The sequence below is a fragment of the Streptomyces sp. SolWspMP-5a-2 genome, assembly GCF_900091845.1.
Classification (GTDB): domain Bacteria; phylum Actinomycetota; class Actinomycetes; order Streptomycetales; family Streptomycetaceae; genus Streptomyces; species Streptomyces doudnae.
Genome location: NZ_FMCI01000315.1, coordinates 1 through 55,923, shown reverse-complemented (window position 1 = coordinate 55,923; position 55,923 = coordinate 1). Strand labels below are relative to the sequence as shown.

53 protein-coding genes and 1 tRNA gene are annotated in these 55,923 nt (G+C 72.4%); 28 read left to right on the top strand and 26 right to left on the bottom strand.

The genetic code is table 11. The annotated features are described in order from the left end of the window. The 3 genes from GA0115242_RS30960 to GA0115242_RS30950 all read right to left on the bottom strand — a co-directional run. The coding region (locus GA0115242_RS30960) for an FmdB family zinc ribbon protein (protein ID WP_272925359.1) at positions 1-87 on the bottom strand (87 nt) is incomplete at its 3' end. Between the two features lie 46 nt (positions 88-133). After that, positions 134-1,504: a hypothetical protein gene (locus GA0115242_RS30955; protein WP_093834348.1), complete on the bottom strand. Its 1,371-nt coding sequence runs from the start codon at positions 1,502-1,504 to the stop codon at positions 134-136. A 149-nt stretch (positions 1,505-1,653) separates the two neighbouring features. Then, positions 1,654-2,424: a DUF4097 family beta strand repeat-containing protein gene (locus GA0115242_RS30950; protein ID WP_093834346.1), complete on the bottom strand. Its 771-nt coding sequence runs from the start codon at positions 2,422-2,424 to the stop codon at positions 1,654-1,656. 197 nt (positions 2,425-2,621) lie between these two features. Between GA0115242_RS30950 and GA0115242_RS30945 the strand changes: the two genes are divergently transcribed. Then, a tRNA-Val gene (locus GA0115242_RS30945) sits at positions 2,622-2,693 on the top strand. 128 nt (positions 2,694-2,821) lie between these two features. Here GA0115242_RS30945 and GA0115242_RS30940 read toward each other — a convergent pair. From GA0115242_RS30940 to GA0115242_RS30930, 3 genes are all read right to left on the bottom strand, one after another. Next, a complete protein-coding gene (locus GA0115242_RS30940; RefSeq protein WP_093834344.1) occupies positions 2,822-3,172 on the bottom strand; it encodes a hypothetical protein in 351 nt (116 codons plus the stop codon). 100 nt (positions 3,173-3,272) lie between these two features. Then, the gene (locus tag GA0115242_RS30935) at positions 3,273-4,520 is read right to left on the bottom strand and encodes a helix-turn-helix domain-containing protein (RefSeq protein ID WP_176729944.1); all 1,248 of its coding nucleotides are present in this window, start codon (positions 4,518-4,520) and stop codon (positions 3,273-3,275) included. Between the two features lie 311 nt (positions 4,521-4,831). Then, positions 4,832-5,560, bottom strand: coding sequence for an SDR family oxidoreductase (locus GA0115242_RS30930; RefSeq protein ID WP_093834340.1), 729 nt, complete (start codon positions 5,558-5,560; stop codon positions 4,832-4,834). A gap of 81 nt (positions 5,561-5,641) precedes the next feature. Between GA0115242_RS30930 and GA0115242_RS30925 the strand changes: the two genes are divergently transcribed. After that, positions 5,642-6,265 carry a TetR/AcrR family transcriptional regulator gene (locus tag GA0115242_RS30925; protein WP_093834338.1) on the top strand — a complete coding sequence of 208 codons (624 nt, stop codon included), beginning with the start codon at positions 5,642-5,644 and terminating at the stop codon, positions 6,263-6,265. A gap of 421 nt (positions 6,266-6,686) precedes the next feature. On the opposite strand, the gene GA0115242_RS30920 is transcribed toward GA0115242_RS30925, so the two are convergent. The 3 genes from GA0115242_RS30920 to GA0115242_RS30910 are packed head-to-tail and all read right to left on the bottom strand — an operon-like array spanning position 6,687 to position 11,349. Then, entirely contained in the window at positions 6,687-7,523 is an 837-nt protein-coding gene (locus GA0115242_RS30920) for an HAD family hydrolase (protein WP_093834336.1), read from the bottom strand. Next, positions 7,523-10,162 carry a phosphoribosyltransferase gene (locus GA0115242_RS30915; RefSeq protein ID WP_093834334.1) on the bottom strand — a complete coding sequence of 880 codons (2,640 nt, stop codon included), beginning with the start codon at positions 10,160-10,162 and terminating at the stop codon, positions 7,523-7,525. Before GA0115242_RS30915 ends, GA0115242_RS30920 begins: the two co-directional genes overlap by 1 nt. Positions 10,163-10,182: 20 nt before the next feature. Beyond that, positions 10,183-11,349, bottom strand: coding sequence for an HpcH/HpaI aldolase/citrate lyase family protein (locus GA0115242_RS30910; protein WP_093834332.1), 1,167 nt, complete (start codon positions 11,347-11,349; stop codon positions 10,183-10,185). Between the two features lie 207 nt (positions 11,350-11,556). Here GA0115242_RS30910 and GA0115242_RS30905 point away from each other — a divergent pair, with 207 nt between their 5' ends. Then, positions 11,557-12,324 (top strand): TerD family protein, encoded by a 768-nt coding sequence (locus tag GA0115242_RS30905; RefSeq protein WP_093834330.1) that lies wholly within the window; start codon positions 11,557-11,559, stop codon positions 12,322-12,324. Positions 12,325-12,353: 29 nt separating this feature from the next. On the opposite strand, the gene GA0115242_RS30900 is transcribed toward GA0115242_RS30905, so the two are convergent. The 6 genes from GA0115242_RS30900 to GA0115242_RS30875 form a co-directional block, all read right to left on the bottom strand. Continuing rightward, positions 12,354-13,094 carry a TerD family protein gene (locus tag GA0115242_RS30900; protein ID WP_093834328.1) on the bottom strand — a complete coding sequence of 247 codons (741 nt, stop codon included), beginning with the start codon at positions 13,092-13,094 and terminating at the stop codon, positions 12,354-12,356. A 96-nt stretch (positions 13,095-13,190) separates the two neighbouring features. After that, on the bottom strand, positions 13,191-14,339 hold the full coding sequence (locus GA0115242_RS30895; RefSeq protein WP_093834326.1) for a DUF475 domain-containing protein: 1,149 nt from the start codon (positions 14,337-14,339) through the stop codon (positions 13,191-13,193). Between the two features lie 166 nt (positions 14,340-14,505). Next, positions 14,506-15,081 carry a TerD family protein gene (locus tag GA0115242_RS30890; RefSeq protein WP_093834324.1) on the bottom strand — a complete coding sequence of 192 codons (576 nt, stop codon included), beginning with the start codon at positions 15,079-15,081 and terminating at the stop codon, positions 14,506-14,508. A 107-nt stretch (positions 15,082-15,188) separates the two neighbouring features. Continuing rightward, complete coding sequence (locus GA0115242_RS30885) at positions 15,189-15,764, bottom strand: TerD family protein (protein ID WP_093834322.1); 576 nt, start codon at positions 15,762-15,764, stop codon at positions 15,189-15,191. Between the two features lie 112 nt (positions 15,765-15,876). After that, a complete protein-coding gene (locus GA0115242_RS30880; RefSeq protein ID WP_093834320.1) occupies positions 15,877-16,335 on the bottom strand; it encodes a peroxiredoxin in 459 nt (152 codons plus the stop codon). A gap of 113 nt (positions 16,336-16,448) precedes the next feature. Continuing rightward, positions 16,449-16,886: a DUF3052 domain-containing protein gene (locus tag GA0115242_RS30875; RefSeq protein WP_176729943.1), complete on the bottom strand. Its 438-nt coding sequence runs from the start codon at positions 16,884-16,886 to the stop codon at positions 16,449-16,451. 447 nt (positions 16,887-17,333) lie between these two features. Here GA0115242_RS30875 and aceE point away from each other — a divergent pair, with 447 nt between their 5' ends. Together aceE and GA0115242_RS30865 are read left to right on the top strand one after the other, a co-directional pair. Then, positions 17,334-20,081, top strand: a complete 2,748-nt coding sequence (aceE, locus tag GA0115242_RS30870) for a pyruvate dehydrogenase (acetyl-transferring), homodimeric type (protein ID WP_093834316.1) — start codon at positions 17,334-17,336, stop codon at positions 20,079-20,081. An 87-nt stretch (positions 20,082-20,168) separates the two neighbouring features. Next, positions 20,169-20,945 (top strand): potassium channel family protein, encoded by a 777-nt coding sequence (locus GA0115242_RS30865; RefSeq protein ID WP_093834314.1) that lies wholly within the window; start codon positions 20,169-20,171, stop codon positions 20,943-20,945. A 233-nt stretch (positions 20,946-21,178) separates the two neighbouring features. Here GA0115242_RS30865 and GA0115242_RS30860 read toward each other — a convergent pair whose 3' ends face one another. Together GA0115242_RS30860 and GA0115242_RS30855 are read right to left on the bottom strand one after the other, a co-directional pair. Next, positions 21,179-21,451, bottom strand: a complete 273-nt coding sequence (locus GA0115242_RS30860) for a small hydrophobic protein (RefSeq protein WP_093834312.1) — start codon at positions 21,449-21,451, stop codon at positions 21,179-21,181. A 257-nt stretch (positions 21,452-21,708) separates the two neighbouring features. Continuing rightward, the gene (locus tag GA0115242_RS30855; protein WP_370672333.1) at positions 21,709-23,301 is read right to left on the bottom strand and encodes an MFS transporter; all 1,593 of its coding nucleotides are present in this window, start codon (positions 23,299-23,301) and stop codon (positions 21,709-21,711) included. Between the two features lie 84 nt (positions 23,302-23,385). On the opposite strand from GA0115242_RS30855, the gene GA0115242_RS30850 reads away from it, so the two are divergent. The 3 genes from GA0115242_RS30850 to GA0115242_RS30840 all read left to right on the top strand — a co-directional run bounded on the left by GA0115242_RS30850 (position 23,386) and on the right by GA0115242_RS30840 (position 26,258). Continuing rightward, a complete protein-coding gene (locus GA0115242_RS30850; protein WP_093834308.1) occupies positions 23,386-24,012 on the top strand; it encodes a TetR family transcriptional regulator in 627 nt (208 codons plus the stop codon). Positions 24,013-24,114: 102 nt separating this feature from the next. Then, entirely contained in the window at positions 24,115-25,332 is a 1,218-nt protein-coding gene (locus tag GA0115242_RS30845) for an alpha/beta hydrolase (RefSeq protein WP_093834306.1), read from the top strand. 56 nt (positions 25,333-25,388) lie between these two features. Beyond that, on the top strand, positions 25,389-26,258 hold the full coding sequence (locus tag GA0115242_RS30840) for a DUF4429 domain-containing protein (protein ID WP_093834304.1): 870 nt from the start codon (positions 25,389-25,391) through the stop codon (positions 26,256-26,258). Between the two features lie 4 nt (positions 26,259-26,262). Here GA0115242_RS30840 and GA0115242_RS30835 read toward each other — a convergent pair whose 3' ends face one another. After that, positions 26,263-26,733: a MerR family transcriptional regulator gene (locus tag GA0115242_RS30835; protein WP_093834302.1), complete on the bottom strand. Its 471-nt coding sequence runs from the start codon at positions 26,731-26,733 to the stop codon at positions 26,263-26,265. A gap of 97 nt (positions 26,734-26,830) precedes the next feature. On the opposite strand from GA0115242_RS30835, the gene GA0115242_RS30830 reads away from it, so the two are divergent. Both GA0115242_RS30830 and GA0115242_RS30825 read left to right on the top strand, forming a co-directional pair. After that, the gene (locus GA0115242_RS30830) at positions 26,831-27,304 is read left to right on the top strand and encodes a GNAT family N-acetyltransferase (RefSeq protein ID WP_093834300.1); all 474 of its coding nucleotides are present in this window, start codon (positions 26,831-26,833) and stop codon (positions 27,302-27,304) included. A gap of 18 nt (positions 27,305-27,322) precedes the next feature. Continuing rightward, a complete protein-coding gene (locus GA0115242_RS30825; RefSeq protein ID WP_093834298.1) occupies positions 27,323-28,147 on the top strand; it encodes a serine hydrolase domain-containing protein in 825 nt (274 codons plus the stop codon). 26 nt (positions 28,148-28,173) lie between these two features. Here GA0115242_RS30825 and GA0115242_RS30820 read toward each other — a convergent pair whose 3' ends face one another. Then, complete coding sequence (locus GA0115242_RS30820; protein WP_093834296.1) at positions 28,174-28,839, bottom strand: pirin family protein; 666 nt, start codon at positions 28,837-28,839, stop codon at positions 28,174-28,176. A 62-nt stretch (positions 28,840-28,901) separates the two neighbouring features. Here GA0115242_RS30820 and GA0115242_RS30815 point away from each other — a divergent pair, with 62 nt between their 5' ends. The 5 genes from GA0115242_RS30815 to GA0115242_RS30795 all read left to right on the top strand — a co-directional run bounded on the left by GA0115242_RS30815 (position 28,902) and on the right by GA0115242_RS30795 (position 33,829). Continuing rightward, on the top strand, positions 28,902-30,107 hold the full coding sequence (locus tag GA0115242_RS30815; RefSeq protein WP_093834352.1) for a PucR family transcriptional regulator: 1,206 nt from the start codon (positions 28,902-28,904) through the stop codon (positions 30,105-30,107). An 89-nt stretch (positions 30,108-30,196) separates the two neighbouring features. Further along, positions 30,197-31,123 (top strand): ACP S-malonyltransferase, encoded by a 927-nt coding sequence (locus tag GA0115242_RS30810; RefSeq protein WP_093834294.1) that lies wholly within the window; start codon positions 30,197-30,199, stop codon positions 31,121-31,123. After that, positions 31,123-32,124 carry a ketoacyl-ACP synthase III gene (locus GA0115242_RS30805; protein WP_093834292.1) on the top strand — a complete coding sequence of 334 codons (1,002 nt, stop codon included), beginning with the start codon at positions 31,123-31,125 and terminating at the stop codon, positions 32,122-32,124. Before GA0115242_RS30810 ends, GA0115242_RS30805 begins: the two co-directional genes overlap by 1 nt. An 82-nt stretch (positions 32,125-32,206) precedes the next feature. Then, complete coding sequence (locus GA0115242_RS30800) at positions 32,207-32,455, top strand: acyl carrier protein (RefSeq protein WP_015660680.1); 249 nt, start codon at positions 32,207-32,209, stop codon at positions 32,453-32,455. Positions 32,456-32,557: 102 nt separating this feature from the next. Further along, entirely contained in the window at positions 32,558-33,829 is a 1,272-nt protein-coding gene (locus GA0115242_RS30795) for a beta-ketoacyl-[acyl-carrier-protein] synthase family protein (RefSeq protein WP_093834290.1), read from the top strand. A gap of 106 nt (positions 33,830-33,935) precedes the next feature. On the opposite strand, the gene GA0115242_RS30790 is transcribed toward GA0115242_RS30795, so the two are convergent. Then, positions 33,936-34,430, bottom strand: coding sequence for a DUF3145 domain-containing protein (locus tag GA0115242_RS30790; RefSeq protein ID WP_093834288.1), 495 nt, complete (start codon positions 34,428-34,430; stop codon positions 33,936-33,938). A 256-nt stretch (positions 34,431-34,686) separates the two neighbouring features. Here GA0115242_RS30790 and GA0115242_RS30785 point away from each other — a divergent pair, with 256 nt between their 5' ends. Together GA0115242_RS30785 and GA0115242_RS30780 are read left to right on the top strand one after the other, a co-directional pair. Then, positions 34,687-35,568 (top strand): SGNH/GDSL hydrolase family protein, encoded by an 882-nt coding sequence (locus GA0115242_RS30785; RefSeq protein WP_093834286.1) that lies wholly within the window; start codon positions 34,687-34,689, stop codon positions 35,566-35,568. Between the two features lie 15 nt (positions 35,569-35,583). After that, a complete protein-coding gene (locus GA0115242_RS30780; protein ID WP_093834284.1) occupies positions 35,584-36,555 on the top strand; it encodes an aldose epimerase family protein in 972 nt (323 codons plus the stop codon). A gap of 87 nt (positions 36,556-36,642) precedes the next feature. Here GA0115242_RS30780 and GA0115242_RS30775 read toward each other — a convergent pair whose 3' ends face one another. Beyond that, positions 36,643-39,087: a beta-glucosidase family protein gene (locus GA0115242_RS30775; RefSeq protein WP_093834282.1), complete on the bottom strand. Its 2,445-nt coding sequence runs from the start codon at positions 39,085-39,087 to the stop codon at positions 36,643-36,645. A 100-nt stretch (positions 39,088-39,187) separates the two neighbouring features. Here GA0115242_RS30775 and GA0115242_RS30770 point away from each other — a divergent pair, with 100 nt between their 5' ends. After that, positions 39,188-39,778, top strand: coding sequence for a TetR/AcrR family transcriptional regulator (locus GA0115242_RS30770; RefSeq protein ID WP_093834280.1), 591 nt, complete (start codon positions 39,188-39,190; stop codon positions 39,776-39,778). 14 nt (positions 39,779-39,792) lie between these two features. On the opposite strand, the gene GA0115242_RS30765 is transcribed toward GA0115242_RS30770, so the two are convergent. Continuing rightward, positions 39,793-40,158 (bottom strand): DUF2568 domain-containing protein, encoded by a 366-nt coding sequence (locus GA0115242_RS30765; RefSeq protein ID WP_256089798.1) that lies wholly within the window; start codon positions 40,156-40,158, stop codon positions 39,793-39,795. 187 nt (positions 40,159-40,345) lie between these two features. Here GA0115242_RS30765 and GA0115242_RS30760 point away from each other — a divergent pair, with 187 nt between their 5' ends. Continuing rightward, positions 40,346-41,599: a pyroglutamyl peptidase gene (locus GA0115242_RS30760; RefSeq protein WP_093834278.1), complete on the top strand. Its 1,254-nt coding sequence runs from the start codon at positions 40,346-40,348 to the stop codon at positions 41,597-41,599. A gap of 34 nt (positions 41,600-41,633) precedes the next feature. On the opposite strand, the gene GA0115242_RS30755 is transcribed toward GA0115242_RS30760, so the two are convergent. Further along, positions 41,634-42,452, bottom strand: coding sequence for an EI24 domain-containing protein (locus GA0115242_RS30755; protein WP_093834276.1), 819 nt, complete (start codon positions 42,450-42,452; stop codon positions 41,634-41,636). Between the two features lie 183 nt (positions 42,453-42,635). On the opposite strand from GA0115242_RS30755, the gene GA0115242_RS30750 reads away from it, so the two are divergent. Then, on the top strand, positions 42,636-43,790 hold the full coding sequence (locus GA0115242_RS30750) for a serine hydrolase domain-containing protein (RefSeq protein WP_176729942.1): 1,155 nt from the start codon (positions 42,636-42,638) through the stop codon (positions 43,788-43,790). Between the two features lie 69 nt (positions 43,791-43,859). Here the strand turns inward: GA0115242_RS30750 and GA0115242_RS30745 are convergent, their stop codons facing one another. Together GA0115242_RS30745 and GA0115242_RS30740 are read right to left on the bottom strand one after the other, a co-directional pair. Further along, positions 43,860-44,288 (bottom strand): organic hydroperoxide resistance protein, encoded by a 429-nt coding sequence (locus GA0115242_RS30745; RefSeq protein WP_093834272.1) that lies wholly within the window; start codon positions 44,286-44,288, stop codon positions 43,860-43,862. A gap of 96 nt (positions 44,289-44,384) precedes the next feature. Then, the gene (locus tag GA0115242_RS30740; protein ID WP_093834270.1) at positions 44,385-45,383 is read right to left on the bottom strand and encodes an NADP-dependent oxidoreductase; all 999 of its coding nucleotides are present in this window, start codon (positions 45,381-45,383) and stop codon (positions 44,385-44,387) included. Between the two features lie 89 nt (positions 45,384-45,472). Here GA0115242_RS30740 and GA0115242_RS30735 point away from each other — a divergent pair, with 89 nt between their 5' ends. After that, positions 45,473-45,910 carry a MarR family winged helix-turn-helix transcriptional regulator gene (locus tag GA0115242_RS30735; RefSeq protein ID WP_093834268.1) on the top strand — a complete coding sequence of 146 codons (438 nt, stop codon included), beginning with the start codon at positions 45,473-45,475 and terminating at the stop codon, positions 45,908-45,910. Positions 45,911-45,930: 20 nt separating this feature from the next. Here GA0115242_RS30735 and GA0115242_RS30730 read toward each other — a convergent pair whose 3' ends face one another. After that, positions 45,931-46,593: an SCO2400 family protein gene (locus tag GA0115242_RS30730; protein ID WP_093834266.1), complete on the bottom strand. Its 663-nt coding sequence runs from the start codon at positions 46,591-46,593 to the stop codon at positions 45,931-45,933. A gap of 249 nt (positions 46,594-46,842) precedes the next feature. On the opposite strand from GA0115242_RS30730, the gene GA0115242_RS30725 reads away from it, so the two are divergent. The 7 genes from GA0115242_RS30725 to GA0115242_RS30695 all read left to right on the top strand — a co-directional run. Next, positions 46,843-48,000 carry a mandelate racemase/muconate lactonizing enzyme family protein gene (locus tag GA0115242_RS30725; RefSeq protein ID WP_093834264.1) on the top strand — a complete coding sequence of 386 codons (1,158 nt, stop codon included), beginning with the start codon at positions 46,843-46,845 and terminating at the stop codon, positions 47,998-48,000. Further along, on the top strand, positions 47,997-49,007 hold the full coding sequence (locus GA0115242_RS30720; protein ID WP_093834262.1) for a zinc-dependent alcohol dehydrogenase: 1,011 nt from the start codon (positions 47,997-47,999) through the stop codon (positions 49,005-49,007). The genes GA0115242_RS30725 and GA0115242_RS30720 overlap by 4 nt, the downstream gene beginning before the upstream one ends. A 109-nt stretch (positions 49,008-49,116) precedes the next feature. Continuing rightward, entirely contained in the window at positions 49,117-50,085 is a 969-nt protein-coding gene (locus tag GA0115242_RS30715; protein WP_093834260.1) for a hypothetical protein, read from the top strand. Positions 50,086-50,132: 47 nt separating this feature from the next. Then, positions 50,133-51,239: a multiple monosaccharide ABC transporter substrate-binding protein gene (chvE, locus tag GA0115242_RS30710; protein ID WP_093834258.1), complete on the top strand. Its 1,107-nt coding sequence runs from the start codon at positions 50,133-50,135 to the stop codon at positions 51,237-51,239. A gap of 49 nt (positions 51,240-51,288) precedes the next feature. After that, entirely contained in the window at positions 51,289-52,839 is a 1,551-nt protein-coding gene (mmsA, locus tag GA0115242_RS30705; protein ID WP_093834256.1) for a multiple monosaccharide ABC transporter ATP-binding protein, read from the top strand. After that, the gene (gene mmsB / locus GA0115242_RS30700) at positions 52,836-54,083 is read left to right on the top strand and encodes a multiple monosaccharide ABC transporter permease (protein ID WP_093834253.1); all 1,248 of its coding nucleotides are present in this window, start codon (positions 52,836-52,838) and stop codon (positions 54,081-54,083) included. Before mmsA ends, mmsB begins: the two co-directional genes overlap by 4 nt. 222 nt (positions 54,084-54,305) lie before the next feature. Further along, positions 54,306-55,923, top strand: a 1,618-nt coding sequence (locus tag GA0115242_RS30695; protein ID WP_107461539.1) for a pyridoxal phosphate-dependent aminotransferase, incomplete at its 3' end; no start/stop codon positions are given.

The following is a 55,923-nucleotide window of genomic DNA, read 5'->3' as shown; positions in this document are numbered from 1 at the left end:
GGCGGCGGGCTCGGCGGACTCCGCCATCGGGCGGCTCAGTTCGAAGGTGTCGCCGCAGGTCCGGCAGCGGTACTCGTAGCGAGGCATGCGCACAGGCTAGCGGCCCCGGCCCGAACTCCCCAGGGGCGCGGGCTCACTGGCCGCCGCCGCGCTCGTCCCGGATCTGCCCGACGACCCGGGCCACCGCCTCGCGGACCTCCTCCGTCTCCGTCAGGAAGTGCCAGTAGTCGGGGTGGCGGCCCTCCAGCGTGCCGATCGCCCGGTCGAGGCGGGCCACCGCCTCGTCGAGGGGACGGGCGTGGCGCGGGTCGGGGGTGGTGCGGCCGGACATGGCGAGCCGCTGGGCGTCCCGGATGGCGAAACGGGTGCGGTCGATCTCCTGCTGGGAGTCCTTCTGCACGGCGTTCAGCCGGGCCAGCCGGTCGCCCGCGGCCGACACCGACTCGTCGGTCGCGGTCAGCAGGGCCCGCACGGTCGACAGCAGGGCGGTGGCGTCCGGCCAGCGCTGGGCGTCCCGCGCGGCCTGCGCCTCCCGCAGCTTCAGCTCGGCCTGCCGGACGTTCTCGACGGCCTGGTCGGGCACCTGCTGGAGGTCCTGCCAGCAGGCCGCGGCGAACCGGCGGCGCAGCTCGCTCAGGACCGGGTCGACCTGCCCGGCGCGGGTGGTGAGGGCCTGCGCGCGGGTGCGCAGCGACACCAGCCGGTGGTCGATGCCCGCCGCCTTCTCGGGCAGGTCGTGGGCCTCGGCGCGGACCGCCTCGGCGGCCCGCGCGACCTGCTCGGCGCGCTCCAGGGTCTGCGGGACGCCGTGCTGCCCCGCGCCCTGGTTGAGCTTCGTCAGCTCGGGCGCGAGGGCGGCGAGGCGGGCGGCGAGGTCGTCCGCGCGCAGCCCGGCGGCCCGTACCGCGTCGAGCGCGTTGGACGCGGCGAGCAGCGCCTGCCGGGCCCGCTCCACGGCGGGCGCGAGGCGGGCGAGCTGGGTCTCGGCCTTGCCGAGGAGCGGTCCGAGGCCGTCGGCGAACCGGTCCAGGTCCTGCTTGACCCGGCCCAACTCGTCCTTGGCGGCGCTCAGATCGGTGCGCGCGCGGGCGGCGACGGACGCCTCCAGGTCGTCGCGTTCGAGGTCGTAGGAGTCGACCGCCTCGATGTAGCGGTGGCTGGCCTCGTCGATCCGGCGGCCCAGCGCGTCGAAGTCGGCGACGGCGCGGCGCGCGGCGGGCGAGTCGTCGACGGCGGTGATGGCCTCGATGGAGATGCGCAGATCGCGCTGGGCGGTGTCCAGCTCGTAGAAGGCGGCGGCGGCCGCGTCCTTGGCGGCCTGCGCCTCGGCGCGCCGGTTCTCGGCGCCGCCGCCGAACCAGCGTCTGGTGCCGCCGCCCGCGAACGCGCCCGGCAGGGCGAGCGCCACCAGCAGCGGCAGCGCGAGGAGGCTGAGCGTGTCCCGGACGGGACGAGGTGCGCGCGGCTCCAACGGCGAGTTCGGCTCTCGTGGTGTCGCCGTCACATCCCTCTCCCGTGCTGTCGTCCGTCCCGGCGGGTGTCGTGCCATTCTCCCACCGGTAGAGAACGAACACACGGGCCGATCAGTTCGCGAAAGGCGCCGCGATCTCGATCGGGTCCGTCCGGGGACGGCGTCCAGCGCGCCGGGCGGTCTCAGTCGGCGGCGCGCACGGTGACGCTGCCGTCCTTGCTGGTCGCCGAGACCCTGTGGGCGCTGCGCTCGTCGCGGGGGACGGTCACCTTCACCGAGCCGTCGTCGGTCCTGGTGGTGACCCGGTACGGGGCGCGCGGCAGGGTCACGGTGACGGAGCCGTCGTCGCTGTCGGCGGAGACCCGGTCGGGGACGGCGGTCAGGCGCAGGTCGACCGAGCCGTCCTGGGTGCGGGCGGTGACCTGCCGGGAGGAGACCTCGGCGTGCAGCGACCCGTCGTCGCCGCGCAGGTCGAGCGGGCCGCTGGTGTCGGTGACGCGCACGGAGCCGTCCTGGGTGTGGATGCTGAGCGGCGCGGTGAAGCCGCTGGCCCGCACGCTGCCGTCGTCGCTGGTGATCCGGACGGTGGTGCCGCGCGGCACCTCGACCCGGTGCCTGGCCGCGCAGTCGGCGATGAACCCCGTGCAGCGCACCCGCAGGGCCAGCCTGCCGTCCTTCATCGACCAGCCGGGCTCGGGGTCGGAGCCGAGGACGACGGAGCCCTGGAACCACCGGGTGACGCGGACCTGGCCCGCCGGGGCCGCGTCGGTGGCGACGACGTCCAGGTCGGAGTCGTCGGTGTCGACGGTGAGGGTGGTGCCGGTGAACGCGAAGGAGCGGTGGTCGGGGTGCTCGTCGTCGGCCGCCGAGGCGCCGCACGCGGTGCCCGCCCCCATGAACAGGACGACGGCGCCGGCGGCGAGGACGGCGCGGAAGGTGACGGAACGGGCCATGACGATCTCCCCCAGGGACAGGACGTGCGGCTGATGCGATGGCGTCGACGCTACGGATCGCGCGCCCGCCGGGGCATCCGGACCGCTGGCGGATCGGGGGTGGGGAAAACCCCCGCACAGGTGCCGCGACGGATGTGCCGGGCCCTCGCCGGGGCAGGGTAGGCTGTCCACTCGACCTGGGCGCTGAGCCCGGTCGGGGGTGCGTAGCTCAGGGGTAGAGCGCCTGCCTTACAAGCAGGATGTCGGCGGTTCGAAACCGTCCGCGCCCACATCGTCGAGCAGACAGGTCAGAGCCCTGGCGGGCAACTCCCGCCGGGGCTCTCGCCGTTGCGGGAGTCCGTCTCGGGTCCCCCTCGCCGCAGCGCTGGGACGACGGGCCGGTCGCGGGGGTCGCAGGTCACCGGTACTCCTTCATCAGCCTGCGCAGCGCGGCCCCCGTCGGGCAGTCGTCCAGCGTCGCCCGGTCCCGGCACGGCGCGCACCCGGGCGCGTGCGCGTGGAGCGCGGCGAGGGCGGCCCGGGGGATCTCCCCGCGGTGGGCGCGCGGGTACCAGGAGACCGGATCGCCGTGCCGGGTGGTCGTCGCGCGGGGCCCGAGGTCCGTGGCGCCGGTGACGGTGAGCGGGATCCCGGAGAACACACAGGCGCTGCCTGCACGTTGACGATCGGTCAGCCGGTCCGGGTGGGGGACGTGGAGCAGGGCGAGCGCCGCGAGCACGTCGTGGTTGGTCGTCGTGGTGTCGCGCATGGCGCACGCCTCCGTGGTCTCGGTGATCCGTCTCGCACCAGCGACCGTAGGCCCGTCGTCCGCCGGGCAGGGGCACAGATTGTGCCCTCACCCGGACAGCTCACGCGGCGAGCAGCCCCAGCTTCACCGCCAGCTCCGACGCCCGACGGCGCCGCGCCGGACTCCTCGACTCCGCCTCCTCCAGCACGATCCGCTTCGCGAACCCGTTGTAACGGATCGTCTCTGGCGCCGCTTCGTGCGCCTGTGCCAGTGTCGCCAGCGCCACGTCCGGCTGCCCGTCCAGATGGAATCCGCGTGCCTCTTCGATCCGGTGACGGGCGCGGCGCGGCCGGGAGGGGATCACGACGGCGTCCGCTGCCGCGGCCTGCCGCACCGACTCGCCGCCGTGGTGGAGTTCCACCGCCACAGTCACCGCGTGGGCGCCCATGATGGCCCGGGAGAAGCTGGTGACGGGGTGGTAGTAGTCAGCCGGAAGGCGGTCCGCCATGGCGCGCGCCTCGTCCCAGTACCTCCAGGCCGTGCCTGTCTCCCCGCGGCGGGCCGCCGTGTACCCGGCTTCGAAGGTGAGGGCGCCCGTGACGGCGAGGACGTCGTCGCTCACGTCGGGCAGGAGCGGCGTCAGCAGTTCCAGTGTGCCGATGTTCACCGCGTCGGCCGCGTCGAAGTGCGCGGGCCCGGCGTCCCGGTGCGCCTGCGCGGCCAGCCACGCGGCGACGCCCAGGGCGTGCGGGTCCTCAGACTCCTGCGCGGCGACGAGACCGCGTTCCGCGACGCGCCACAGGAGGGCGGAGTCGGGCTGGAAGGCGACGAAGAACTGGCACAGGGAGTAGACCTCCGCGAGGCGGGCCTGTGCTGTGCGGCGGTCGGCGCTGCTGTCGGCCTGACGGACGACGAGCTGCGCGTCGCGGATCAGGTCGGGGAGGAGGGCTCCGATGACGTCGCGGTGGTCGGGAGCGGAGTGGCGGGCTGCCCAGGCACGGGCCAGTCGGGCGGTGAGGTGCTCGACAGGTGGTGCTTCGCGGGCGGGGAGGGTGACGGCGTCGACTGCGGCCTTGACCGCGGGGAGGCGCGGGTGTCCGGGGCCGGTGAAGAGGTTGACGTGCATGGACTGGTCCCCGGTGAGGTCGGCGAGGTCGCGGACGCGGAGGATCTCAGCGAGGCGGAGGATGATCTCCAGCTTGGGGGTCTTCAGGCGACCGGTCTCCACACCCTTGACCCAGGAGCCGGAGCGGCCGGCGAGTCCGCCGAGCTGGTGTCGGGTGAGTCCGCCGCGGGTGCGGAGAAGCTGGAGCCGCTGACCGAAGACGAGCGGGTCGGTGTACGGGTCGGGGGTGGCATCAGATGGCACGGTCTCGCCCCAATCTCTGTCCAGGTCGCACTGCCAGGGTATGAGGTGGAGCCTTTTCTGTGGGCCTGTCGGATCGGCCTCGACCGGCATGCGTGCCGGGCCGGTCTGCTCCCTACCCCGGGGGCGCGTCCCCCACTCTCCGGTCCCGGCCGTGCCGCCTGCCGCCGGGGACCGGACCGCCGCAAGCGGGTGCGAGGCCGGTGTGCCCGAGCCCATCGTCGATGGGCGGGACCGGAGGGAACCCCGGCTTTCGCGCCGGGGCTCCCCCCACGACCGTGCCTCCCCGGAGAGCGCGTGCGGTGCGCCGACGTTCAGGCCGCGAAGTCGCCGAGCAGCCCGTGGATCCAGGGGTAGAACTCCTCAGCGGGGGTGTTCAGCCGCGCCTTGAGCACGCGGGTCTCGTCGTCGGCAAGGATCTCGAGAGCGCCGTCGGCGATGCCGTCGTAGGCCTGCTCGACCACCGACTCCGCGCTGACCTTGGGCACGTCCCACCGCGCGGACATCGGGGTGTCGACCATTCCCACCAACAGGCTGGTCACCTGCGTCCCCTGGGCCTGCAGCGCCAGGCGAAGCCCGTTGGAGGCCGACCACATGGCCGCCTTCGTGGCTCCGTACGCGGTGGGAACACTGACCCAGGCCGCGGACGAGATCACGTTCAGCATCGTGCCGCCGCCGTGCGAGGCGAGCGTCGGCGCGAAGGCGTTGGCCACCTGAAGCGTTCCGAAGAAGTTGGTCTCGAAGACGCGGCGGACGTCCTCGATGGATCCGGTGATCGTGTCGCCCTCCGGCGCGATGGCGGCGTTGTTGATCAGGAGGTCGACATCGCCTGCCCGTGTCGCCGCGGCCGCGATGGTCTCGGAGCTGGTCAGGTCCAGGTGGACGGACTGGACGAGGGGGCTCTCCCACGTCCTCGGCGTCCGCGTGGCGGCGTACACCTTCGACGCTCCGCGGGCGAGGGCGCCCGCGACGAACTCCTGGCCGAGTCCGCCGTTGGCCCCGGTGACGAAGACGGTCCGTCCCGTCAGTGATGTGGCGCTCATCTATACTCCAACCCTAAGTGGGGACTGCCCCCACAAAGAGTATATGGGGACTGTCCCCACTTTTTGCAAGGAGAGAGTGCCATGAGCGCAGGTTCGGGGGCCGCGGCGGGGTCCGGGCGGCGGCTGAGGGCTGACGCGCAGCGCAACCGCGACGCGATCTTGGGCGCCGCGCGAGAGGTGTTCGCCGAAGAGGGCGTGCTCGCGCCACTGGACGCGATCGCGGTGCGTGCCGGGGTGGGCAACGCGACGCTCTACCGGAACTTCCCCACCCGGGAGGACCTGCTCTCCGCGGTGATGGAGGCCGGCATCGCGGAGGCCGTGGCGGACGGGGAGAACCTGGCCCGCACACAGGAACCCGGCGAGGCCCTGCTCCAGTGGCTGGTGCATCTGGCGTGGCTCCTGCGCATCTGGCACGACCTCCCGTACTGCCTCGCCGACGCGCACATGGACCAGAGCTCCCCCGTCGCCCCCTCGACAGCGGCGCTTGTCACCCAGACACAGGTCCTGCTGGAGGGTGCGCAGGCCGTCGGTGCGGCGCGACCGGACATCGCGGCCGGAGAGATCTTCGAACTGGTCACCGCCGTCTCGTGGGCCGTCGACCGCTTCGGCGACGACGAACAGGCCGCCCGCCGCCGCGTGCTCCTCGCGACCACCGGTCTCGTCGGCGGCGGGCCCGCGAACGAGGTGCCCACCCGGCTGGGCTGAGCCGTCGAACTCCTCGCTGCCGCGCATCGCGGGCAACCGCCGGTCGACCGCGGAGGCGGCGGCGTGGACCGGCCGCATCCGGGTGCCGTGAGCGGATCACAGCGTTCGGCCCTGTCTCGACCGGCCCCCTGCCGAGCAGGACGCCGACGGTTCGAACCCGTCCGCGCCCACCACCGAAGAGGCCCCTCACCGGACGGTGGGGGGCCTTCTCCATGGGCTCACCGGGGTCGGGGCCGGTCGGCGCGGGGCATCCCGGCCGGTCGGCTGGGGACGCCTCCGCCGGTCAGCGCGGGACGCCTCGGCCGGTCGACGCGGGACGCCTCCGCCTGCCGACTCGGGGCCGTCTCCGCCGATCGACTCGGGCCCGTCTCCACCTGCCGACTCGGTGTCCCCGCCGATCAGCCCGTGGTGCCTCCGCCCGTCACCTCGCGGGGAGTTGGGCTTCGTCGGCCTCCGCGCGGACCTGGGCCAGGAAGGCGCGCAGGATGCCCTCCCCCGCCAGCACGCCGCGTTCGGCGAGGGCGGTCACCCCGCGGGCGGTCCACTCCGCCTCGGCGAGTTCGCCGTGGCCGGGACGCCAGGCGCGGTCGGTGGCCGCCAGCAGATCGGCATCGAGCAGGGAGTCGCCCGCGGAGAGGGTGAGACGGGCGCCGGTGCGGTCGGCGACCTCCCGCATCGCGGCGCTCTTGGTCAGCGGCTTCGGGACGGCGTAGATCTTGCGGCCCTGGAGCGAGACGGCCCAGCCGCGCTCCTCCGCCCACGCCGCGAGGTCCTTCACCCAGGCGTCGGGGAGCAGTTCGCGCTCCACGACGAGGTAGGCGAACAGGTCCTCGGCGACCCGGTGCTTGCGCACCCAGGCCGGGTCGGCGGTGGCCTGCAGGTGCTCCCCGACCTCGGCGAGCGGGGCGCATTGCGCGGCGAGGCGCTCGGTCACGGAGGCGTGCCAGTCGGGGTCGGAGACGCCGTCCACCAGCAGGTGGCCGCCGTTGGCGCAGATCGCGTAGACGGGCTCGGGGCCCGGCAGGCTGATGCGCTGGTACTGCTTGCGGGTCCTGGTCGTCGTCGGCACGAAGACGGCCCGTTCGCCGAGTTCGGTGAGCAGGGCGGCCGACGTCTCCGTCATGAAGGAGAGCGGTCGGCTCTCGTGCACCTCGACGCAGAGCAGCCGGGGCGCCCGCGCGTCGGGCATGGTCAGCGCGAGGGCCGCCGCCGAGTAGATGAGCGTCCGGTCGAGGTCGCTCGCCACCACCACCGCCATCAGACCGCCACCGCCCGGCCGTCGGCGCCGGTCGCGCCCCGGGTGAACCGGGGGTGGATCAACCCCACGCAGGTGTACGGGAGTTCGTCGACCTCCTCGACGGGCACCCCGCGCTGCTCGGCGAGCAGCCTGACATGGTCGAGGTCGGCCCCGGCACCGGCCCGCGCGAGGATCTTCCAGGGGACCCGGCGCAGCAGCACCCGGGTGGTCTCGCCGACGCCGGGCTTGACGAGGTTGACGTCGTGGATGCCGTACTCCTCGCTGATACGTTCCACCGCGGCCCAGCCCTCCCAGGTCGGGGCGCGGTCCCCGGCGAGGAGCGCCTTCACCTGGGTGTCGACGGCGTCCGCGACCTCGCCGAAGCGGGCGGCGACGGCGTCCAGGAAGTCCGAGGAGACGTCGGCGCCCGCGAGTTCGCGGTAGAACTTGGCGCCGTGGAAGTCGTGCGGGCCGACCAGGTCGGCGCGCAGGACGGTGCGCGAGATCAGCCCGGACACCGTGGAGTTGAGGCAGGCGGAGGGGATGAGGAAGTCCTCGCGGGTGCCGTAGGTGCGCACGCAGGCGCCGGGGTCGGCGAGCACCGCGATCTCCGGGTCGAAGCCGGTGATGCCCTCGGCGGCCTCGAACTCCGCGAGGGCGTCGCGGAGTTCGCGGGTGATGGCGCCCTTCCCGGTCCAGCCGTCGACGAACACGACGTCGGCCGGGTCGTGGTGGGCGGCCAGCCAGCGCAGCGCGTTGGCGTCGATGCCCCGGCCGCGCACGATGGAGACCGCGTAGTGCGGCAGGTCGAGGCCGTGCCGGAAGCGGGCCCAGCGGCGCATCAGGACGCCGACGGGGGTGCCCGCGCGGGCCAGGGAGACCAGCACCGGGCGCGGGGAGCGTTCGGCGAGGACGATCTCGGTGACGGCGCCGACGGCCCGCGCGAGCCGGTCGGCGGAGGAGCGCAGGGCGGCGTGGAACAGCTGCTGGTAGTGCTCGCTCGGCTGGTACTCGACCGGCAGCGACTCGGCGTAGTGGGCGCCGCCGCTCTGCACGGCCTCCTCGCGCTCCTCGGTGGGCGCCTCCAGGGTGATGTCCGAGAGGTCCTGGAGGAGCCAGCCGACGTCGTCGGGCGGGTAGGAGGAGAAGGCGGGGCCGCGGAGGGGCTCGGGCAGCATGGCGGGTCTCTCTCCAGGGGGAGCGGCGACGTACAGGGGCGCGGGGACGTACGAGGGCACGACCGCGAGCAGGACGTGCGGGGTGTGCTCGGCGAGCCGCGCGGGCAGCCCGTCGGGCGCGCGCAGGGCGGGGGTGTCGGCGGCGGAGTCGACGACGGCCACGACGGCGTCGAACCCGGCGCCCGCGACGTTGTAGGCGTACCGCTCGCCGGGCCCGTCGGCCGGGTCGTCGTGGGCCGGGAAGACGAGGCGGGTGCGGATCGCGTAGCCGGGGTCGTCGACGGCGAGGACGGGCGAGCGGGTGGTGGTGGAGTAGCGCACCTCCGCCTCGACGACCTGCTCCAGCTCACGGGCGAGCCGCAGCGGGGCGTACATCAGCTCCTCGAAGCCGAGGACGAGGACGCGGCGGGCGTCGGCGGGCAGCGCCTCGGCGAGGCGGGCCGCCATGGCGGGCAGGGCGCTCTCCAGGCGGGCGCGGTGGGCGGGCGTGAAGCCGTGCCTGCCACCGTCCGGGAGCCCCTGCGGCCACCGCAGGTCGACACGGTCCACCCGACCGGTCGCACGGGGCACGGACTCGGACTCGGGCAGGACGGCGTCGGCGGGCGACGGGCCCTCGGACCTGACGGCATCGACGGGCGACACGGAGTCAGGCCGGACGCCATCGACGGGCAGCGCGGACTCGGACCGGACGCCATCGACGGGCGACGCGGACTCGGACCGGACGGCGTCGGCGGACGCGGTCGCCCGGCCGGTGCCCGGCACCCGCTCCTCGTGCTCGGCGACCAGGCGGCGGCCCCGCTCCAGCACCCCGTCGGGGAGGCGGACGGTGCCCGAGGCGGCGGCCACCAGGTCGACCCGCGCGCCGATCTCCCGGGCGAACGCGTCGAGCCTGCCCGCGTCGCCGGGTGAGCGCATGTCGACCAGCGCGACCACCACGTAGCGGCGGCGCGGATAGCGCTCGTGCAGGTCGCGGACGGTGTTCAGGACGGTGTTGCCGGTGGAGAACTCGTCGTCGACCAGGACCAGCGGCCCCTCGCCGACCAGCAGCGCCGGGTCCTCGGGCAGGAGCAGGTGGGAGGTGGCGTGCGAGTGGGCCTCCTCGAAGCCGCCCGCCGGGGCCACCCCGGGCACCGGGCGCCGGGTGGAGTGGAGGTAGGGGGCGACGCCGAGGCCGTCGGCGACCGAGTGTCCGAGGCCGGTCGCCGTCTCCGCGTAGCCGAGGACGACGGCGGCCGCGGCCTCGTCGCCGAGCAGCTCCCGCACCCGGCGGCCGAGGGTGAACCCGGAGCCGTAGACCACGGACGGCGCCTGCGGCACGTGCTTGCCCAGCACGTTCGACACCAGCAGGTGCGCGCGCTTGGGGTTGCGGCGGAGGGCGAGGCCGAGCAGCTCGGTGAGCCGGTCGTCGCCCAGCAGCTCGACGCCGAGGCGCTCGGCGACCCAGCTGCCGGACCAGACCCGGTTGGTTCCTGCGATGTTCATGCGTCCCTAGGAGATGAGGCTCAGCCGGGTATGCCGGCGGCGAGCAGGTCGACGAAGCTGACGTCCTCGCGTGCCACGCCGAAGACCTCGGCGCGCAGCATGGTCCGCTCGGCCCACGCCCGGTGCGGCTTCACCTCGTTCATCTTGTTCGTGTACGCCGACCTGAGCACACCCCCGCCGCCACGCTCGGGCCGCAGGATGTCCGCCGCGTCGCAGAACTCCTCGTGGCTGACGACGGAGAGCGCGTGGACGGGCAGGACGTGGGAGGGGTGGATGCAGGTCTTGCCGCTGAGGCCGTTGGCCTGGTCGAGGGAGATCTCCCGCAGCAGGCCGTCCATGGCGTGCTCGATGAGCTTCATCCGCAGCTCGACGGCCTGCCCCTCCAGGAAGGGGCTGTTGCGGAGCATCGGCTTGAACATGCGTTCGGGGACCCGGAAGTACTCCCAGACGGGCCCGGTGACGGTGAAGCCGGTGCCGTCGGCGCGGCCGAGCATGTTCACCACGTCGGCGATGACGGAGGCGACGATCTGGACGTCGTACGCCGTCATGTCGGGGGCGCGGCGCAGGCCGTAGGAGGAGCAGAAGTCGGTGACGCCCAGGCGCAGCGCGAGGACCCGGTCGCGGTACTTGTCGACGGCGCGGGCGATGCCCTCCAGGGTCTCCACCCGGGACTCGCGGTAGAGCAGCTCCGGGGACTCCAGGACGGGCATGCCGAAGAGGCGCTGGCCCGAGGAGTTCTCGGCGCAGGCGAGGGCCTCGAGGAACGGGATGCCGCGCTCCTCGGTGAACTTCGGGAAGACGAACCCGGACAGCAGCCGGACGTCGTCGCCGAGGCGGGCGACCAGGTCGGGGATCTGCTCGGGGGTGCGGACCCGGATGAACAGCAGCGGGAGGTCGGCGCCGGGGCGGGCGGCGAGGTCGGCGAACTGGCGGACGAGGTTCTCCTCGCCCGCGGGCACGTCCGCGTCGTCTATCGAGTCCTCCAGGCAGAGCACCATCGACACCACGCCCAGCTCCGCCTGCCGGACGATGTCGTCGGCGAGCCGGGGGCGGGTGGCGGGGCTGTAGAGGGTGGCGCCCAGGGCGGCGGCCAGCAGCCGGGCGGGGGAACCGGTGCCGAACTCGCACGGTTCCCGGTGGAAGAGGCGTTGTCTGACCTCAGGGGCGATGTGCCCGAAATGACGCATGAGGCTCCCCTGTGGTGCGCGGTGGGTCTGTGGATCGTGTGATAGGTGGCCGGTAATAGTACGTAGGGACCCGTGTCCTCAGTTCCCGCAGGGCATGAATTTCTGGTAACCCGGCTGTGTCGGCGCCCGTGCGGCCGGTCGCGTCCGGGCCCGCGACTGTCCCACCCCACGTTGTCGTGGCCAGGTCGGAGAGGGCAGGATGACCGCATGACGCACGCGATGCTGAAAGGGTCGAACGTCCCGCTCGACGCGACCACGGTCCGTGCCGTGCTGCGCTGGACGCCGGGGCAGGGGGTTCCGGACGTGGACGCCTCCGCGCTGCTGCTCGGTGCCGACGGTCGTGTGCGTTCCGACGAGGACTTCGTCTTCTACAACCAGCCCCGGCACCCCTCCGGGAAGGTCTGGTGGCTGGGCAAGAAGCGGGTCGCGGAGGGCCCCACCGACACGATCCAGACAGATCTGGCCGGGGTCGAACCGGAGGTGAGCCAGATCCTGCTGGTCGCCTCGGCGGAGGACGTCGTCTTCGACCGCGTCCCCGGGCTGCGCATCCTGCTCTACGACGCGTCGGTCGCGGACGCGGAACCGCTGGCGTACTTCGACGTCGAGCCGCAGACCGGCCAGGAGACGGCGCTGATCTGCGGCGAGCTGTACCGGCGCGGCGACGGCTGGAAGTTCCGCGCGCTCGGCGAGGGCTACAGCAACGGTCTGAAGGGCCTGGCGACGGACTACGGCATCACGGTGGACGAGTCGGACGGCGCGGCGGCCCCCGAGACCTCCCACCCGCTGCCTCCCGAGCAGCCTCCGGCCTTCCCGGCGCAGCCCGCCTACGGCTATCCCCAGCCGGCCCCGCAGCCCGCGCCGACGTACGGCTATCCGCAGCAGCAGTCGGGCTACGGCTATCCGCCGCCGGTCCCCGCGCCCCTGGACCCGGACTTCCGGCTGCCCCCGCAGGGGCCGCAGTTCATCCGTTCCTAGGGCGGTGCGGAACCCTCCCGGGGACCTGGTCAGGCCTTCTCCGACTTGCTCTTGTAGCCGCGGCCCCACTGCAGGCCCCAGCCGTAGAGGCGGTCCAGCTCGGCCTGGAAGCCGTAGACGAAGCGCACCTCGCGGCGGACGAGCAGTTCGCCCTTGACGTTCTCGATGAGCACCACCGCGCAGGAGCGGGCCTGCGGATGGCGTTCGTCGAGGCCGATCTCGATGCGGGGTCCGTTGCTCGGGTACAGGGTGACGATCGCGTGGGTGCGGTCGAAGGCCGGGGTCTGGTCGTAGATGTAGACGAAGACCAGCAGCCGCTTGATGGCGTCGCGGTGGTCGAGGTTGATGTACATCGTCTCGCCGGACGCGGAGCCGAACCGGTCGTCGCCGCTGAGCTTCACGTAGGGCGGTTCGTTGACGTCGCCGAGGTAGTTGCCGAGCGGCTGCACGACGCCGCGGGTGCCGTCCTGGAGCTCGTAGAGGCAGCCGAGGTCGAGGTCGACGTTGACCATGCTCTGGCTGTGCCCGACGACCTCCGGCGGCTTCAGCGCCTTGAAGGGGTGGCGCAGCAGGCTCTCGCGCGGCATGGTCCCGAAGTCGGAGGTCCGCATCCGCCAGGTGAGGTTGACCCGGAGGTTGCCGGTGGCGGCCCCCTGCTTGTTCAGGGACACCTGGTGGTGCCGTTTGGTCAGCTCGATCGCGTTGCTGGCGGCGCTGCCCGAGTCGAACTCGGTCTCGCGGCCCCGCCAGATGCCGTCCAAGAAGCCCATTCCCGCCCCCACAGTCACCCGAATGCACAGAAAGACCAGGCGGGGCGGCCGGAGGACCGGCCGCCCCGCACAGAGCGTTCCTCACGCCGGGGGGTGTCACACCCCGGAGGAGACCTCAGTCTTCTCGTCGGAGCCGGGCGTGTCTCCCTCTTCGGCCGCGAGCCTGCGGTTGCGCAGCACGGACGACCAGAAGGACCAGCCGATCAGGACGACACCGACCAGGCCGGTGATGACCTCGTTGATCTGGAACTGGATGGTCACCATGAGGATCACGGCGAGGGCGCCGATCGCGTAGTGCGCGCCGTGCTCCAGGTAGACGTAGTCGTCCAGGGTGCCCTGGCGGACCAGGTAGACCGTCAGGGAACGGACGTACATCGCGCCGATGCCGAGGCCGAGCGCCATCAGGACGATGTCGTTCGTGATCGCGAAGGCGCCGATCACGCCGTCGAAGGAGAACGACGCGTCCAGGACCTCCAGGTAGAGGAACATGAAGAAGGCGGCCTTGCCCGCCAGCGCCACGGCCGAGCGCTTCTTGCCGGTGCGCCTGGCCTCCTCTTCCTCCTCCTGCTCGCGTTCCTCGTCCTCCTCCAGCTTCTCCTCGAAGTAGCCGGAGAGGCCGCCGACGACCATGTACGTGATCAGACCGGCGATCCCGGCGATCAGGACCGTCTGCGCCTTGTCGACGTGGGCGCCGCCGTGCTGGTGGGCGTGGGTGGCGAAGGTGAACGCGGAGATCAGCAGGACGGCCAGCGCGATGCAGACCGACAGCATGTCGACCTTGCCGAGCTTGGCGAGCGGCCGCTCGATCCAGCGCAGCCACTGGATGTCCCGCTCCTCGAAGATGAAGTCGAGGAAGATCATCAGCAGGAACATGCCACCGAACGCGGCGATCGCCGGGTGGGCGTCGGTGACGAGCTGCTGGTACTGGTCCTTGTTGTTGAGCGCGAGGTCGACGGCCTCGATGGGGCCCATCTTGGCGGTGACCGCGACGATCACGACCGGGAAGACCAGGCGCATGCCGAAGACGGCGATGAGGACGCCGACGGTGAGGAAGATCTTCTGCCAGAAGGCGTTCATCTTCTTCAGGATTCCGGCGTTGACCACCGCGTTGTCGAACGACAGCGAGATCTCCAGGACGGAGAGGATCGCCACGATGCCGAAGGCCTCCCACCCCCCGTAGAAGACCGCAGCGACCAGGCCGAGCGCGGTCACCGCGAACGACCAGCCGAAGGTTTTCAGAAGCACTGGCTACCCAATCCTCTAGGTACGGGTCTCCCCCGCGCCGCACTCGTCTTTACTTACTGTTGACCACGAAGTCTAGGGCTTGGCCCTCCGGCCGGACCAGGAGGGGTTTCCGGCCGGAGAAGACGCAGGTCAAAGACGGTAAAGCAGCTCATACCCGGAGGGGGCGCTAGGAGACGTTGACCCCGAAATCGAGCGCGATGCCCCGCAGGCCCGATGCGTACCCCTGGCCGACGGCGCGGAACTTCCACTCCCCCTGGTGACGGTAGAGCTCGCCGAAGATCATGGCCGTCTCCGACGAGGCGTCCTCGCTCAGGTCGTAGCGGGCCAGCTCCATCCCGTCGGCCTGGTCGACGACGCGGATGAAGGCGTTGCTGACCTGTCCGAAGGTCTGGCCGCGGTTGTCGGCGTCGTGGATGGAGACCGGGAAGACGATCTTGTCGCACTGGGCGGGCACCTTGGAGAGGTCGACCAGGATCGACTCGTCGTCGCCCTCGCCCTCACCGGTGAGGTTGTCGCCGGTGTGCTCGACCGAGCCGTCGGGGCTCTTGAGCTGGTTGTAGAAGACGAACCACTCGTCGCCCAGCACCCGCCCGCTGTTGCACAGCAGCGCGCTGGCGTCGAGGTCGAACGGGGCCCCCGTGGTGGAGCGCGCGTCCCAGCCGAGGCCGACCATGACCTGCGTGAGGTTGGGTGCGGCCTTGGACAGGGAGACGTTTCCCCCCTTGGCGAGTGTGACGCCCATGATGCTTTCCCTCCCCGAATGGTGCTTCTCTGAAAGTGCTGCGTCCCCGGCGCCGCGCACGGTGTGCGCGGCGCCGGGGAGGAGCCGTGTCGCCGAGGCGGACCGGCTCAGACGTTCACGCCGAAGTCCTGCGCGATGCCGCGCAGACCGGAGGCGTAGCCCTGGCCGATGGCGCGGAACTTCCACTCGGCGCCGTTGCGGTACAGCTCGCCGAAGACCATCGCGGTCTCCGTGGAGGCGTCCTCGGAGAGGTCGTAGCGGGCGATCTCGGTGTTGCCCGACTGGTTCACCACGCGGATGAACGCGTTGCGCACCTGGCCGAAGGACTGCTGGCGGTTCTCGGCGTCGTAGATCGAGACCGGGAAGACGATCTTGTCGACGTCCGCGGGGACCGCGGCCAGGTTGACCTTGATCGCCTCGTCGTCGCCCTCGCCCTCACCGGTGGTGTTGTCGCCGGTGTGCTCGACGGAGCCGTCCGGGCTCTTGAGGTTGTTGAAGAAGACGAAGTTGGCGTCGCTCTGGACCTTGCCCGCGTTGTTCAGCAGCAGGGCGCTGGCGTCCAGGTCGAAGTCGGTGCCGGTCGTGGTACGGACGTCCCACCCCAGACCGACGATGACCGCGGTCAGGCCCGGGGCCTCCTTGGTCAGCGATACGTTGCCGCCCTTGCTGAGGCTGACTCCCACGAGTCCTCCCTTGGTATCAGGGGCGGTGTGCCCCGTTGTGCGTCTGTCGTCGGATCAACGATCCGATCCTAGTGACGGGTTCCCGAACCTCGCATGCCCTGGAACCGAAGAATCACAGGGTGTCGAGCGCCTTCACGTACTCGTTGAGGTCGCGCGCGTCCGGCAGGGCGTTGACGACGGTCCAGCGCACGGTGCCCTCCTTGTCGATGACGAAGGTGCCGCGCACCGCGCAGCCCTTGTCCTCGGCGAAGACGCCGTAGGCGCGGGAGACCTCGCCGTGCGGCCAGAAGTCGCTGAGCAGCGGGTACTCAAGACCCTCCTGCTCGCCGAAGACGCGCAGGGTGTGGATGGAGTCGTTGGAGACGGCGAGCAGCCGGGTGTCGCGGTCGGCGAACTGCGGCAGGTTGTCACGCAGCTCGCACAGCTCCCCGGTGCACACACCGGTGAAGGCGAACGGATAGAACAGCAGTACGACGTTCTTCTCGCCCCGGAAGTCGGACAGGCGCACGGTCGCGCCGTGGTTGTCCTTGAGCTCGAAGTCGGGGGCCTTGTCGCCGACCTGGATCGCCATGGCCGTACGTCCCTTCGGTGAGGCTGTTCGGGTGGTGGGACCACCCTACGCAGCGCGCACCGGGGACCGTCGGACGGGCCGGACGCGCCGACCCGCCCGGGGTGCCGGGGAGGTCAGCGCTTGGTCTTGGCCCCCTTCGGCGTCACCAGCCGGCTGCCACTCCAGTCCTTGCCGACGCTGACGCTCTTGGCGGCTGACAGGCCGGCCGTCGTCGCGGCTTCGGAGATGTCGCTGGGCTCGACGTAGCCGTCACGGCCGGTCTTCGGCGTGAGCAGCAGGATGGAGCCGCCCTCCTCGATGTACGTGATGGCGTCGACCAGCACGTCGGTGAGGTCACCGTCGTCGTCGCGGAACCACAGCACCACGGCATCGGCGACGTCGTCGTAGTCCTCGTCCACCAGGTCGCTGCCGATGACTTCCTCAATGGCCTCGCGGAGTTCCTGGTCTACGTCGTCGTCGTAGCCGATCTCCTGGACCACCTGCTCGGGCTGGAACCCCAGCCTGCCGGCAGGGTTCGTCCGCTCCTCCGCGTGGTCCGCGGTCGCGCTCACGGGTTGCCTCCTGATCATGTTTCGGTACGGGGGGTACCCCCTGGCCCGTCCTGGGCCCGGGGGAGTCTCAGCCACGCGCGTGCGCGAAGCATTGGCCGTAGTCCACACGGGCGGGGCGGATCGCGCAAGTACCCGGCCGTTCAGACCGCCGAAACGGTGACGTTCCCGGCCGTGTCGCCGCAACCTACGGCATGCCGCCCCGGCCCGAGGTGACACGCACCACAACCTTCTGCCCGCTTTGTCGCTTTGGGAACCCTGCGGAAGTGTCAGTGGGCTTGGTTACCTTTAAGTAGAGATGACGATTGACCTTCCCAGGTACACGATGGGGAACGCCGCGGGTACCCGCGGTCAGAAGGAGCACACGCACGCCGCGCGGCGTGCCGACAGACAGCGCAACGGGGAAAGCCAGAACAGCCCACAGCAGCCCTCCGACAGGTAAGGAACAGCGTGGCTTCCGGATCCGATCGCAATCCGATCATCATTGGCGGCCTTCCGAGTCAGGTTCCTGACTTCGATCCCGAAGAGACACAGGAGTGGCTCGACTCCCTGGACGCCGCCGTGGACGAGCGGGGCCGGGAGCGGGCCCGCTACCTGATGCTTCGGCTGATCGAGCGGGCCCGTGAGAAGCGCGTCGCCGTGCCGGAGATGCGCAGCACGGACTACGTCAACACCATCCCCACCAAGGCCGAGCCGTTCTTCCCAGGCAACGAGGAGATCGAGCGCAAGGTCCTCAACGCCACCCGCTGGAACGCCGCGGTGATGGTCTCCCGCGCCCAGCGTCCGGGCATCGGGGTCGGCGGTCACATCGCGACCTTCGCCTCCTCCGCCTCCCTCTACGACGTCGGCTTCAACCACTTCTTCCGCGGCAAGGACGAGGGCGACGGCGGCGACCAGGTCTTCTTCCAGGGCCACGCCTCCCCCGGCATCTACGCCCGCGCGTTCCTGCTCGACCGGCTCTCCGAGGGGCAGCTCGACGGCTTCCGCCAGGAGAAGTCGAAGTACCCCGAGGGCCTCTCCAGCTACCCGCACCCACGCTCCATGCCGGACTTCTGGGAGTTCCCGACGGTCTCCATGGGCCTCGGCCCGCTCGGCGCGATCTTCCAGGCGCGGATGAACCGCTACATGGAGGCGCGCGGGATCGCGGACACCTCGAAGTCGCACGTCTGGGCGTTCCTCGGGGACGGCGAGATGGACGAGCCGGAGTCGCTCGGCCAGCTCTCCATCGCCGCCCGCGAGGGCCTGGACAACCTGACCTTCGTCGTGAACTGCAACCTCCAGCGGCTCGACGGCCCGGTGCGCGGCAACGGCAAGATCATCCAGGAGCTGGAGTCGGTCTTCCGCGGCGCCGGCTGGAACGTGATCAAGCTGGTCTGGGACCGCTCCTGGGACCCGCTGCTCGCCCAGGACCGCGACGGCCTGCTGGTCAACCGGATGAACACCACCCCGGACGGCCAGTACCAGACGTACGCCACCGAGTCCGGCGCCTACATCCGCGACCACTTCTTCGGGGACGACCAGCGGCTGCGCGCGATGGTCGAGGGCATGTCCGACGACCAGATCCTGCACCTGGGGCGCGGCGGCCACGACCACCGGAAGATCTACGCGGCGTTCAAGGCGGCCCAGGAGCACCGGGGCCAGCCGACGGTCATCCTGGCCAAGACGATCAAGGGCTGGACGCTCGGCCCGAACTTCGAGGGCCGCAACGCCACCCACCAGATGAAGAAGCTGACGGTCGACGACCTGAAGCGGTTCCGGGACCGGCTGCACCTGCCGATCGCCGACAAGGAGCTGGAGTCGGGCCTGCCGCCCTACTACCACCCCGGTCGGGACTCGGAGGAGATCCAGTACATGCACGACCGGCGCAGGTCGCTCGGCGGGTACGTGCCGACCCGGGTGGTGCGCGCGAAGCCCCTCGCCCTGCCCGACGACAAGACGTACGCGACCGTGAAGAAGGGCTCAGGCCAGCAGTCCATCGCGACGACCATGGCCTTCGTCAGGCTCCTCAAGGACCTCATGCGGGACAAGGAGATCGGCAAGCGGTTCGTGCTGATCGCGCCGGACGAGTACCGCACGTTCGGCATGGACTCGTTCTTCCCGAGCGCGAAGATCTACAACCCGCTCGGCCAGCAGTACGAGTCGGTCGACCGGGAGCTGCTGCTCGCCTACAAGGAGTCGCCGACCGGGCAGATGCTGCACGACGGCATCTCCGAGGCGGGCTGCACGGCGTCCCTGATCGCGGCGGGTTCGGCGTACGCCACGCACGGCGAACCGCTCATCCCGGTCTACGTCTTCTACTCGATGTTCGGTTTCCAGCGCACGGGCGACCAGTTCTGGCAGATGGCCGACCAGCTCTCGCGCGGTTTCGTGCTGGGCGCGACCGCCGGGCGCACGACGCTGACCGGTGAGGGGCTCCAGCACGCCGACGGCCACTCGCAGCTGCTGGCCTCCACCAACCCGGGCTGCGTGGCCTACGACCCGGCCTACGGGTACGAGATCGCGCACATCGTGCAGGACGGCCTGCGCCGGATGTACGGCGCGGACGACGAGCACCCGCACGGCGAGGACGTCTTCTACTACCTGACCGTCTACAACGAGCCGATCCAGCACCCGGCCGAGCCGTCCGACGTGGACGTCGAGGGCATCCTCAGGGGCGTCCACCGGCTGAACGCGGGCACGGCGGGCTCGATCGGAGCGCAGATCCTGGCCTCCGGGGTGGCGGTGCCGTGGGCCCTGGAGGCCCAGCGGATCCTCGCCGAGGACTGGGACGTGCGGGCCGACGTCTGGTCGGCGACGTCCTGGAACGAGCTGCGGCGCGAGGCCGTCGAGTGCGAGCGGCACAACCTGCTGCACCCGGAGGAGGAGCAGCGCGTCCCCTATGTGACGCGGAAGCTGAGCGGCGCCGAGGGTCCGTTCGTGGCCGTGTCCGACTGGATGCGGGCGGTTCCCGACCAGATCGCGCGCTGGGTGCCGGGCACGTACCAGTCGCTCGGTGCGGACGGCTTCGGGTTCGCCGACACCCGGGGCGCGGCGCGGCGGTTCTTCCACATCGACGCGCAGTCGATCGTCGTGTCCGTGCTGACCGAGCTGGCGCGGGAGGGGAAGGTGGACCGGTCGCAGCTGAAGCAGGCGGTGGACCGCTACCAGCTCCTCGACGTGACGGCGGCGCACCCGGGCGCGGCCGGCGGCGACGCGTAGCGCGCGCCGCCGCCGGGGGCGCGGGAGGCCGCTCACACGGTTCCCCGCGCCCCCGGCGGCCCGGTCGCGGCCGCCTACCATGCGGCTATGACAGAGCCGCGGGCGCGGGGGGCACCGACTGCGGCGGACCGCTGGGAGCGCGTCACCCAGCGGCCCCTGCTGGGGCTCGCGGTGGCCTTCGCCGCCGCCTACGCGGCCCCGATCGTGGACAGTTCGGCGAGCCGTCCGCTGACCGCGGTGTGCACGGCGGCGGAGTGGACGGTGTGGGCCTGCTTCGCGGCGGACCATCTGGTGCGGCTGGCGCTCGCGCCCCGGCGCCGGGCCTTCGTGCGCGACCACTGGCCCGACCTGTGCGCGGTGGTGCTGCCGCTCCTCCAGCCGCTGCGGCTGCTGCGGCTGGTGTCGACGCTGCTGCTGGTGGGCCGCAGGGCCCGGATGGCGTCGCAGATCCGGCTGACGACGTACGTCGCGGGGTCGGTGATCGGGCTGCTGATGTTCGGTTCGCTCGCCGTGCTCTCGGTGGAACGGGACGCGCCGCACGGGAACATCAGGACCCTGGGTGACGCCGTGTGGTGGTCGTTCACCACGATGACGACGGTCGGGTACGGCGACCACGCGCCGACGACCGGCCTCGGCCGCATGATCGCGGTCGGGCTGATGCTCTCCGGGATCGCCCTGCTCGGTGTGGTCACGGCGAACATCGCCGCCTGGTTCATCGCCCGCTTCGACAAGGACGACGACGAGGAGCGGCGGCGCACGGAGGCGATCGAGGCGCTCACGGCGGAGGTCCGGGCCCTGCGCGCGGAGGTGGCCGCCCTGTCGGAACGCGGCGGCGGACCGGGGCCCGGGTCCGCTTCCGGATGATCCGAGGCGCGGGCGTGCGCCGGGTCCGGGTCGGGATCATGCGCCGGGTCGGGGCACGGGTCCGGGCAGGGGCCACGGGACCGGGCAAGGGCCACGGGACAGGTCCCGGGCCCGGGTCAGGGCACGGGGCCGGGTCAGGGCACGGGGCCGGGTCAGGCGCGGTCCGCGTCCGGGGGCCCTCCGGCGATCGCGGCCCGCCCGGCGGCGACCGGCCCGGGGGCCGTGAGGTGCGTCTACAGCATGATCAGGGCCAGGACCGTGTCGACGGCGCCCAGGATCACGGCGATCATCGGCTGGAGCGGGCGGGAGCGGGCCCAGGTGCGGCCCATCGCGAGCCAGCCGCAGAGGATCGCGACGGGGCCGAGCAGGATGCCCAGCACGAAGAGTCCGGCGACCGCGCAGATCACGCCGATGAGCGCGAGGGTCGCCCGGTCGGGGCCCGCGCCGGTGCGCGGTCGGCGCCAGGTGCGGCCTCGGCCGCGGGTGCGGTGTCCATAGCCTGCCATCGTCAACTCCCAAGTCCCCGGGGTCGGTTCGGGTTCGTGGGATGCGGGTGCCCCCGATCCTGCGGCGGATTCCCGGCCCGCGGCACGCTGCCCCCCTCCGGCAGCGCGCCGCCGCGCCGGGCACCCCGCGCACCGGACGCATGTGCCGGTGGAACATGCCGGGAGCGGGGCCCGGCCCACTGTGACGTGCCGCGCGGGCCGGGTGCGAGTGATCGTCGGCGGCTTCACCCTGATTGGGGACGCGCGCCGACCCCGCGTCAGATGTGGCCGACCCCGGCGCCCGCCTCGGCGTTGATGCCGCGCTTGGTGAGCAGCGCGACGAAGACGGCCACCACCGCGACCCCGGCGGCGACCAGGGAGGCGAGGCTCATGCCGGAGATGAAGGTGTCGTGCGCGACATCGGTGATCTTCGCGGCGATCGCCGCGGGCATCCCCGGGGAGACCGGCGCCACGCCGACCTGCACGGCCTCGGACGCCTGGTCGAGCTGGGCCGGGGTGAGCGGCGGGAGACCCGCGTCCTTCCAGTTGCCCGCGAGGTCGCTGTCCACCTTGGAGACCATCACGGCGCCGAGGACGGCGGTGCCGAGGCTGCCGCCGATCTGCATCGCGGCCTGCTGGAGACCGCCGGCCACGCCGGACAGCTCCATCGGCGCGTTGCCCACGATGACCTCGGTGGCGCCGACCATGACGGGCGCGAGGCCGAGGCCGAGCAGCGCGAACCAGAGCGACATGGCGCCGCTGCCGGTGTCCGTGCGCAGGGTCGACATGCCGTACATGGCGAGCGCGGTGGCCGCCATGCCCCCGGCCAGCGGGACGCGCGGGCCGAGCTTGCCGATGAGGAAGGCGGCGAGCGGCGAGCCGACGATCATCATGCCGGTGAGCGGCAGCAGGTGCAGACCGGCGTCGATCGGACTCATCCCGTGCACGTTCTGGAGGTAGAACGTCACGAAGAACAGGCCGCCCATGAACGCGATGGCCATCAGGACCATCAGCACCACGCCCGCCGACAGCGGCACCGAGCGGAACAGCCCGAGCGGGATCAGCGGCTCGGCGACCTTCGTCTCCCAGAACGCGAACAGCGCGAAGCAGAGCACGGAGGCGGCGATGAACGCCCAGGTGCCGCCGGCGCCCCAGCCCCAGGCGGGCGCCTTGATCAGGGCCCAGACCAGGCAGAACATCGCGACCGAGAGCAGGGCGATGCCCAGCAGGTCGAAGGAGCGCGGGGCGTTCTCGGCGCGGTGGTCGACGAGGATGACCAGGCCGAGCAGGACGGCGAGGAGGCCGACCGGCACGTTGATGAAGAACACCGACTGCCAGTTGACGTGCTCGACGAGGACACCGCCGAGGATCGGGCCGCCCGCGGTGGAGGCGCCGATGACCATGCCCCAGATGCCGATCGCGGTGTTGAGCCGCTCGGCGGGGAAGGTGGCGCGCAGCAGGCCGAGCGCGGCCGGCATCAGCAGCGCGCCGAACACGCCCTGGAAGACGCGGAAGGTGACGACCAGCGGGATGCTGTCGGAGAGGCCGATGGCGCCGGAGGCGGCGGCGAAGCCGATCACGCCGATGAGGAACGTCTGCCGGTGGCCGAAGCGGTCACCGAGCTTGCCCGCGGTGATCAGGGCGACGGCGAGGGCCAGGAAGTAGCCGTTGGTGATCCACTGGACGTCCGCGAAGCTGGCCTTCAGGTCGTCCTTGATGGCCGGGTTGGCGATGGCCACGATGGTGCCGTCGAGGGCCACCATCATGACCCCGACGGCGACGGTTATGAGGGTGAACCAGGGATGGCCGCGCAGCCCGGAGGCGGGCGGGGTGGCCGCCGGGGCCCCGTCCTCCGGCTCCGAGGTCTCGATGGTGGTCTGACTAGTCATGCGTTCGAGGCTAGTGACAGCCTCTGACAATTGACAAACCAATTCACAAGTCAGTAACTGACTCCTATGGAAACGCTGCGCGAACGCAAGAAACAGCGCACCCGGGACGCCCTGCTGCGGACCGCCGTCGAGATGTTCGTGGCGCGGGGGTACGACGGCACCACGGTGGACGACATCGCGGACGCCGTGGACGTGTCGGCGCGCACCTTCTTCCGCTACTTCGCGGGCAAGGAGGAGGCCGCCCTCGCGCTGCAGGAGCTGGCGGTCGCGCACTATCTGCGCGCGGTGCGCGAGCGGCCCGCCGAGGAGGCGCCGGTGGTCGCGCTGCGCCGGGCCGTGCTGGAGAGCTGGGACACGCTGCACGAGGTGGTCGAGTCCGTCGTCCCGGTGGAGGCGTACCTGGGCATGCACCGGGTGATCGAGTCGACGCCGGTGCTGCTCGCCGCCCATCTGCGGCGCAACGCCGAGACCGAGGACACCATCGCGCGGGTGGTGGCCGAGCGGGAGGGCCTGGACGTCGACGCGGACCCGCGCCCGCGGCTCGCGGTGGCGGTGTTCGGCGCGGTGATGCGGGTCACAGAGCAACAGTGGAGCGCGTGCGGCGACTTGAGCCTGGAGGGCATGCGGGCCCTGACGATCGCGTATCTCGAACAGGTGGGACCGGCGCTCGCCGGGAACTGGCGGACAGACTGAGGCACTTGCGGACACCGTGAGGTCAACGCCCCCTTTATCGAAACGTGATCCGCGTCACTCGACTCGTCCGAGACCCGCCCGTTCTCCTAGTGTGTCCTCCCAGTGACTTCCTTCGACACCTCTCCGCAACTGAACGTCTGGCGCGCACTGCTCGCGCTGGCCGTGGTGTTCGTGATGCTGGCGACCACCGGCTGGACGGCGCTGCGCGCCCACCCGGACTCCGCGCCGCTGCGGGTCTCCCTCTCCTCCTGGGAGCACGGCAGACTGCACGGCCACCGGCTGCCCGACCCGCAGGCGGCCCCCGCGCTGCTCACCCGTTTCTTCGCCGGACTCACGGCGCGGGAGCGGGCGTCGCTCGCGCACCGGTACCCGCTCGCGGTCGGCAACATGAACGGCGCCCCGGTCCCGCTGCGCTACCGCGCCAACCGGATCGCGCTCACCGAGCAGCGCGACCTGGAGCGCGCCCGCACGCACGACAGCAGGCTCTCCCCCGCGGGACAGCAGGTGGCGGGCCGCCGGATGCACCGCTACGAGGCGCTGCTCGCCCCCGGCCGGCAGATCCTCGCCTTCGACCCGCAGGGTTCGGGGCGGGTGGCCGAGGTGTTCGGGGACCTGCCGCGGGCCGAGCGGGTCTCGGTCGTGGTGCCCGGCGTCGACACCGACCTGCTCACCTTCCAGAAGACCTCCCGCCGCTACACCGCCCCGGTCGGCATGGCCACGTCGCTGTACGCGGCCGAGCGGGCGGCGAGCCCCGCGACCCGCACCGCGGTGATCGCCTGGGCCGACTACACGGCTCCGGCCGGTCTCGGCATCGACTCGGCGACCGCGATGCGCGCCGAGGACGGCGCCGTCCGGCTGAACGCCCTGGTCCGCGCGCTGCCCGGCAGCGCGTCCGTCTCGCTGTTCTGCCACAGCTACGGCTCCGTGGTGTGCGGGGTCGCCGCGCACGCGCTGCCGCGCCGGGTGTCCGACATCGCGGTGGCGGCGAGCCCCGGGATGCGGGTGGCGAACGCCTCCCGGCTGCGGACCTCCGCCCGGGTGTGGGCGATGCGGGACGCGGACGACTGGATTCAGGACGTGCCGTACCTGGAGGTCGGCGGTTTCGGCCACGGGGCCGACCCGGTCTCGCCCGCGTTCGGCGCGCGGGTGCTCTCCGCGCACGGCGCGCGGGGACACAGCGGCTATTTCGAACCCGGCACCGAGAGTCTGCGCAACTTCGCCGAGATCGGCGTCGGGGCATACCGCTCGGTGCACTGCGCACGGCAGGATCAGGCGTGCGACACCGAACTGTCCGGAACGGGGACGGCAGGACGCGCGTAGAGGCGCAGGAAGTGCGGTCCCCGAGAGTGGCGACGAAGGAGCGCGTCTTGCATACGATGAGCCGCATGGGTGACGTGCTGGCCGGATTTCATGCCGCCTGGGAGTTCGATTCCGACTCCCTGCTCATCCGTTACGAACGGGGGATGCGAACACCCAAGCTGTTCCAGGCGCTCGGGGAGCGCCGGGTGCCGCTGGCCGCGCTGTCCGGCGTGACGCTGGCCCCCGGCAGGCGCGGCACCGTGGTGCTGCGGGCCGAGCCGAGGCCGGGCGCCGATCCCCTGATGGAGGCGGCGGCCGGTCAGCTGAAGGACAGCAGCGACCCCTACCGCCTGGTCCTGCCCGCCGAGCGGGAGACGCTCGCCGAGTACTACGCCGACGAACTGCGCGCCGTGCTGCCCGACGACGGGGCGGAACCCGCCGAACGGTTCCTGGTGGCCGCGCCGGAGACCCCGCGCCACTTCAAGGCGTACGACGCGAAGGCGTCCTTCGACGGCCGGACCGTCTCCTTCCGCTGGTTCTGGACCGGGGCGTCGTCGGCGAAGTGGAAGGCGGGCGACCAGACCTTCGCGGTGGCCGACCTGGCGGGCGTCGAGTGGCGCTCACCGGAGGCGTTCGAGGGGCATCTGCGGCTGCTCGGCCGGGAACCGGTGACGGGCGGCGGCACCGCCCAGCCCGACCAGGACCCGGCCGCCGTCGTCTTCGGGCTGGGCTACGGCCCCGTCCACGAGTCGCTGCCGTTCGCCGCGGCGGTGCTGGCCGCGGCGAAGGCGTCGGGGACGGCGGTCCCGGTACCGGCCGGAGCGGCCCGCCGGGACCCCGCCGACATCGCCGAGCGGATCAGGCACCTCGGCGAGCTGCACCTGGCCGGACTCGTCACCGACGAGGAGTTCTCGGTGAAGAAGGCGGAACTGCTCGCCGAGCTGTGAGCGCTCAGTCCTCCTCGGCGGTCGCGCCGCCGCGGGTCCGGTCGGCGTCCGCGTAGAAGCTGATCTTGCGGTCCAGGACCGCCAGCGTGTCCCGCAGCTCCGCGATCCGGTGCAGCACGTCCCGGCGGGTCGACTCCAGCAGGTCGAACCGGGCGCCGAAGGTGTGGTCGCCCTCGCGGACCAGCTCCGCGTACCGGACCATGTCGGCGACCGGCATCCCGGTCAGGCGCAGCTTGCCGACCAGGTCGAGCCAGTCGAGGTCGCGGTTGCTGTAGCGGCGCTGCCCGGTGTGGGAGCGGTCCACGTGCGGCATCAGACCGATCCGCTCGTACCAGCGCAGGGTGTGCGCGGACAGTCCGGTGACGGCGACCACCTCGCTGATCGTGTAGCGGTCCTGTCCGTCGGGCAGCCGGTGCGGCTGGGGCGGGGCACCGCAGGTGTCGGTCCTGGTCCTGGTGGTATCCATCACCGTCATGCGGTCCACGCTATGGCCTTCGAGTGCACTCCAGGCAAGCGGAACCGGCGATAAATCGGCAGGACGGCCGAGCCTCCGGGCGGTTAGCGTGCCGGCCATGACACTCGCACGACGTGCCCTGCCCGCGGACGCGCCCGAGGTGCTGCGGCTGCGGCAGGTGATGATCGACTCGATGACGGGCGACCCCGGGCCGACCGGCTGGCAGGACACGTCCCTGCCCGCGCTGCGGGCGCGGCTGGCCGAGCCGGACGGCGCGTTCGCGGCCTTCGTCGTCGACCACCCCGAACGGCCGGGCGCGCTGGCCTCGCTGGCCGCCGGGACCCTCGACTACCGGATCGGCAAGGAGGGCGACGGCGCGGACGGACTCGTCGGGCACGTCTTCAGCGTCGCCACCGATCCGGACGCCCGGCGGCGCGGCTGCTCCCGCGCCTGTGTGACGGCGCTCCTGGAGTGGCTGCGCGGGCGGGGCGCCCGCCGGGTGCGGCTGACCGCGAGCGCGGAGGGCGCCCCGCTGTACGCCTCGCTCGGTTTCCGGCCCAGGCCCGACCCGTTGCTGGAGCTGCGGCTGTGAGCGCATAGGGTCGACGCCATGTCGTTGCAGAGCCTCGCGCTGATCGAGAACTGGCCGGTTCCCACCGCCGCCGCGGGTGTCGTACGGGCCGACGGTACGGTCCTGGGCGGCCACGGACCGCTCGACCGGCGCTTCCCGCTGGCCTCGGTCACCAAGCCGCTCACCGCCTACGCGGCGCTCGTCGCGTTCGAGGAGGGGGCGATCGAGCTGGACGAACCGGCCGGGCCGCCCGGCGCGACCGTCCGCCACCTCCTCGCCCACACCTCGGGGCTGGCCTTCGACGAGCACCGGACGACCGCACCGCCCGGCGAGCGGCGGCTGTACTCCAACGCCGGGTTCGAGCAGCTCGGCGAGCACATCGCGCGGGCGACCGAGATCCCGTTCGGCGCCTACCTGCGCGAGGCGGTGCTCGAACCGCTCGGCATGGCGGACACCTCGCTTGAGGGCTCGCCCGCGAAGGACGGCGTCTCCACCGTCGGGGACCTGCTGCGGTTCGCCGCCGAGGTGCAGGCGCCCCGGCTGCTCGACCCGCGCACGGTCGCCGCCGCGACGACCGTGCAGTACCCGGGCCTCAAGGGCGTGCTGCCCGGCTACGGCCACCAGAGCCCCAACGACTGGGGCCTCGGGTTCGAGATCCGCGACGGCAAGTCCCCGCACTGGACGGGCGCCTCGTCCTCGCCGCGCACCTTCGGGCACTTCGGCCAGTCCGGCACCTTCCTGTGGGTCGACCCGGCCGCCGGACTCGCCTGCGTCGCCCTCACCGACCGCGCCTTCGGCCCCTGGGCGACGGCGTCCTGGCCCCCGTTCACGGACGCGGTCCTCGCCGAGGCGCGCCAGGGCTAGCGCGGAAGCGGCCCGCCCGGACACGGCTAGGCGGTGTCCGCGCGCGCCATCTCCCACAGCAGCAGCTCCGCCTCCGTCAGCGCGACCGCGTCGGTCTCCTCGCCGCCGGTGATCCGCACCGCGTCCCCCGGCCCCAGCTCGGCCGGGCCGAGGCGGACCTCGCCGCGCACCACGTGCGCGTACAGGTGGGCCGCGCCGGGCACCGCCGTCCGCTCCCCCGGCACCAGCCGCCGCACGTGCAGCAGCGCGGCGGCCTCCGGGACGGCGTACGGGGTGGAGTCGGCGATGCCGCGCACGATCTCGTAGGCCGGGTCGCCGCCCGGTCTGACCGGGGCCAGCCACATCTGCACGAACACCAGCGGCTCGGGGCCGTCGTTGCGCTCCACGTGCCGCACCCCCGCGCCCGCGCTGAGCCGCTGCACGTCGCCGGGGCGGACCGTGGTGCGGTTCCCGGCCGAGTCCTGGTGGGTCAGCTCCCCCGCCACCACCCAGGTCACGATCTCGGTGTGGCTGTGCGGGTGTTCGTCGAACCCGGCGCCCGGCGCGAGCCGTTCCTCGTTGCAGGCGAGGACCGCGCCGAAGCGCAGGTTGTCCGGGTCGTAGTACGGCCCGAAGGAGAGGGCGTGCCACGACTCCACGCCGGTCGGCGGGTCCTGGCCCCGATAGCGTTCCGCCGCGCGCCGCACATCCATCACGCACCCCACGGTAGACCCGGCGGCGCGCGGTCCCGTTCCGATGAGGCAGTCTTGTGCACGTGCCCGAACCAGAAGCCCACGAGCCCGCGGCGGCCGCGCCCGGCGCCCATCCGCACCCCGCGACCCTGAAGCGGCTGGAGAAGTCGTCCGGACGACTCGCCGCCCACGCCATCGCGCGCATGGACGAGGCGCTGCCGTGGTACCGGGCGATGCCGCCGGAGAACCGGTCCTGGATCGGGCTGGTCGCGCAGGCGGGCATCGCCGCGTTCACCGAGTGGTTCCGGCACCCCGACGCCCCGCAGGCCATCTCCACCGACGTCTTCGGGACCGCGCCGCGCGAACTGACCCGGGCCATCACCCTGCGCCAGACCGTGGAGATGGTCCGCACGACCATCGAGGTCATGGAGAGCGCCATCGACGAGGTGGCCGCGCCGGGCGACGAGAACGTGCTGCGCGAGGCGCTGCTGGTCTACGCGCGGGAGATCGCCTTCGCCACCGCCCAGGTGTACGCGCAGGCCGCCGAGGCACGCGGTGCCTGGGACGCCCGTCTGGAGTCGCTCGTCGTCAACGCCGTCCTCAGCGGCGAGGCCGACGAGGGTGCCGTGAGCCGGGCCGCCGCCCTGGGCTGGCACGCCCCCGAGCACGTCTGCGTGGTGCTCGGCACCGCGCCCGACGGCGACTCCGAACTGACCGTGGAGGCCATCAGGCGGGCCGCGCGGCACGCCAAGCTCCAGGTCCTCACCGGTGTCCTCGGCGACCGCCTGGTGGTGATCGCGGGCGGCAGCGACAACCCGCTGGCCGTCGCCAAGTCGCTGATCGGCCCGTACGCGGCCGGGCCGGTGGTCGCCGGGCCCGTGGTCCCCGACCTGCTCGCCGCGACCCGCTCCGCGCAGGCCGCCGCCGCCGGGCTCAAGGCGTGTTCCGCCTGGCAGGACGCCCCGCGGCCGGTGCTGTCGGACGATCTGCTGCCCGAGCGCGCGATCGCGGGCGATCCGGCGGCGCGCCAGCAGTTGGTGGAGGAGATCTACAGACCGCTCGAAGAGGCCGGCTCGGCGCTCCTGGAGACCCTCGCCGTCTATCTCGAACAGGCGAGCAGTCTGGAGGGCGCGGCGCGGATGCTCTTCGTCCATCCGAACACCGTGCGCTACCGGCTCCGACGGGTGACTGACGTCACCGGGTGGTCGCCGTCGGATGTACGTTCGGCGTTCACGCTGCGGATCGCGCTGATCCTGGGGCGTCTGGCCGATGGGGATCTACCGGCCTAGTGTTTTGTGGGGGCTCCACAAATCCCCCTGCCGTTCTTCGTCCCTGTCCCCACGGGCGGCCGTGCCCGTAACCAAGAGAGAGTGTGAGAGTGCTCGTACTCGTCGCTCCCGGCCAAGGCGCCCAGGCGCCCGGCTTCCTGACTCCCTGGCTCGACCTCCCCGGTGTCGAGGCCCGTCTGCGTGCCTGGTCCGAGGCCATCGGCCTGGACCTGGTGCACCACGGGACGCTCGCCGACGCGGACGAGATCCGGGACACCGCCGTCGCCCAGCCGCTGCTGGTCGCCGCGGGGCTCGTCTCTGCCGCGGCACTGGGTGACATCTCCCCGGGCGCGGTCGCGGGCCACAGCGTCGGCGAGATCACCGCGGCCGCGTGGGCGGGCGTGTTCGACGACGCCACCGCGCTGGCCCTCGTGCGCAAGCGGGGCGTGGCCATGGCCGAGGCCGCCGCGCGCACCGAGACCGGCATGTCGGCACTGCTCGGCGGCGACCCCGAGGTCACCGTCCCGCACCTGGAGCGGCTGGGGCTGACCCCGGCCAACGTCAACGGCGCGGGCCAGATCGTGGCCGCGGGCACCCTGGAGCAGCTCGCCGCGCTGGCCGAGGAGAAGCCCGAGGGGGTGCGCCGGGTCGTGCCGCTGAAGGTGGCCGGCGCCTTCCACACCGTGCACATGGCGCCCGCGGTCGAGACGCTGGCGCGCGCGGCGAAGGAGCTGACCCCCGGCGACCCCAGGTTCACGTACGTGTCCAACAAGGACGGCCGGACCGTCGCGACCGGCGCCGAGGTGCTGGAGCGGCTGGCCGGGCAGGTCGCCAACCCGGTCCGCTGGGACCTGTGCATGGACACCTTCAAGGAGCTCGGCGTCACCGCGCTCATCGAGGTGTGCCCCGGCGGCACCCTGACCGGCATCGCCAAGCGCGCCCTGCCGGGCGTCGCGACGCTGGCCCTGAAGACCCCCGACGACCTCGACGCCGCTCGCGCGCTCATCGCCGAGCACGGTGCCCGACAGGAGCCCTGATGGCGAAGATCAAGCCCAGCAAGGGCGCACCGTACGCGCGGATCCTCGGGGTCGGCGGCTACCGGCCGGTCCGCGTGGTGCCGAACGAGGTCATCCTGGAGACGATCGACTCGTCCGACGAGTGGATCCGCTCGCGCTCCGGCATCGAGACCCGGCACTGGGCCGCGCCCGAGGAGACCGTGGCCGCGATGTCCCTGGAGGCGTCCGGCAAGGCGATCGCCGACGCCGGGATCACCGCCGCGCAGATCGGCGGCGTGATCGTCTCGACCGTCTCGCACTTCAAGCAGACCCCGGCCGTGGCGACCGAGATCGCCGACCGGCTGGGCACCGGGAAGGCCGCCGCCTTCGACATCTCCGCGGGCTGCGCGGGCTTCGGCTACGGCCTCACCCTCGCCAAGGGCATGATCGTCGAGGGTTCGGCCGAGTACGTGCTGGTCATCGGCGTGGAGCGGCTGTCCGACCTGACCGACCTGGAGGACCGGGCCACCGCCTTCCTCTTCGGTGACGGCGCGGGCGCGGTCGTGGTCGGCCCGGCGCAGGAGCCGGCGATCGGCCCCACGGTCTGGGGCTCGGAGGGCGACAAGTCCGAGACCATCAAGCAGACCGTGCCGTGGACGGACTACCGGGACGGCGAGGTCGCGAAGTTCCCGGCGATCACGCAGGAGGGCCAGGCGGTCTTCCGCTGGGCCGTGTTCGAGATGGCGAAGGTCGCGCAGCAGGCGCTGGACGCGGCCGGGATCAGCGCGAGCGACCTGGACGTCTTCATTCCGCACCAGGCCAACGAGCGGATCATCGACTCGATGGTGAAGACACTGAAACTGCCGGAGCACGTCACGGTCGCCCGGGACGTGCGCACCACCGGCAACACCTCGGCCGCCTCGATCCCGCTCGCCATGGAGCGGCTCCTGGCGACCGGTGAGGCGAAGAGCGGCGACACCGCACTCCTCATCGGCTTCGGGGCGGGTCTCGTCTACGCCGCGACGGTCGTTACCCTCCCCTAGGCACTCCGTGCCGGATGATCGAGTCGTCCGGTGCGGGACACACCGCCCAACCCTCTGGAATCACTAAGAAGGAGCGCCTGACATGGCCGCCACTCAGGAAGAGATCGTCGCCGGTCTCGCCGACATCGTGAACGAGATCGCCGGCATCCCGGTTGAGGACGTCCAGCTGGACAAGTCCTTCACCGACGACCTGGACGTCGACTCGCTGTCCATGGTCGAGGTCGTCGTCGCCGCCGAGGAGCGCTTCGACGTCAAGATCCCGGACGAGGACGTCAAGAACCTCAAGACGGTCGGCGACGCCACCGACTACATCCTCAAGCACCAGGCCTGAGCCACCTCTTAGGCCCTGCATGGCCCCGCCACCCGGCGGTGGCGCCGTTCCCCGAGGCAACGCGGGGATGGTCCTCCTCGTAACGTTGGAGAAAGATTCCCCGTGAGCCCGACCAATCGCACCGTGGTCGTCACCGGTATCGGCGCAACCACACCGCTGGGTGGCGACGCAGCCTCTACCTGGGAGGGCATGATCGCCGGACGTTCCGGTGTCAAGCCCCTCGAACAGGAGTGGGCCGCCGACCAGGCGGTCCGCATCGCGGCGCCGGTCGCCGTGGACCCGTCCGAGGTCATCCCCCGGCCGCAGGCCCGCCGTCTCGACCGCTCGGCGCAGTTCGCGCTGATCGCGGCCAAGGAGGCGTGGGCCGACGCCGGTTTCACCGCCAAGGCGGGCGACGACCCGGCGGTCGATCCGGACCGGCTCGGCGCCGTCATCGCCTCCGGCATCGGCGGGGTGACGACCCTCCTCGACCAGTACGACGTGCTGAAGGAGAAGGGCGTCCGGCGGGTCTCCCCGCACACCGTCCCCATGCTCATGCCGAACGGCCCGTCGGCCAACGTCGGTCTCGCCGTGGGCGCCCGCGCGGGCGTGCACACGCCGGTGTCGGCGTGCGCCTCGGGCGCGGAGGCCATCGGCTACGGCATCGAGATGATCCGCACCGGCCGTGCCGACGTCGTCGTCGCGGGCGGCACGGAGGCGGCGATCCACCCGCTGCCGATCGCCGCGTTCGGCAACATGATGGCGATGTCCAAGAACAACGACGACCCGCAGGGCGCCTCGCGTCCGTACGACGTGGCCCGTGACGGCTTCGTCCTCGGCGAGGGCTCCGGTGTGGTCGTCCTGGAGTCCGCCGAGCACGCCGCGAAGCGCGGGGCCCGGGTCTACGCGGAGGCGGTCGGCCAGGGCATCTCGGCCGACGCGCACGACATCGTGCAGCCGGAGCCGGAGGGGCGGGGCATCTCGCACGCCCTGCAGAACCTGATGGACCGCACCGACCTGAACCCGGCGGAGATCGTGCACGTCAACGCGCACGCGACGTCGACTCCCGCGGGGGACGTGGCGGAGCTGAAGGCGCTGCGGAAGGTGTTCGGCGACGACGTCGACCACATGGCCGTCTCGGCGACGAAGTCGATGACGGGTCACCTGCTCGGCGGGGCCGGGGGCGTGGAGACCGTCGCGACGGTCCTCGCGCTGTACCACCGGCTGGCGCCGCCGACCATCAACGTGGAGAACCTCGACCCGGAGGCGGAGGCCGCGGCCGACGTGGTGCGCGGCGAGGCGCGGAAGCTGCCCGTCGAGGGGCGGATCGCGGCGCTGAACGACTCGTTCGGCTTCGGCGGCCACAACGTGGTGCTGGCGTTCCGGACGGTGTGAGGCTTCTCTCCCGCGCCCGGCGCTCCGGCCTGACGGCCCGTTCCCTTCGGGGGGGCGGGCCGTCCGCCGTTCCCGGCCGCGCGGGGCGTGCCCGCCGCGGCGGGGGTCAGACGACCTGGTGGAGCCAGCGGACGGGGGCGCCCTCACCGGCGTAGCGGAAGGGCTCCAGCTCGTCGTCCCAGGGCTTGCCGAGGAGTTTGGCGATCTCCGCCGCCAGGTCCGTCCCGTCGCGCTCGGAGCGGGCCAGGGAGGCGCGCAGACGGTCCTCGGGGATGAGGATGTCGCCGTGCATGCCGGTGACGGCGTGGAAGATGCCGAGGTCGGGGGTGCAGCTGTAGCGCTCGCCCTCGGCCGTCGCGCAGGGCTCGGCGGTCACCTCGAAGCGCAGCAGGTGCCAGCCGCGCAGCGCCGAGGCGAGCTTGGACGCCGTGCCGACCTGGCCCTTCCAGGAGAACTCCGAGCGCCAGGTGCCGGGGGCGGCGGGCTGCCGGATCCAGTCGAGGTTGACGCGCGTGCCGAGCACGCCGGCGATGGCCCATTCGACATGCGGGCACAACGCGCGCGGCGCGGAGTGCACGTACAGAACTCCACGTGTCGTCACCGGGACCTCCGGGCTGTGCGGGACGTCTTGCGATCGGGCGGCCTGCCGTGACCGGTCGGCCACGTTGATGGCGAGGCTACCGTGCGGCGGCGCGAGGAGTGTGACGTACCGTCGGTCCCGCCGCCGTCGGCGCCCGCATTCACCCGGCAGGACGCTTGTGCGGCGCTGGGCGTTGCGTGGTCCGCCGTCCGGGAACCCCCGCGCGTTGTGATGGGGGGAATGCGTTCTGTACGTCGATCGAGGGGATCACCAGCCGATGCGGAAGCGTGGCCTGCGTTCACGGACCGTTCTCGCCGCCGTGGCGGCGGCCGTCCTGGGCGCCGCCGGCTGTGACGCCTCGGGCGGTGCGGGGGCGGGCGGGGCGCGCGGCGACAGGCCGTCCCCGGCGCCGGTGTGGGACGTCAGCCCGAACTCGGTGGTGGCCGTCGGGGACTCCATCACGCGCGGCTTCGACGCGTGCACGGTCCTGTCGGACTGCCCCGAGGTGTCGTGGGCGACGGGTGACAGCGCGGAGGTGGACAGTCTCGCGGTGCGGCTGCTCGGCCGTACCCGGGCGGCCGGGCACAGCTGGAACTACGCGGTGACCGGGGCCCGGGTGGCGGACCTGCCGGAGCAGCTCGCGGCGGCGCGGGCGAAGCGGCCCCAGCTCGTGACGGTGATGATCGGGGCGAACGACGCGTGCCGCTCCTCGGTGTCGGCGATGACGCCGGTGGCCGCGTTCCGGGCGGAGTTCTCGGCCGCGCTCGCGGGGCTGCGGGAGGCGCTGCCGAGGACGCAGGTGTACGTGGCGAGCGTGCCCGACCTGAAGCGGCTCTGGTCGCAGGGGCGGACCAACGCGCTGGGCAAGCAGGTGTGGAAGCTGGGCATCTGCCCGTCGATGCTGGCCGACGCGGACGCGCTGGACGCCGCGGCGGCGCACCGCAGGGACACGGTGCAGCGGCGGGTGGAGGCGTACAACGAGGCGATGGCGCAGGTGTGCGCGGCGGACCGGCGGTGCCGGTCCGACGGGGGCGCGGTGTACGCCTACCGGTTCGGCACCGACGCGCTGAGCCCGTGGGACTGGTTCCACCCGAGTGTGAGCGGGCAGGCGCGGCTGGCCGAGATCGCGTACCGGATCGTCACCGCCGAGCATCGGTGACTTAAAGTTCCGCTCATGAATGAACTTTTCGGCACACTTTCCGACGGCACTCCGGTCCATCGCTGGACCCTGGAGCGGGCCGGTGTCCGGGTGCGGGTCCTGTCGTACGGCGGGATCGTGCAGTCGGTCGAGGTCCCGGACCGGCACGGGGCCGTCGGGAACGTGGTGCTGGGGTTCGCGGACCTGGAGGGGTACGTCCGTCATCCGGAGCCGTATCTGGGCGCTCTGGTGGGGCGGTACGCGAACCGGATCGCGGGCGGCCGGTTCCCGCTCGACGGGGTGACGTACGCGCTGGAGCGCAACAACGAGCCGAACTCGCTGCACGGCGGGGAGCGCGGCTTCGACAAGCGGGTGTGGGAGGTGACGCCGGTCGCGCACGGGGTGCGGCTGTCGAGGGTCAGCCCGCACGGCGAGGAGGGCTTCCCGGGCCGCCTGGAGGTCTCGGCGACGTACACGCTGGACGAGGCGGGCGCGCTGCGTCTCGCGTACGAGGCGGTGACGGACGCGCCGACGGTGGTCAACCTGACCAACCACAGCTACTTCGACCTCGGCGGCACGGGCGACCCCGGCGGTCACGAACTGCGCCTGGCCGCCTCCCGGTACACGCCGGTGGACGCGGACCTGATCCCGGCCGGTGGCCCGGCGGAGGTCGCGGGCACCCGCTTCGACTTCCGCGAGCCGCGCAAGGTGGGCGGCGGCTACGACCACAACTTCGTGCTGGACGGCGGGGTGAGCGCCGCGGTCCGTACGGTGGCGGAGCTGTACGACCCGGCGTCCGGGCGGCTGCTGACGGTGGCGACGACCGAGCCGGGTCTCCAGCTGTACACCGGCGACCACCTGGGCGCGCCGCTGGCGCCCGGCTCCGGGATCGCGCTGGAGACGCAGCACTTCCCCGACTCGCCGAACCGGCCGGACTTCCCGGGGACGGTGCTGCGGCCGGGCGAGGTGTACCGGTCGCAGACGGTGTACGGGTTCGCGGCCCGCTGAACGTGGTGAGCCCCGGCCCAGGGGTCAGGTCCCTGGGCCGGGGCTGTCCGTGGGGGTGGCCGCCCGGCGCGCGGTGGCCGTCCCGGCTCAGACGTTAATCGTCGCGGTGATCCTGCGGTCGGTGATCGACCGGCCGATCTGGATCTCGTACGAACCCTTCACATACGACCAGCGGCTCTCCTCCGGGTCCCAGACCTCGAACGCCCGGCGCGGCAGCGTGACGACGGCCTCGGCGTGCTCCCCCGGGCCCGCCTCGACGGCCGCGAACCCGGCCAGCCAGCGGTGCGGGCGGGACGCGTCGGGGGTGGCGGGGGCCAGGTAGACCTGGACGACCTCGCGGCCGTGGCGTCCGCCCGCGTTGCGGATCCGCACCCGCGCGGTGGCGCCGTCGACGTCGACGGACTCGTAGGTCCAGTCGGTGTAGCCGAGGCCGTGGCCGAACGGGTAGGAGGGGGTGCGGCCCTGCCGCTCCCAGGCCCGGTAGCCGATGAACACGCCCTCGGTGTAGGCGAGTTCGCCGTTCTCCGGGGTGACCCTGGTGACCGGTGCCGCGGAGAGCGGCCCCCAGGTGGTGGGCAGTCGTCCGCCGGGTTCGTGGGCGCCGATCAGGACGTCGGCGAGGGCCGCGCCGCCCTCCTGGCCGGGGAACCAGCTCAGCAGCACGGCGGCGACCTCGTCGCGCCAGGGGAGTTCGACCGGGGAGCCGGAGTTCACGACGACGACGGTGCGGGGGTTGGCTGCGGCGACCGCGCGGACCAGGTCGTCCTGGCGGCCGGGCAGGGTGAGGTCGGCGCGGTCGAAGCCCTCGGACTCGACGCGGTCGGTGGTGGCGACCACGACGACGGCGGTGTCGGCGGCGCGGGCCGCCTCGACGGCCTCGGCGATCAGCTCGTCGGGGTCGCGCTCGGGCTCCTGGTGGGCGAGGGAGAAGGCGACGACCTTCATCGGGACGCCCGCGGGCGGTGCGACGACGTGGGTGAGGGAGACCTCCACCGGCGCACCGGCGGTCAGCGGGACCTCGGCCCGTTCGACCGGGGCGCCGAAGAACGCCTCGAAGGGGTCCAAGTCGTCGGCGGGGCGCTGGACGCCGTCGAAGCGGACGGTGCCGCCGACGGCGAGGGTGAAGGCGCCGGTGCCCTTGACGCCGAAGCGGTGCGGGCCGTCGGCGCGCGGGGTGAAGGTGCCGGTGAGTTCGACGGTGTGCAGGGTGGCGTGGGTGACGCCGTCGGGCAGGTCCGAACCCATCCACTGGATCTGGCCGTTGGGCGCGGACGCGGTGCCGATGATCCGGCCCGCCGCGTCCCGGCAGACCGCGCGGAGGGTGAACCCCGTGTCGGCGACGCCGAGTTCGGTGGCCGGGTCGGCGCCGACGGCGTAGCGCAGGGTGCCCTCGGGGAGGGCGGCGGTGAGGCCGTCGAGCGGGGAGACGACGTGCGAGGGGAAGACGGTCGCGGAGCCGCCGCCGAGGACCCGGGCGTCGCGGGCGGCGGCGCCGACGAGGGCGACCGTGCCGGGGCGCAGCGGCAGCACGGCGCGTTCGTTGCGGACCAGCACGAAGGAGCGGCGGGCGATCTCGCGGGCCAGGGCGGTGCCGTCGACGGGGGCGGGCGGTTCGGCGACGACGGGTTCGGCGCCGTCCAGGAGGCCGACCCGGGCGGCGAGCCGCAGGACGTTGCGGACGGCGGCGTCGACGACGGACTCGTCGATCTCACCGGCCCGGACGGCGCGGGCCAGCGGCGGCCCGTAGACGGTGTCGGGGCCGGGCATCGCGATGTCCAGGCCGCCCTCGGCGGCGCCCCGGGTGGAGCGGGCGGCCGTCCAGTCGGAGACGTTGCAGCCGTCGAAGCCCCACTCGCCGCGCAGCACCTCGTTCACCAGATGGCGGTGTTCGGTCATCGTGGTCCCGTTGACCGCGTTGTAGGCGGTCATGACGGCCCAGGGGCGGGCCTCGGCGACGATCAGCTCGAACGGGGCGAGGTACAGCTCGCGCAGGGCGCGGTCGCCGACCCGGTTGTCGACGGTGAAGCGGTCGGTCTCGGCGTCGTTGGCGACGAAGTGCTTCACGGTGGCCGCGACGCCGCCGGACTGCACTCCGGCGACGTGCGCCGCGCCGATCAGGCCGGAGAGGCGGGGGTCCTCGCTGTAGGCCTCGAAGTGGCGGCCGCCGAGCGGCGACCGGTGCAGGTTGACGGTGGGCGCGAGGAGGACGTGGACGCCCTTGCGGCGGGCCTCCTGGGCGAGCAGGACGCCCGCGCGACGGGCGAGCGCGGGGTCCCAGGTGGCGGCGAGGGCGGTCGGGGAGGGCAGCGCGACGGAGGGGTCGTCGGCGCTCCAGCGCACCCCGCGGACGCCGATCGGGCCGTCGGACATGACGAGGGAGCGCAGGCCGATCCCGGGGAGGGCGGGCAGGGACCACATGTCCTGGCCGGACAGGAGCCGCGCCTTGGCGTCCAGGTCGAGTCCGCCGAGCGCGGCCGTGACGGCGGCCTCGCGCGCCTGGTCCTGCGCGAGCGGTGCGGGGGTTGCCGCCATCAGGTGCCTCCTCGTCGGGTCCGTGCGGGGCTCCATCCTGCATCCGCCACCTGTAGAACGGTAGGTTTCGTTATCCTGCCGTAATGTTCGGGGTGGGGTGATGACGTACCGTGACGCCATGAACGGCAGGGTCAGGCGGGAGGACCGGCGCGGCGAGATCGTCCGGGCGGCGCTGGAGGTGATCGCCGAACGCGGGTACCGGGGGGCGAGCATGGCGGCGGTCGCCGAGCGCGTCGGGCTCACCCAGCAGGGGCTGCTGCACCACTTCCCGACCAAGGAGGCGCTGCTGGTGGCGGTCTTGGAGGAGCGGGACCAGTGGGACGCGGTGCCGGACACGCCCTGGCGGGTCGATCTGCTGGCGGCCCTGGTCGAGTACAACGCGACGCGCCCGGGGATCGTCCAGACCTTCTCGGCGCTGCTCGGCGAGAGCGTCACGGAGGGCCATCCGGCGCGCGGCTACTTCACCGAGCGGTACACCAGGGTGCGGCAGACGATGACGGCGGCCCTGCGCGCCGCCTACGGCGACCGGCTCCCCGGCGGCCTCACCCCGGAGCGCGCGGCCCCGCTGATGGTCGCCGTGATGGACGGCCTCCAGTACCAGTGGCTCCTGGACCCGGAGGCGGTGGACATGCCCGCGGCGTTCCGGGACCTCCTGCGCCTGCTGGGCGAGGACGTCACCGCGACCGGCTGACCCCGGGCGCCCGTTCAGCGGGCCGGTGCCGCCGCGGGCTCAGGACGCCGCTCCCCCTCCGTCAGCGCCGCGGCCACCGCCGTCCAGACGGCGAGCCCGATCGCGTCCCCGGTCTCCCCGGCGGCGAGGGCCGCGGCGACGCCCGCCGCGCACCACAGGACCAGGAAGGCGATCCGGGCGGCGCCCCGGGCGCGGTAGGGGGCCCGGCGGGCGCCGAACAGCGCCCACAGCGCGATCAGCAGCGCGGGCGCGGCGGCGGCGAGCAGCAGGGGGCCGGGCTCCGGCACGTCCAGGCCGAGACCCCAGCGGGCCGCGCAGGCCAGCACGCCGAGCTGGGTCAGCAGCAGGAGGGCCGGGCGCAGGGACCTCAGTGTCTTCACCCGCCCAGTATCACGGATCCGCGCCGGGGCCCCGGGCACGCGGGCGGCAACCGTGCGGGCGGGACGGGGAGTTGCGGCAGGACCGCCGGTGGAGGTGACGTCCGCCGTGGCGGGGAGCGGGTGGTCCGGGTGATACTGCGCCCGTCCCGCACCACGCACCCCACGGCGACGGAAGGACACAACCGTCTTGCGATCCCCTCGTGTTCGGCTCTGCGCACTGCCCGTGCTCGGTCTCGCCCTGCTGGCGGGGCCGACCGCCCCGGTGGCCTCCGCGGCCCCCTCCCCCGCGGCCCCCTCCCCCACCGTCGAGGAGCGGCGCCTCGACGGGGCGGTGCCCCGGGAGATCCTGGAGCGGTCCGGGTTCGACGGCGTCGCGCCGCGCTTCGCCCGGGAGTTGGCGGGCGCGCGGTCGTTCGCCGAGGCGCGGCGGGCCGCCGTCCGGGAGGGGTCGGCGCTGTGGCGGCGGGCCGTGGACCGGGCGCAGGGGCGCGGTCCGGCGCGCGGCGACCTGAGCCGGGACGACGACCGGCCGCTGTACTGGGCGCGGCTCGGGCTGACCCGCGAAGTCCGCACCTGGGAGCCGCGGTTCGGGCTCGACGCGGCCCGCAGGGCGGCGCTGATCGACGCGCTGGAGCGGACCTCGCGCGGGCAGACCGATGTGCGGCTGCCGGCCGGCAAGGGGCCGCGGCGGGTGCTGGTGACCGGGTTCGACCCGTTCACGCTCGACCGGGACATCCGGATCTCCAACCCGTCCGGGGCGACCGCGCTGGCCCTGGACGGCACGGTGATCCACACGCCCGAGGGTCCCGCGCGGGTGGAGACGGTGGTGTTCCCGGTGCGCTGGGCGGACTTCGCGGACGGCACCGTGGAGCGGGCGCTGCGGCCGTACCTGGCGAAGGCCGACCTGTTCACGACGGTGAGCCAGGGCCGGGTCGGGCGGTTCGACGTGGAGCGGACCAACGGGGCCTGGCGGGGCGGCTTCGCGGACAACGACGGGGTCGGCAGCACCGGGACGGTGCCGGTCGCGGACCCGGCGACCCAGCCGCAGTGGACGACCACGACCCTGCCGTACCGGGCGATCACCGAGGCGGACACCGGCCGGTTCCCGGTCTACGACAACACGGCGGTGACGGAGATACCGGCGGGCGGCACCGAGCCGGTCGTGCGGGCGGACGGTCCGACGCCGGGGTCGCGGGCGCGGGCCGGGGGCGGCGGCGACTACCTGTCCAACGAGATCGCCTACCGGGCGACCCTGCTGCGCGACCGGCTCGGGCTGCGCGACACGCTGCCCGGCGGGCACGTCCACACGCCGGTGCTGCAGTTCGGGGCGGGCAACACGGACCCGGCGACCGGGACGGTGACGGACCGGGAGTTCGTGCGCAACCGGCTCGACATCATCGCGCAGGTGCGGGCGATCCTCACGGCGGCCCTGCGCGGCTGACCCGCCGCCGGGGCCGTCACCGGCCCGCCGCGCGTCAGCCGGGCGTCGCGGCGGCGCCGGTCTCGTGCGGGCCCGGGTCGCCGTCGTCGGGCCGTCCGCCCTCCTCGATGGGCTCGCCCAGCAGGTCGCGGGCCATCAGGGTGGCGCCCGCGACCGCGCCCGGCATCAGGAACACCGCGACGAACGGCACCAGGAACGCGAGGCCGAGCGGGGTGCCGAAGCCCCACACCAGGGTCTTGCGGGAGCGCAACAGGACCAGGCGCTCACGGAGTTGGACACCCCGGCGCTGGAGGGCGACGGCGGCCAGCTCCTCGCTGAGGAAGAACCCGGTGACGAAGAAGCCGATCACCGGCACGACCGTCTGCCCCAGGAACGGCACGAAGCCGAGGGCGAAGAGCAGGACCGCCCAGACGAGGGCGCGGACCAGGATGCGCACGCTGTCCCGGGCGGAGATCCACAGGTCGCGCCAGAACGGCACGTCGGACTCGGGCGCGGTGCCGTCGGGCGAGACGTCCCGGTCGACGGTCACCGAGAGGCTGTCGTAGAAGGGCTGGCCTATCAGCAGGGTGACGGCGGTGAAGGTGAGGACCGCCAGCAGCAGGCAGAGGGCGAACAGGACGACGGTCAGGAAGCCGCGGAAGAGGCCGAGCCAGGGGCTCGACCAGTCGTCGGCGAAGGGCGTGGCCCATCCGACGAAGTCGGCGCCCCAGGCGGCGAGGGCGATCAGCGCGGCGACGTACAGCACCAGGGTGATGAGTCCGGGCAGCAGCCCGAAACCGTACTGCCTGCCGTGCCGGGCCACCCACCGCTGGCCCTTGAGGAGATAACCGAACCCCGTCCCAAGATCTCGCATGACGGAACCCTAGGGGAGGCGGGGGCACGGGGTCACCCCGGGTGACCGTCCCGGTCCGTCCCACCTGGCCGCCACGCCCCCGTTGTCACGGTTGAGTCGAACGGCCCCTTCGCGCCGTATCGTCTCAGGAAGCCCCCGGTCACCGCGGTTCACGGGAGCGGCGGTCCAGGTGAGGAGATGCGGATGACACTGGAGATCCACGGCACCGTCGCCGACGGCTTCGACGCGGTCCGTGCGGAGTTCGCGGCCTTCGTGGCGGGTGAACGCCCTGACTACGAGGGCCAGTTGTGCGTGTACGCGGACGGCCGCAGAGTCGTCGACCTGTGGACGGGCGACGGCGCCGACGCGACGTCCCTGTACGCCGCCTACTCGTCCACCAAGGGCGCCGCCCATCTGGTGGTGGCGCTGCTGGTGCAGGAGGGCACCCTGGAGCTGGACCGCAAAGTCACCTACTACTGGCCGGAGTTCGGCGCCGAGGGCAAGGGCGCGCTGACCCTGCGGGAGCTGCTCGCGCACCGGGCCGGGCTGGTCGGCACGGACAGCGGGTTCACCCCGGCGGAGATCGCCGACGACCGCCAGATCGCCGAACGGCTGGCCGACCAGCGGCCGTTCTGGCGCCCCGGCACCGCCTTCGGCTACCACGCGCTGGTCATCGGGGCGTTGACCGGCGAGGTGGTCAGGCGGGCGACCGGGCGCACCCTCCAGGAGGTCTACGAGGAGCGGATCAGGGCGCCCCGCGGGCTCGACTTCCACCTGGGGCTGCCCGCCGCGCACGAGCCCCGCTTCCGCGCCACGCTGCCGATGGCGCCCACGCCCCCGCAGCAGGCGCTGCTGGACGCGACGCCGACGGGAGCGCAGTCGCTGTCGGCGGTGGCCTTCAACCGGCACGCGGCCCGGCCGACGGACCTGGAGAGCCTGCCGAACGAGCGGGCGGTGCGGGAGAGGGGCCCGGCGTCGGTGGGCGGGGTGGCGTCGGCGCGCGGGCTCGCGGGGCTGTACGCGGCGGCGATCAGCGAGGTGGGCGAGTCGGCGCCGCTGCTGAAGCCGGACACCGTCGCGGAGTTCGGGCAGATCCACTCGGTCGGCCACGATCTGGTGTCGCGGACGCACAAGGCGTTCGGGCTGGGCTTCCAGGCGACGGCGGAGGCCGCCTACCCGTTTCTCGGCGCGGGGTCGTTCGGGCACTCGGGGGCGGCCGGGTCGCAGGCGTTCGCCGATCCGCGCGCGGGGCTGGCGTACGGCTACACCCGGCGCCGGTTCGCCTTCCCCGGCGGCGCGGCCCCGGAGAACGAGCGGCTGGTGCTGGCGGCGCACCGGGCGGTGTCGGCGCTCCGCTGACCGCGCCCGGGGGAGGAACGGCGCACCTCCCCCGGGCCGTGTCGAGCGCCGTCCGCCCGCCCGGCGGGTTCAGGCCAGGGTGACGGTGATGTTCCCCCGGGTGGCCTTGGAGTAGGGGCACACCTGGTGGGCCTTCTCCAGCAGGTCGCGGGCGGTCGCCCGGTCGACGGCGGGGAGGTGCGCGGAGATCTCCACGAGGAGTCCGAAGCCGTCGTCGTTGCTGCCGATGCCGACCTTCGCGGTGACCGTCGAGCCGGACACGTCGGCGTTCTCCCGGCGGGCGACCACGGCCAGCGCGCCCTGGAAGCAGGCGCTGTACCCGGCGGCGAAGAGCTGCTCCGGGTTGGTGCCCGTGCCGCTGCCGCCCATCGCGGCGGGCGGGTTGACGACCAGGTCGAGGCGGCCGTCGTCGGTGGCGACCCGGCCGTCGCGGCCGTTCTGCGCGGTGGCGACGGCGGTGTAGACGACGTCGGACGGGGTGATCGGGGTGCTGGGCATGCGGTGGTCTTCCTCTTCGGTCCGCCGTGACTCGCGCCCACGATCGACGACGGATTTCGGAATGAAGTTACCGCATGTCGGAAACACCGGCCAGCCTCAGAGCTGAACGATCATCTTGCCGGTGTTCTCGCCGCGCAGGACGCCGAGGAAGGCGTCCAGGGTGTTGCCGATGCCCTCGACGACCGTCTCGCGGTACTTCAGCTCGCCCGACGCCACCCACGGGCCGACCTCGGAGACGAACTGCGGCTGGAGGTCGTAGTGGTCGCCGACCAGGAAGCCCTCGATGCGGCCGCGGGTCTGGATCAGCCGGGCGAGGTTCTTCGGGCCGGGGGCGGGCTCGGTGTTGTTGTAGACCGAGATCATGCCGCAGACGGCGATCCGGCCGCCCCGGTTGAGCCGCCCGATCGCGGCCTCCAGGTGGTCGCCGCCGACGTTGTCGAAGTAGACGTCGACGCCGTCGGGAGCGGCCTCGCGGAGCTGCTCGTGGACCGGGCCCGTCTTGTAGTTGAAGGCGGCGTCGAAGCCGTACTCCTCCACCAGCAGCCTGACCTTCTCGTCCGAACCGGCCGAACCGATCACCCGGGAGGCGCCCTTGAGCCGGGCGATCTGGCCGACCTGGCCGCCGACGGCACCCGCGGCGCCGGAGACGAAGACGCTGTCGCCCTCCGTGAAGGAGGCGGTGCGCAGCAGACCGGCGTACGCGGTGAGGCCGGTCATGCCGAGGACGCCGAGGTAGGCGGAGAGCGGCGCGGCCGAGGCGTCGACCTTGACGGCGTGCTCCGCGGAGACGGCCGCGTACTCGCGCCAGCCGAGGAAGTGCAGGACGTGGTCACCGACGGCGAACCCCTCCGCGTTGGAGGCGACGACCTCGCCGACCGCGCCGCCCTGCATCGCCTTGCCCAGCTCGAAGGGGGCGACGTAGGACTTGGCCGCGCTCATCCGGCCGCGCATGTAGGGGTCGACGGACAGGTGCGTGTTGCGCACCAGGACCTGACCCTCGCGGGGCGTCGGCACCTCGGCCTCGACCAGGGCGAAGTCCTCGGGCTTCGGCCAGCCGACCGGACGGCTGCTGAGGTGCCACTCGCGGTTGATCATGAGTTCGCCTTTCCCATTTACTTCAGTACCTGAAACAACCATGCACCTGAATATTTCAGCATGTCAAATAAAGGAGTACGCTGGCGCGTATGGCCACTGAACAGAGAACCCGCCGCCCCGACGCGCTGACCATGGAGGTCGTCGAGCTGATCGGGGACGTGGTGGCCCGGTTCTACGCCGACTACGAGGAGGCGGCGGGCGAGCACGCGCTGACCGGCGCGCAGGCCAGGCTCCTCAGCCTGCTCTCCCTGCAGCCGCTGCCGATGCGGAAGCTGGCGCTGAAGCTGAAGTGCGAGCCGTCGAACGTCACCGGGATCGTGGACCGCCTGGAGTCGCGCGGGCTGGTCGAGCGCCGCCCGGACCCGGCGGACCGCAGGGTGAAGCTGGCCGCCGCCACCGAGGAGGGCCTGCGGGTCGCGCGGGACCTGCGGGAGGGCCTGCACTTCGCCCGCGCCCCGCTGGCCGGGCTCTCCGACGAGGAGCGGCGCACGTTGCGGGATTTGCTACAGCGGATGCTGGAGGTCTGACCGGGGACGTCCGGCGGACGTCAGGTGCACCACCACAGGAACGCGTCGCAGCTCTCCGACGGCGAGGGGGTCGGCTCCGGTTCGGGGCTGCCGGGGTCCTCGGCCGGGGGCGTCGTGGGGTCCTCCGGGACCGGGTCGGGGTCCGGCGCGGCGGTCGAGGACGCGGGCCCGGTGGCGGGCTCGGTGGCGGAGGCCGACGCGCTCCGCGTGCCGTCCGTGCCCGACGGGGACGGCGAGTCGGAGGCGGACGGGGAGCGGGAGGCGCCCGGGGTGGACGAGGCGGAGGCGGAGACGCCGGGGGCGGCGCCGGCGCTCGGGCCCGAGGTGGCGAAACCGGAGGACGTGGCGCCGTCGGGATGACGGGAGCCCGCCCCGGCCGGGGGCGGGGTGGAGAAGGGCGCGTCCACCCCCAGCTCCGCGAGGCTCAGGCCACCGGCGGCGAGCACGAACCCGATCCCGGCGCCCAGGACCCGGCGGCGGCGCCTGCGATGCGCGGCCGCTTTGCGATCGCGGCGGCTGTCGGCGCCGTCGACGGCCGCGCCCTCGGCCGCCGGGCCCGACCCGGTGCCGTCGCCGTCGCCCTCCGGCGGGTCGCCGGGGTCGAGCCGGCGGACCGGCGCGCCGCACCCCGGACAGGTGAGGGCGCCGTTGAGGTGCCGTCGGCACGGGTCGCAGTAGTCCATGACGCGGGAAGACTAGATTCCGCTCGGGGGACGTACCGGACCCGGGGTGTGAAGGTTCTGTGTCAACTGCCGTACGTGGCCGAAAGCTTCACCGAAATCAACACCGAAAGGGGTGTCGAAACCGTTATGTGTTCGACCCATTGACACTCCCGCCGCCCCGTCCTTACTGTCACGCCAGCATTTCGAACGTGTGACGAAATTTCGAACACACCCAGAACTGGGCCGACGGAGCAGCAAGGGGCAACTGCCGTGCGCATCACCGGAATCAGCACTCACGTGGTCGGGACGCCGTGGCGCAACCTGACCTACGTCCAGGTGCACACCGACGAGGGGATCACGGGAGTCGGCGAGACCCGGATGCTGGGCCACACCGACGCGCTGATCGGCTACCTGCGGGAGGCGGAGGCCAACCACATTCTGGGCTCCGACCCGTTCTCGGTGGAAGACCTCGTGCGCCGGATGAAGTACGGCGACTACGGCCGGGCCGGTGAGATCGTCATGTCCGGCATCGCGGTCGTCGAGATGGCCTGCTGGGACATCAAGGGCAAGGCCCTCGGCGTGCCCGTCTGGCAGTTGCTCGGCGGCAAGGTGACCGACCGGGTCAAGGCGTACGCCAACGGCTGGTACACGACCGAGCGCACCCCGGAGGCGTACCACAAGGCGGCCCAGGGCGTGATCGCGCGCGGGTACCGGGCGCTGAAGATCGACCCGTTCGGCACCGGCCACTTCGAGCTGGACCACGAACAGAGCCTGTACGCGGTCTCGTTGATCGAGGCCGTGCGCGACGCCATCGGCCCCGACGCCGAGTTGATGCTGGAGATGCACGGCAGGTTCTCGCCCGCCACCGCCGTCCGGCTGGCCCGCGACCTCGCGCCGTTCAACCCGGCCTGGCTGGAGGAGCCGTGCCCGCCGGAGAACCTGAAGGCGCTGGAGAAGGTCGCCGCCAAGGTCGACGTCCCGGTCGCCACCGGTGAACGCATCCACGACCGGATCGAGTTCAGGGAGCTGTTCGAGAGCCAGGCCGTCGACATCATCCAGCCGGACGTCGGTCACATCGGCGGCATCTGGGAGACGCGCAAGCTCGCCGCGACCGCCGAGTCCCACTACGTGCTGGTCGCCCCGCACAACGTCGGCGGCCCGGTGCTCACCGCCGCCTCGCTCCAAGTCGGCTTCACCACGCCGAACTTCAAGATCCTGGAGCACTTCAACGACTTCGCCGACGCGGAGATCAAGAAGGTCGTCAAGGGGGCGCCCGAGGTCGTGGACGGCTACTTCCAGCTCTCCGACGCGCCCGGCCTGGGCGTCGAGCTGGACACCGACGCCGCCGCCGAGTTCCCGCAGCAGCAGGCGCGCTTCGACCTCTGGGCCGAGGGCTGGGAGCAGCGCAGGCCCAAGGACACCAAGTGAGCACCGGCTCCGCCGTCGTCGTCGAGGCGCCGGGCGAGCACCGGCTGACGGCGCACGAGCCCCGGCGGCCGGACGCCGGTGAGGCGCTGGTGCGGGTGCACGCGGTGGGCATCTGCGGCAGCGACCGCGAGGTCTACCAGGGCAACCGGCCCGAGGGGTACGTGCGGTACCCGCTCACCCCGGGCCACGAGTGGTCCGGGACGGTGGCGGAGGTCGGCGCCGGGGTGCCCGCCGCGCTGGTCGGCCGGAAGGTGGTCGGCGAGGGGTTCCGCAACTGCCAGGTCTGCGACCGCTGCCACGCGGGCGAGACAACGTTGTGCACCGCCGGGTACGAGGAGACCGGGTTCACCCGGCCTGGTGCCATGGCGACCACGCTCACCCTGCCCGCCCGGCTGCTGCACGTCCTGCCGGACGGCGCCGACCTCACGGCGGCGGCCCTGCTCGAACCGGCCGCGTGCGTCGCGGCGGCCGCGATCAAGGCGAACGCCCGGCCGGGCGAGCGGGTCGCGGTGGTCGGCACCGGGACGCTCGGGATGTTCGCGACGCAGTTCCTGCGGGCCGGTTCCCCGGCCGAGCTGCTCGTGGTGGGCACCCGGCCCGACCGCGCGGAGCTTTCGAGAAGTTTCGGCGCCACCGACTTCCGCACCCGCGACCAGGAGCTGCCGGACGACTTCGACGTCGTCGTCGAGACGGCCGGATCCGCGTCCGCCGCCACGACGGCCGCCGCGCTGCTGCGGCGCGGCGGACGGCTGGTGCTGACCGGCATCCCCGCGCCGGGCGCGGACGGGCTCGACCCGACGGACCTGGTGGTGCGCCAACTCGAGGTGCACACCGTCTTCGGGGCGGCGCCGGACGCCTGGGCCCACACGGTGCGGGTCTTCGGGGCCGGGCTGCTCGATCCGCTGCCGCTGGTCAGCCACGAGCTGCCGCTCGACGAGTTCGCGCGCGCCATCGAGCTGGTCGGGTCGGGCGACCCGAAGGTCGGCAAGGTGCTGCTGCGCCCCTGAGCGTGCGCCGGTACGGGGGCGACCTGACGGCCTCCGTACCGGCGTACCACCCACCCGCCGCCCCAGAGCCGCGCACTTCGTCCGACATTCCGAACACAAAGGACACCCTGTGACCGACGCTTCCGCCACGGCAGCCCGCAGGCCAGGTGAGCAGGCGCTCACCGCCCTCGGCCTGGGCGTGCCCGCCCTCGACCCCGCCGACGCCTCCCCGCACACCTTCCCCGGCGGCGGACGCTGGCGCACCGAGATCCCCTCCTGCGAGGGACCCGAGGCGCTGGCCGTCGTCCTCAAGGAGTCCTCCCGCCTGGACGTGCCGATCCACCGGATCAGCCAGGGCAGCGGCGTCTGGATGCTCACCGACGCCGAGATCACCGAGATGGTCGACGCCACCGCCGAACGCGACATCGAGCTGTGCCTGTTCACCGGGCCGCGCGGCACCTGGGACATCGGCGGCTCGACCCGCACCGACTCGCGCGGCGGCGGACTGCGCGCCCGGGGCCACGACGCGGTCGCGGGCTGCGTCGAGGACGCCGTGCGCGCCACCGGACTGGGCGTCAGGTGTCTGCTCGTCGCCGACGAGGGCGTGCTGTGGACGCTGCACCGGGCGCGGGTCGCCGGGATCATCCCGGCCGACACCACGCTGAAGGTCTCCGCGCTCATCGGGCCGGTCAACCCGGCGGCCTACGCGGTCTACGAGCGGCTCGGCGCCGACTCGCTCAACGTGCCGAGCGACCTCACCCTGGACCACCTCACCGAGATCCGGCGGGTCTCCGCCGCCCCCATGGACATGTACATCGAGGCCCCCGACGATCTCGGCGGTTACGTGCGCATGTACGAGGTCGCCGAGCTGATCCGGCGCGGCGCACCGCTCTACCTGAAGTTCGGCCTGTCCAAGGCTCCCGGCATCTACCCGTGGGGCACCCACCTGCGGGACGTGACCCTGGACACCGCACGGGAGCGGGTGCGGCGCGGCCGGCTCGCTCTCGACCTGCTCGCCCGGCACGGCGCGGACGGCGACATGGCGCCGCTCGGTTCCCGGCTGCCCGGCACGCTCGAACGCTTCCCCGCCGAAGCCTGACGAGCACCGCTTCCTCTCAACGACGAGACACTCAAGGACGGATCAGCATGCGCACTCGTAGAGCCGCACTCACCGCGATAGCCGGAGCCGCCTCCCTGGCCCTCACCCTGACCGCGTGCGGCCAGAGCGGCAACGGCGGGAGCAAGGAGGACGCGGACGGCGCCAAGGGCGGCACGATCGGCATCGCCATGCCGACCAAGTCGTCCGAGCGCTGGATCGGCGACGGCAACAACGTCGTCAGGGACCTCAAGGCCCTCGGCTACAAGACCAAGCTGGTCTACGGCGAGGACGACCCCGACCAGCAGGTCTCGCAGATCGAGAACCTGATCACGCAGGGCGTCAAGGGCCTGATCATCGCGGCCATCGACAACAAGTCCCTCAACAACGTGCTCCAGCAGGCCGCGGACGCGAAGATCCCGGTGATCTCCTACGACCGGCTGATCCTCGGCACCAAGAACGTCGACTACTACGCGTCCTTCGACAACACCAAGGTCGGCGAGCTGCAGGCCAACTTCATCGTCGACAAGCTCGGACTCAAGGACGGCAAGGGCCCGTTCAACATCGAGCTGTTCGCGGGCTCCAACGACGACAACAACACCCGGTACTTCTTCGGCGGCGCGATGAGCGTGCTCCAGCCGTACATCGACAGCAAGAAGCTCGTCGTCAAGTCCGGCCAGACCAGGCTCACCCAGGTGACCACGCTGCGCTGGGACGGCACCACCGCGCAGAAGCGCATGGAGGACCTCCTCACCTCGTCGTACAAGACCGGCAAGGTCGACGCGGTCCTGTCGCCCTACGACGGCATCTCCATCGGCATCATCTCCGCGCTGAAGTCCGACGGTTACGGCTCCAAGGACAAGCCGCTGCCGGTCATCACCGGGCAGGACGCCGAGCTGGCGTCGGTGAAGTCGATCATCTCCGGCCAGCAGACGCAGACCGTCTACAAGGACCTGCGCAAGCTCGCCAAGGTCGCCGCGAGCATGATCGACGACTCCCTCAACGGCAAGAAGCCCGAGGTCAACGACACCAAGACGTACGACAACGGCACCAAGGTCGTCCCCGCCTACCTGCTGGAGCCGGTGAGCGTCGACAAGTCGAACTACACCAAGGAACTGGTCGACACCGGCTACTACAAGGCGAGCGAACTCAAGTAGCGCCTCCCGCACACCGGTTCACTCACCAACGGATTGGAAGGGCACGACCATGGCGGGACCCGTCCTGGAAATGCGCTCGATCGTCAAGACCTTTCCCGGCGTCACAGCGCTGTCGGACGTCACGCTGACCGTCCGCCAGGGCGAGGTCCACGCCATCTGCGGCGAGAACGGCGCCGGGAAGTCCACCTTGATGAAGGTGCTCTCCGGCGTCCATCCGCACGGCACCTACGAGGGCGACATCCTCTTCGAGGGCGACCTGTGCGCCTTCAAGGACATCCGGGCCAGCGAGCAGCACGGCATCGTGATCATCCATCAGGAACTGGCGCTGGTGCCGTTCCTGTCGCTCGCCGAGAACATCTTCCTCGGCAACGAGCACTCCTCGCGCGGCCTCATCAACTGGAACGAGACGCTGCGGCACGCCAGCGAGCTGCTGCGCCGGGTCGGTCTGACCGACCACCCCGAGACCCGGATCTCCGACATCGGGGTGGGCAAGCAGCAGCTCGTGGAGATCGCCAAGGCGCTCTCCAAGCGGGTGAAGCTGCTCATCCTGGACGAGCCGACGGCGGCGCTGAACGACGAGGACAGCGCCAAACTCCTGGACTTGATCCTGGAGTTGAAGAAGCAGGGCATCACCTCGATCATCATCTCGCACAAGCTCAACGAGATCCGGCGGGTCGCCGACTCGGTGACGATCCTGCGCGACGGCCGCTCCATCGAGACCCTCGACGTGGCGGCGCCGGAGACCACCGAGGACCGGATCATCTCCGGGATGGTCGGCCGCGACCTCGACAACCGGTTCCCCGACCGCACGCCCTACGAGGGCGAGCCGGACGCGGCACCGGCGCTGGAGATCCGCAACTGGACCGTCCACCACCCGATCGACCAGCAGCGCAAGGTCGTCGACGACGTGTCGGTGAACGTCAGGCGCGGGGAGATCGTCGGCATCGCGGGCCTGATGGGCGCGGGCCGCACCGAGCTGGCGATGAGCGTCTTCGGGCGCACCTACGGCCGCCACGCGGGCGGCACGGTCCTCAAGGACGGCACCGAGATCCGCACCAGGACGGTCCCGGAGGCGGTGGCGCACGGCATCGCCTACGTCACCGAGGACCGCAAGCACTACGGCCTCAACCTCATCGACACCATCAACCGCAACATCTCGCTGACCGCGCTCGCCAAGGTCGCCAAGCGGGGTGTGGTGGACGAGCACGAGGAACGGCAGGTCGCCGAGCGGTTCCGCCGGTCCATGAACATCAAGGCGCCGACGGTCTTCGAGCCGGTCGGCAAGCTGTCGGGCGGCAACCAGCAGAAGGTCGTCCTCAGCAAGTGGATCTTCGCGGGTCCCGACGTGCTGATCCTGGACGAGCCGACCCGCGGCATCGACGTCGGCGCCAAGTACGAGATCTACACGGTCATCGACCAGTTGGCGGCCGAGGGCAAGGCGGTCGTCTTCATCTCCTCCGAGCTGCCCGAGCTGCTCGGCATGTGCGACCGCATCTACACCATGGCCGCCGGGCGGCTCACCGGTGAGGTCCCGCGGGCGGAGGCCACGCAGGAAGTGCTGATGCGCCAGATGACGAAGGACAAAGAGGTAACCCGATGAGCACCGACGTGACCGACAAGCCCCCGGCCCCGGCGCCGCCAGGCAAGGGCGGGGGCCCGGCCTCCGGCGGCGGACTGCTCCAGCTGATGCTGAACGGTCTGCGCCGCAACATGCGCCAGTACGGCATGCTGATCGCCCTCGGCCTGATCGTGGTGCTGTTCCAGGTGTGGACCGGCGGCGACCTGCTGCTGCCGCGCAACGTCTCCAACCTGGTCCTGCAGAACAGCTACATCCTGATCCTCGCGATCGGCATGATGCTGGTGATCATCGCCGGGCACATCGACCTCTCGGTCGGTTCGCTGACCGCGTTCGTCGGCGCCTTCGCGGCCGTGCTGACCGTCCAGCACAGCCTGCCCTGGCCGGTCGCCGTGGTGCTGTGCCTGCTGGTGGGCGCGCTGGCCGGGTCGGTGCAGGGGTTCCTGATCGCCTATCTCGGCATACCGTCGTTCATCGTGACGCTCGCGGGCATGCTGCTGTTCCGCGGTCTGACCGAGATCTTCCTCCAGGGGCAGACCCTCGGCCCGTTCCCCGACGGTTTGCAGAAGCTCGGCAACGGCTTCCTGCCCGAGGTCGGCCCGAACACCAACTACCACAACCTCACCCTGCTGCTGGGGCTGCTGCTGCTCGCGTTCGTGGTCTCCCAGGAGGTCCGTGACCGCAGGCGCCAGCAGGAGTTCTCGCTCGACGTGCTGCCGCGCAACGCGTTCCTGCTGAAGCTGGTCGCGATCGCCGCCGCGATCCTCGCGGTGACCATGCTGCTCGCCAGCTACCAGGGGGCGCCGATCATCCTGATCGTCCTCGGGGTGCTGGTGGTCGGCTACGGCTACGTGATGCGCAACGCCGTCTTCGGCCGCCACATCTACGCGATCGGCGGCAACCTGCCGGCCGCGAAGCTCTCCGGCGTCAAGGACAAGAAGGTCACCTTCCTGGTCTTCCTGAACATGGGCGTGCTCGCGGCCCTGGCGGGCATGGTCGTCGCGGCCCGCCTGAACGCGGCCTCACCGAAGGCCGGCCTGAACTTCGAACTGGAGGCGATCGCCTCGTCGTTCATCGGCGGCGCGTCCATGAGCGGCGGTGTCGGCACCGTCCTCGGCGCGATCATCGGCGGTCTGGTCCTCGGTGTGCTGAACAACGGCATGAACCTGCTGAGCGTCGGCACCGACTGGCAGCAGGTCATCAAGGGACTCGCCCTGCTGGCCGCCGTCGGCTTCGACGTCTGGAACAAGCGCAAGTCCGGTTCGTGACCGGCTCGGGCCCCGCCGGGACGGCGGGGCCCACCGGGACCGGCGGGCGCTCTCCCCGGCGCCGCGACGGTGCCCGCCCGCGGCGCCCGACCGGGTGCCCGGCGCGTTGAACAACCCGCCCCGAGACCACGTATTCAAGGTCGGCCCGTGCTCCCCCGCGCGGGCCACCCTGACACGACGGGCCCGGCCGTCCCCACCGGACCCGCCCCATACGGAGGTTTCATGGCCGACAACGTCACCTCGCTGTTCCGCAGTACTGCGGCCCACAGCCCGTCGATGGCGGCGTTGGCACGAGAAGGCGGCGACGGTTCGGGCCCGGTCGACTTCTGCATCCCCTGCAATCCGTACTTCCCCACCCCGGCGATGTTCGAGGACATGGCCACCCGGCTGCGCGACATCATCACGTACTACCCGAGCAGCGCCGACACGATCACCGCCGAGCTGTGCAACCTCCTCCAACTCCCGCAGCAGGCGGTCGCGATGGGCAACGGGTCGACCGAACTCATCACCTGGATCGACCACTTGCTGGTCCGTGAGTCCCTCGCCGTCCCCGTCCCCACCTTCGGCCGCTGGACCGACCAGCCCATGGAGACCGGCAAGCGGGTCGACATGTTCCCGCTCCAGGAGTCCGGCGGCTTCGCCCTCGACCTCGCCCAGTACGCCGAGTTCATCCGGGCCCGCGGCACCCGGGTCGCCGTCATCTGCAACCCGAACAACCCCGACGGCGGCTTCCTGCCCAAGCACTCCCTCGTCCAGTTCATGGACGCGATGGCCGACCTGGACCTGATCGTCATCGACGAGTCGTTCCTGGAGTTCGCGGACGCGGAGGCCGAACCGTCCGTCGTGCAGGAGGCGATGCTGCGCCCGAACGTCGTCGTGCTGCGCAGCCTGGGCAAGAACTTCGGCCTGCACGGCATCCGCTTCGGCTACCTGGTCGCCAACCCCTCGCTGGCCGGGCGGGTCCGCTCGATGCTGCCCAAGTGGAACCTCAACTCCTTCGCCGAGCACGTGGTGTTCATGCTGAAGGAGCACGGCGCCGAGTACGCGCAGAGCCTGCACCAGGTCCGCCGCGACCGGCTCGACATGGCGAGCCAGCTCTCCGCGCTGCCCGGCCTGACCGTCTACCCCTCGCAGGGCAACTTCCTCTTCGTCCGGCTGCCGGTGGGCGCGGAGGGCACCGTGGTGCGGGACCGGATGCTCACCGAGCACCGCATCCTGGTCCGCGAGTGCGGCAACAAGATCGGTTCGTCCAGCCGCTTCCTGCGGCTCGTGGTGCGCCCCCAGGTGGACGTGCGCCGCCTGGTGTCCGGCATGGAACAGGTGCTCTACGGGACCAGGAGGGGCGCCGCCGTGCCGGAGCAGGCCACCGGGACCGGCTACAGCTCGGGCACGGCCGCCGTCGACCGGCTGGTCAGCGCCACGAACGGGGGCGGAATACCGGGCCTCGCCGCTCAGGCCCTGACGGCCGGTGCCCCGGGGCTCCCCCTCGCCCCGGGCACCGGCGCACCTCTTCCGGCGGCGGCTCTGACCGGCGGCGAGGGCCTCCGGATGCCGGTCCCCGCGGCGATGCCGGTCCCCGCGGCGATGCAGGCGCCCCAGCAGCCGGTCCCCCAGCCGGCCGCCGGGATGCCGCAGCAGACCGGTCTGCCGCAGCCCGCCGGGATGCCGCCCGCCCAGCCGGTGATGGGCGGCCCGCAGTCCTTCGGGGGCCAGCAACCTCTCGTCGCCCCGCAGTCGTTCGGCGGGCAGCAGCAGGTCCCGATGGCGCCGATGGCGGCTCCCGCGCCGATGCCGGTGCAGCCGCCGCCGCTCCCGGCCGTCCCCGCGCCCGCGACGGCGA

Coding starts and splice junctions, on each gene's coding strand:
- GA0115242_RS30780 (WP_093834284.1), top strand. CDS start 35,584: ATGAATGAACTTTTCGGCACACTTTCCGACGGCACTCCGGTCCATCGC.
- GA0115242_RS30910 (WP_093834332.1), bottom strand. CDS start 11,349: ATGCGTCATTTCGGGCACATCGCCCCTGAGGTCAGACAACGCCTCTTC.
- GA0115242_RS30865 (WP_093834314.1), top strand. CDS start 20,169: ATGACAGAGCCGCGGGCGCGGGGGGCACCGACTGCGGCGGACCGCTGG.
- GA0115242_RS30740 (WP_093834270.1), bottom strand. CDS start 45,383: ATGATCAACCGCGAGTGGCACCTCAGCAGCCGTCCGGTCGGCTGGCCG.
- GA0115242_RS30745 (WP_093834272.1), bottom strand. CDS start 44,288: ATGCCCAGCACCCCGATCACCCCGTCCGACGTCGTCTACACCGCCGTC.
- GA0115242_RS30890 (WP_093834324.1), bottom strand. CDS start 15,081: ATGGGCGTCACACTCGCCAAGGGGGGAAACGTCTCCCTGTCCAAGGCC.
- GA0115242_RS30775 (WP_093834282.1), bottom strand. CDS start 39,087: ATGGCGGCAACCCCCGCACCGCTCGCGCAGGACCAGGCGCGCGAGGCC.
- GA0115242_RS30735 (WP_093834268.1), top strand. CDS start 45,473: ATGGCCACTGAACAGAGAACCCGCCGCCCCGACGCGCTGACCATGGAG.
- GA0115242_RS30940 (WP_093834344.1), bottom strand. CDS start 3,172: ATGCGCGACACCACGACGACCAACCACGACGTGCTCGCGGCGCTCGCC.
- GA0115242_RS30750 (WP_176729942.1), top strand. CDS start 42,636: ATGACACTGGAGATCCACGGCACCGTCGCCGACGGCTTCGACGCGGTC.
- GA0115242_RS30825 (WP_093834298.1), top strand. CDS start 27,323: ATGTCGTTGCAGAGCCTCGCGCTGATCGAGAACTGGCCGGTTCCCACC.
- GA0115242_RS30850 (WP_093834308.1), top strand. CDS start 23,386: ATGGAAACGCTGCGCGAACGCAAGAAACAGCGCACCCGGGACGCCCTG.
- GA0115242_RS30915 (WP_093834334.1), bottom strand. CDS start 10,162: ATGAACATCGCAGGAACCAACCGGGTCTGGTCCGGCAGCTGGGTCGCC.
- mmsB (WP_093834253.1), top strand. CDS start 52,836: ATGAGCACCGACGTGACCGACAAGCCCCCGGCCCCGGCGCCGCCAGGC.
- GA0115242_RS30835 (WP_093834302.1), bottom strand. CDS start 26,733: ATGACGGTGATGGATACCACCAGGACCAGGACCGACACCTGCGGTGCC.
- GA0115242_RS30880 (WP_093834320.1), bottom strand. CDS start 16,335: ATGGCGATCCAGGTCGGCGACAAGGCCCCCGACTTCGAGCTCAAGGAC.
- GA0115242_RS30950 (WP_093834346.1), bottom strand. CDS start 2,424: ATGGCCCGTTCCGTCACCTTCCGCGCCGTCCTCGCCGCCGGCGCCGTC.
- GA0115242_RS30785 (WP_093834286.1), top strand. CDS start 34,687: ATGCGGAAGCGTGGCCTGCGTTCACGGACCGTTCTCGCCGCCGTGGCG.
- GA0115242_RS30805 (WP_093834292.1), top strand. CDS start 31,123: ATGGCGAAGATCAAGCCCAGCAAGGGCGCACCGTACGCGCGGATCCTC.
- GA0115242_RS30800 (WP_015660680.1), top strand. CDS start 32,207: ATGGCCGCCACTCAGGAAGAGATCGTCGCCGGTCTCGCCGACATCGTG.
- GA0115242_RS30730 (WP_093834266.1), bottom strand. CDS start 46,593: ATGGACTACTGCGACCCGTGCCGACGGCACCTCAACGGCGCCCTCACC.
- GA0115242_RS30840 (WP_093834304.1), top strand. CDS start 25,389: ATGAGCCGCATGGGTGACGTGCTGGCCGGATTTCATGCCGCCTGGGAG.
- GA0115242_RS30920 (WP_093834336.1), bottom strand. CDS start 7,523: ATGGCGGTGGTGGTGGCGAGCGACCTCGACCGGACGCTCATCTACTCG.
- mmsA (WP_093834256.1), top strand. CDS start 51,289: ATGGCGGGACCCGTCCTGGAAATGCGCTCGATCGTCAAGACCTTTCCC.
- GA0115242_RS30900 (WP_093834328.1), bottom strand. CDS start 13,094: ATGGGCTTCTTGGACGGCATCTGGCGGGGCCGCGAGACCGAGTTCGAC.
- GA0115242_RS30860 (WP_093834312.1), bottom strand. CDS start 21,451: ATGGCAGGCTATGGACACCGCACCCGCGGCCGAGGCCGCACCTGGCGC.
- chvE (WP_093834258.1), top strand. CDS start 50,133: ATGCGCACTCGTAGAGCCGCACTCACCGCGATAGCCGGAGCCGCCTCC.
- GA0115242_RS30770 (WP_093834280.1), top strand. CDS start 39,188: ATGACGTACCGTGACGCCATGAACGGCAGGGTCAGGCGGGAGGACCGG.
- GA0115242_RS30925 (WP_093834338.1), top strand. CDS start 5,642: ATGAGCGCAGGTTCGGGGGCCGCGGCGGGGTCCGGGCGGCGGCTGAGG.
- GA0115242_RS30830 (WP_093834300.1), top strand. CDS start 26,831: ATGACACTCGCACGACGTGCCCTGCCCGCGGACGCGCCCGAGGTGCTG.
- GA0115242_RS30820 (WP_093834296.1), bottom strand. CDS start 28,839: ATGGATGTGCGGCGCGCGGCGGAACGCTATCGGGGCCAGGACCCGCCG.
- GA0115242_RS30755 (WP_093834276.1), bottom strand. CDS start 42,452: ATGCGAGATCTTGGGACGGGGTTCGGTTATCTCCTCAAGGGCCAGCGG.
- GA0115242_RS30905 (WP_093834330.1), top strand. CDS start 11,557: ATGACGCACGCGATGCTGAAAGGGTCGAACGTCCCGCTCGACGCGACC.
- GA0115242_RS30930 (WP_093834340.1), bottom strand. CDS start 5,560: ATGAGCGCCACATCACTGACGGGACGGACCGTCTTCGTCACCGGGGCC.